61 protein-coding genes and 1 tRNA gene (1 of these 62 cut by a window edge) are annotated in these 54,652 nt (G+C 68.8%); 36 read left to right on the forward strand and 26 right to left on the reverse strand.

The features are described 5' to 3' along the window. Positions 1–81: 81 nt before the first annotated feature. Positions 82–222, reverse strand: coding sequence for a hypothetical protein (locus ACFOSH_RS01435; protein ID WP_378236737.1), 141 nt, complete (start codon positions 220–222; stop codon positions 82–84). A gap of 3 nt (positions 223–225) precedes the next feature. Further along, positions 226–816, reverse strand: a complete 591-nt coding sequence (locus tag ACFOSH_RS01440; protein WP_378236738.1) for a DUF3558 domain-containing protein — start codon at positions 814–816, stop codon at positions 226–228. A 265-nt stretch (positions 817–1,081) separates the two neighbouring features. Here ACFOSH_RS01440 and ACFOSH_RS01445 point away from each other — a divergent pair, with 265 nt between their 5' ends. Together ACFOSH_RS01445 and ACFOSH_RS01450 are read left to right on the forward strand one after the other, a co-directional pair. Beyond that, on the forward strand, positions 1,082–3,427 hold the full coding sequence (locus ACFOSH_RS01445; protein WP_378236739.1) for an oxidoreductase: 2,346 nt from the start codon (positions 1,082–1,084) through the stop codon (positions 3,425–3,427). A gap of 35 nt (positions 3,428–3,462) precedes the next feature. After that, a complete protein-coding gene (locus ACFOSH_RS01450) occupies positions 3,463–3,927 on the forward strand; it encodes an SRPBCC family protein (protein WP_378236740.1) in 465 nt (154 codons plus the stop codon). A 139-nt stretch (positions 3,928–4,066) separates the two neighbouring features. On the opposite strand, the gene ACFOSH_RS01455 is transcribed toward ACFOSH_RS01450, so the two are convergent. Further along, a complete protein-coding gene (locus ACFOSH_RS01455) occupies positions 4,067–4,636 on the reverse strand; it encodes a hypothetical protein (protein WP_378236741.1) in 570 nt (189 codons plus the stop codon). An 80-nt stretch (positions 4,637–4,716) separates the two neighbouring features. On the opposite strand from ACFOSH_RS01455, the gene ACFOSH_RS01460 reads away from it, so the two are divergent. The 4 genes from ACFOSH_RS01460 to ACFOSH_RS01475 all read left to right on the forward strand — a co-directional run bounded on the left by ACFOSH_RS01460 (position 4,717) and on the right by ACFOSH_RS01475 (position 9,631). After that, the gene (locus tag ACFOSH_RS01460) at positions 4,717–5,526 is read left to right on the forward strand and encodes a class I SAM-dependent DNA methyltransferase (protein ID WP_378236742.1); all 810 of its coding nucleotides are present in this window, start codon (positions 4,717–4,719) and stop codon (positions 5,524–5,526) included. A gap of 89 nt (positions 5,527–5,615) precedes the next feature. Continuing rightward, complete coding sequence (locus ACFOSH_RS01465) at positions 5,616–7,424, forward strand: NHL domain-containing thioredoxin family protein (protein WP_378236853.1); 1,809 nt, start codon at positions 5,616–5,618, stop codon at positions 7,422–7,424. Positions 7,425–7,464: 40 nt separating this feature from the next. Continuing rightward, positions 7,465–7,758, forward strand: a complete 294-nt coding sequence (locus ACFOSH_RS01470) for a GroES family chaperonin (RefSeq protein WP_378236854.1) — start codon at positions 7,465–7,467, stop codon at positions 7,756–7,758. 28 nt (positions 7,759–7,786) lie between these two features. After that, on the forward strand, positions 7,787–9,631 hold the full coding sequence (locus ACFOSH_RS01475) for a VanW family protein (protein ID WP_378236743.1): 1,845 nt from the start codon (positions 7,787–7,789) through the stop codon (positions 9,629–9,631). A 3-nt stretch (positions 9,632–9,634) separates the two neighbouring features. Here ACFOSH_RS01475 and ACFOSH_RS01480 read toward each other — a convergent pair whose 3' ends face one another. The 6 genes from ACFOSH_RS01480 to mug form a co-directional block, all read right to left on the reverse strand. Beyond that, positions 9,635–10,351 carry a leucine-rich repeat domain-containing protein gene (locus tag ACFOSH_RS01480; protein WP_378236744.1) on the reverse strand — a complete coding sequence of 239 codons (717 nt, stop codon included), beginning with the start codon at positions 10,349–10,351 and terminating at the stop codon, positions 9,635–9,637. Between the two features lie 22 nt (positions 10,352–10,373). Next, complete coding sequence (locus ACFOSH_RS01485) at positions 10,374–10,667, reverse strand: GlsB/YeaQ/YmgE family stress response membrane protein (protein WP_378236745.1); 294 nt, start codon at positions 10,665–10,667, stop codon at positions 10,374–10,376. 74 nt (positions 10,668–10,741) lie between these two features. Next, positions 10,742–11,017, reverse strand: a complete 276-nt coding sequence (locus tag ACFOSH_RS01490; protein ID WP_378236747.1) for a GlsB/YeaQ/YmgE family stress response membrane protein — start codon at positions 11,015–11,017, stop codon at positions 10,742–10,744. Positions 11,018–11,141: 124 nt separating this feature from the next. After that, positions 11,142–12,986: an acyl-CoA dehydrogenase gene (locus tag ACFOSH_RS01495; protein WP_378236748.1), complete on the reverse strand. Its 1,845-nt coding sequence runs from the start codon at positions 12,984–12,986 to the stop codon at positions 11,142–11,144. A 138-nt stretch (positions 12,987–13,124) separates the two neighbouring features. Then, on the reverse strand, positions 13,125–13,925 hold the full coding sequence (locus tag ACFOSH_RS01500; protein WP_378236749.1) for a response regulator transcription factor: 801 nt from the start codon (positions 13,923–13,925) through the stop codon (positions 13,125–13,127). A 282-nt stretch (positions 13,926–14,207) separates the two neighbouring features. Beyond that, positions 14,208–14,759 (reverse strand): G/U mismatch-specific DNA glycosylase, encoded by a 552-nt coding sequence (gene mug, locus ACFOSH_RS01505; RefSeq protein ID WP_378236750.1) that lies wholly within the window; start codon positions 14,757–14,759, stop codon positions 14,208–14,210. 28 nt (positions 14,760–14,787) lie between these two features. On the opposite strand from mug, the gene ACFOSH_RS01510 reads away from it, so the two are divergent. Together ACFOSH_RS01510 and ACFOSH_RS01515 are read left to right on the forward strand one after the other, a co-directional pair. Next, a complete protein-coding gene (locus ACFOSH_RS01510) occupies positions 14,788–15,156 on the forward strand; it encodes a hypothetical protein (RefSeq protein WP_378236751.1) in 369 nt (122 codons plus the stop codon). A gap of 97 nt (positions 15,157–15,253) precedes the next feature. Next, positions 15,254–15,430, forward strand: a complete 177-nt coding sequence (locus ACFOSH_RS01515; protein ID WP_378236752.1) for a hypothetical protein — start codon at positions 15,254–15,256, stop codon at positions 15,428–15,430. Here ACFOSH_RS01515 and ACFOSH_RS01520 read toward each other — a convergent pair. Next, complete coding sequence (locus ACFOSH_RS01520) at positions 15,371–16,018, reverse strand: VanZ family protein (protein WP_378236753.1); 648 nt, start codon at positions 16,016–16,018, stop codon at positions 15,371–15,373. The genes ACFOSH_RS01515 and ACFOSH_RS01520 overlap by 60 nt on opposite strands. Positions 16,019–16,168: 150 nt before the next feature. Between ACFOSH_RS01520 and ACFOSH_RS01525 the strand changes: the two genes are divergently transcribed. The 4 genes from ACFOSH_RS01525 (at position 16,169) to ACFOSH_RS01540 (ending at position 19,714) form a co-directional block, all read left to right on the forward strand. Then, positions 16,169–16,672 carry a GNAT family N-acetyltransferase gene (locus ACFOSH_RS01525; protein ID WP_378236754.1) on the forward strand — a complete coding sequence of 168 codons (504 nt, stop codon included), beginning with the start codon at positions 16,169–16,171 and terminating at the stop codon, positions 16,670–16,672. Between the two features lie 14 nt (positions 16,673–16,686). Continuing rightward, positions 16,687–17,472, forward strand: coding sequence for an alpha/beta fold hydrolase (locus ACFOSH_RS01530; protein ID WP_378236755.1), 786 nt, complete (start codon positions 16,687–16,689; stop codon positions 17,470–17,472). A gap of 106 nt (positions 17,473–17,578) precedes the next feature. Further along, on the forward strand, positions 17,579–19,264 hold the full coding sequence (locus tag ACFOSH_RS01535) for a bifunctional metallophosphatase/5'-nucleotidase (RefSeq protein WP_378236756.1): 1,686 nt from the start codon (positions 17,579–17,581) through the stop codon (positions 19,262–19,264). A gap of 111 nt (positions 19,265–19,375) precedes the next feature. Continuing rightward, positions 19,376–19,714: an MmcQ/YjbR family DNA-binding protein gene (locus ACFOSH_RS01540; RefSeq protein ID WP_378236757.1), complete on the forward strand. Its 339-nt coding sequence runs from the start codon at positions 19,376–19,378 to the stop codon at positions 19,712–19,714. 66 nt (positions 19,715–19,780) lie between these two features. Here ACFOSH_RS01540 and ACFOSH_RS01545 read toward each other — a convergent pair whose 3' ends face one another. Beyond that, on the reverse strand, positions 19,781–20,308 hold the full coding sequence (locus ACFOSH_RS01545; protein WP_378236758.1) for a GNAT family N-acetyltransferase: 528 nt from the start codon (positions 20,306–20,308) through the stop codon (positions 19,781–19,783). 34 nt (positions 20,309–20,342) lie between these two features. Beyond that, positions 20,343–20,735 (reverse strand): nitroreductase/quinone reductase family protein, encoded by a 393-nt coding sequence (locus ACFOSH_RS01550; protein WP_378236760.1) that lies wholly within the window; start codon positions 20,733–20,735, stop codon positions 20,343–20,345. Positions 20,736–20,771: 36 nt separating this feature from the next. On the opposite strand from ACFOSH_RS01550, the gene ACFOSH_RS01555 reads away from it, so the two are divergent. Beyond that, positions 20,772–21,173, forward strand: coding sequence for a DUF4279 domain-containing protein (locus tag ACFOSH_RS01555; protein ID WP_378236761.1), 402 nt, complete (start codon positions 20,772–20,774; stop codon positions 21,171–21,173). A gap of 86 nt (positions 21,174–21,259) precedes the next feature. Continuing rightward, positions 21,260–21,913, forward strand: a complete 654-nt coding sequence (locus ACFOSH_RS01560; RefSeq protein WP_378236762.1) for a hypothetical protein — start codon at positions 21,260–21,262, stop codon at positions 21,911–21,913. Here ACFOSH_RS01560 and ACFOSH_RS01565 read toward each other — a convergent pair. From ACFOSH_RS01565 to ACFOSH_RS01585, 5 genes are all read right to left on the reverse strand, one after another. Further along, the gene (locus ACFOSH_RS01565; RefSeq protein WP_378236763.1) at positions 21,910–22,227 is read right to left on the reverse strand and encodes a hypothetical protein; all 318 of its coding nucleotides are present in this window, start codon (positions 22,225–22,227) and stop codon (positions 21,910–21,912) included. The genes ACFOSH_RS01560 and ACFOSH_RS01565 overlap by 4 nt on opposite strands. 46 nt (positions 22,228–22,273) lie before the next feature. Further along, positions 22,274–22,762, reverse strand: a complete 489-nt coding sequence (locus ACFOSH_RS01570; RefSeq protein WP_378236764.1) for a GNAT family N-acetyltransferase — start codon at positions 22,760–22,762, stop codon at positions 22,274–22,276. A gap of 27 nt (positions 22,763–22,789) precedes the next feature. Then, the gene (locus tag ACFOSH_RS01575; protein WP_378236765.1) at positions 22,790–23,314 is read right to left on the reverse strand and encodes a hypothetical protein; all 525 of its coding nucleotides are present in this window, start codon (positions 23,312–23,314) and stop codon (positions 22,790–22,792) included. Between the two features lie 242 nt (positions 23,315–23,556). After that, positions 23,557–24,231 carry a YdcF family protein gene (locus ACFOSH_RS01580; protein ID WP_378236767.1) on the reverse strand — a complete coding sequence of 225 codons (675 nt, stop codon included), beginning with the start codon at positions 24,229–24,231 and terminating at the stop codon, positions 23,557–23,559. A 64-nt stretch (positions 24,232–24,295) separates the two neighbouring features. Further along, a tRNA-Gly gene (locus ACFOSH_RS01585) sits at positions 24,296–24,366 on the reverse strand. A 110-nt stretch (positions 24,367–24,476) separates the two neighbouring features. Between ACFOSH_RS01585 and ACFOSH_RS01590 the strand changes: the two genes are divergently transcribed. Together ACFOSH_RS01590 and dcd are read left to right on the forward strand one after the other, a co-directional pair. Next, positions 24,477–25,682 carry an oxygenase MpaB family protein gene (locus ACFOSH_RS01590; RefSeq protein WP_378236768.1) on the forward strand — a complete coding sequence of 402 codons (1,206 nt, stop codon included), beginning with the start codon at positions 24,477–24,479 and terminating at the stop codon, positions 25,680–25,682. 13 nt (positions 25,683–25,695) lie between these two features. Then, positions 25,696–26,277, forward strand: coding sequence for a dCTP deaminase (gene dcd, locus ACFOSH_RS01595; RefSeq protein ID WP_016338162.1), 582 nt, complete (start codon positions 25,696–25,698; stop codon positions 26,275–26,277). Here dcd and ACFOSH_RS01600 read toward each other — a convergent pair. Then, positions 26,274–27,464, reverse strand: coding sequence for an FAD-dependent oxidoreductase (locus ACFOSH_RS01600; protein WP_378236769.1), 1,191 nt, complete (start codon positions 27,462–27,464; stop codon positions 26,274–26,276). The genes dcd and ACFOSH_RS01600 overlap by 4 nt on opposite strands. A gap of 73 nt (positions 27,465–27,537) precedes the next feature. Here ACFOSH_RS01600 and ACFOSH_RS01605 point away from each other — a divergent pair, with 73 nt between their 5' ends. Together ACFOSH_RS01605 and ACFOSH_RS01610 are read left to right on the forward strand one after the other, a co-directional pair. Next, positions 27,538–27,999 (forward strand): MarR family winged helix-turn-helix transcriptional regulator, encoded by a 462-nt coding sequence (locus ACFOSH_RS01605; RefSeq protein WP_378236770.1) that lies wholly within the window; start codon positions 27,538–27,540, stop codon positions 27,997–27,999. A 159-nt stretch (positions 28,000–28,158) separates the two neighbouring features. Then, a complete protein-coding gene (locus tag ACFOSH_RS01610; protein WP_378236856.1) occupies positions 28,159–28,848 on the forward strand; it encodes a CAP domain-containing protein in 690 nt (229 codons plus the stop codon). Here ACFOSH_RS01610 and ACFOSH_RS01615 read toward each other — a convergent pair. From ACFOSH_RS01615 to ACFOSH_RS01625, 3 genes are all read right to left on the reverse strand, one after another. Further along, complete coding sequence (locus ACFOSH_RS01615; RefSeq protein WP_378236771.1) at positions 28,842–29,837, reverse strand: cation diffusion facilitator family transporter; 996 nt, start codon at positions 29,835–29,837, stop codon at positions 28,842–28,844. The two genes, ACFOSH_RS01610 and ACFOSH_RS01615, sit on opposite strands and share 7 nt — an antisense overlap. Before the next feature lie 30 nt (positions 29,838–29,867). Then, a complete protein-coding gene (locus ACFOSH_RS01620) occupies positions 29,868–30,380 on the reverse strand; it encodes a DUF742 domain-containing protein (RefSeq protein ID WP_378236772.1) in 513 nt (170 codons plus the stop codon). Between the two features lie 161 nt (positions 30,381–30,541). Beyond that, positions 30,542–32,836 (reverse strand): (Fe-S)-binding protein, encoded by a 2,295-nt coding sequence (locus ACFOSH_RS01625; RefSeq protein ID WP_378236773.1) that lies wholly within the window; start codon positions 32,834–32,836, stop codon positions 30,542–30,544. Between the two features lie 152 nt (positions 32,837–32,988). Between ACFOSH_RS01625 and ACFOSH_RS01630 the strand changes: the two genes are divergently transcribed. From ACFOSH_RS01630 to ACFOSH_RS01640, 3 genes are read left to right on the forward strand one after another with little or no spacing between them, the layout of a single operon-like run. Further along, a complete protein-coding gene (locus ACFOSH_RS01630; protein ID WP_378236774.1) occupies positions 32,989–33,315 on the forward strand; it encodes a DMT family transporter in 327 nt (108 codons plus the stop codon). Continuing rightward, positions 33,316–33,876, forward strand: a complete 561-nt coding sequence (locus tag ACFOSH_RS01635; RefSeq protein WP_020632424.1) for a TetR/AcrR family transcriptional regulator — start codon at positions 33,316–33,318, stop codon at positions 33,874–33,876. It begins immediately after the preceding gene. Positions 33,877–33,898: 22 nt separating this feature from the next. Further along, positions 33,899–34,333: a GNAT family N-acetyltransferase gene (locus ACFOSH_RS01640; RefSeq protein WP_378236775.1), complete on the forward strand. Its 435-nt coding sequence runs from the start codon at positions 33,899–33,901 to the stop codon at positions 34,331–34,333. A 64-nt stretch (positions 34,334–34,397) separates the two neighbouring features. Here the strand turns inward: ACFOSH_RS01640 and ACFOSH_RS01645 are convergent, their stop codons facing one another. Beyond that, complete coding sequence (locus ACFOSH_RS01645) at positions 34,398–34,937, reverse strand: YbhB/YbcL family Raf kinase inhibitor-like protein (RefSeq protein WP_378236776.1); 540 nt, start codon at positions 34,935–34,937, stop codon at positions 34,398–34,400. Between the two features lie 161 nt (positions 34,938–35,098). On the opposite strand from ACFOSH_RS01645, the gene ACFOSH_RS01650 reads away from it, so the two are divergent. The 8 genes from ACFOSH_RS01650 to ACFOSH_RS01685 all read left to right on the forward strand — a co-directional run bounded on the left by ACFOSH_RS01650 (position 35,099) and on the right by ACFOSH_RS01685 (position 45,624). Beyond that, positions 35,099–35,866 carry a DUF4097 family beta strand repeat-containing protein gene (locus ACFOSH_RS01650; RefSeq protein ID WP_378236777.1) on the forward strand — a complete coding sequence of 256 codons (768 nt, stop codon included), beginning with the start codon at positions 35,099–35,101 and terminating at the stop codon, positions 35,864–35,866. Positions 35,867–36,202: 336 nt separating this feature from the next. Further along, complete coding sequence (locus ACFOSH_RS01655; RefSeq protein WP_378236857.1) at positions 36,203–36,565, forward strand: DUF4097 family beta strand repeat-containing protein; 363 nt, start codon at positions 36,203–36,205, stop codon at positions 36,563–36,565. After that, a complete protein-coding gene (locus ACFOSH_RS01660; protein WP_378236778.1) occupies positions 36,562–37,968 on the forward strand; it encodes an alpha/beta hydrolase in 1,407 nt (468 codons plus the stop codon). The genes ACFOSH_RS01655 and ACFOSH_RS01660 overlap by 4 nt, the downstream gene beginning before the upstream one ends. A 166-nt stretch (positions 37,969–38,134) precedes the next feature. Then, complete coding sequence (gene dnaK / locus ACFOSH_RS01665) at positions 38,135–40,006, forward strand: molecular chaperone DnaK (RefSeq protein WP_378236779.1); 1,872 nt, start codon at positions 38,135–38,137, stop codon at positions 40,004–40,006. Continuing rightward, positions 40,003–40,779, forward strand: coding sequence for a nucleotide exchange factor GrpE (grpE, locus tag ACFOSH_RS01670; protein WP_378236780.1), 777 nt, complete (start codon positions 40,003–40,005; stop codon positions 40,777–40,779). Before dnaK ends, grpE begins: the two co-directional genes overlap by 4 nt. Positions 40,780–40,812: 33 nt before the next feature. Then, complete coding sequence (gene dnaJ / locus ACFOSH_RS01675; RefSeq protein WP_378236781.1) at positions 40,813–41,991, forward strand: molecular chaperone DnaJ; 1,179 nt, start codon at positions 40,813–40,815, stop codon at positions 41,989–41,991. Between the two features lie 5 nt (positions 41,992–41,996). After that, on the forward strand, positions 41,997–42,425 hold the full coding sequence (locus tag ACFOSH_RS01680; protein WP_378236858.1) for a heat shock protein transcriptional repressor HspR: 429 nt from the start codon (positions 41,997–41,999) through the stop codon (positions 42,423–42,425). Positions 42,426–42,633: 208 nt separating this feature from the next. Beyond that, positions 42,634–45,624 (forward strand): AfsR/SARP family transcriptional regulator, encoded by a 2,991-nt coding sequence (locus ACFOSH_RS01685; RefSeq protein ID WP_378236782.1) that lies wholly within the window; start codon positions 42,634–42,636, stop codon positions 45,622–45,624. Between the two features lie 4 nt (positions 45,625–45,628). Here the strand turns inward: ACFOSH_RS01685 and ACFOSH_RS01690 are convergent, their stop codons facing one another. After that, positions 45,629–45,820 (reverse strand): hypothetical protein, encoded by a 192-nt coding sequence (locus ACFOSH_RS01690; RefSeq protein WP_378236784.1) that lies wholly within the window; start codon positions 45,818–45,820, stop codon positions 45,629–45,631. 174 nt (positions 45,821–45,994) lie between these two features. Between ACFOSH_RS01690 and ACFOSH_RS01695 the strand changes: the two genes are divergently transcribed. The 7 genes from ACFOSH_RS01695 to ACFOSH_RS01725 are packed head-to-tail and all read left to right on the forward strand — an operon-like array spanning position 45,995 to position 52,228. Beyond that, on the forward strand, positions 45,995–46,138 hold the full coding sequence (locus ACFOSH_RS01695; protein WP_378236785.1) for a hypothetical protein: 144 nt from the start codon (positions 45,995–45,997) through the stop codon (positions 46,136–46,138). A 59-nt stretch (positions 46,139–46,197) separates the two neighbouring features. Beyond that, complete coding sequence (locus ACFOSH_RS01700) at positions 46,198–46,950, forward strand: hypothetical protein (RefSeq protein WP_378236786.1); 753 nt, start codon at positions 46,198–46,200, stop codon at positions 46,948–46,950. Next, positions 46,947–47,642, forward strand: a complete 696-nt coding sequence (locus ACFOSH_RS01705; protein ID WP_378236787.1) for a hypothetical protein — start codon at positions 46,947–46,949, stop codon at positions 47,640–47,642. Before ACFOSH_RS01700 ends, ACFOSH_RS01705 begins: the two co-directional genes overlap by 4 nt. Beyond that, on the forward strand, positions 47,639–48,853 hold the full coding sequence (locus ACFOSH_RS01710) for an MFS transporter (RefSeq protein WP_378236789.1): 1,215 nt from the start codon (positions 47,639–47,641) through the stop codon (positions 48,851–48,853). Before ACFOSH_RS01705 ends, ACFOSH_RS01710 begins: the two co-directional genes overlap by 4 nt. Continuing rightward, complete coding sequence (locus tag ACFOSH_RS01715) at positions 48,850–49,929, forward strand: insulinase family protein (RefSeq protein WP_378236790.1); 1,080 nt, start codon at positions 48,850–48,852, stop codon at positions 49,927–49,929. The genes ACFOSH_RS01710 and ACFOSH_RS01715 overlap by 4 nt, the downstream gene beginning before the upstream one ends. Continuing rightward, positions 49,926–51,041: a hypothetical protein gene (locus ACFOSH_RS01720; RefSeq protein WP_378236792.1), complete on the forward strand. Its 1,116-nt coding sequence runs from the start codon at positions 49,926–49,928 to the stop codon at positions 51,039–51,041. Before ACFOSH_RS01715 ends, ACFOSH_RS01720 begins: the two co-directional genes overlap by 4 nt. Beyond that, positions 51,038–52,228: a cytochrome P450 family protein gene (locus tag ACFOSH_RS01725; protein ID WP_378236793.1), complete on the forward strand. Its 1,191-nt coding sequence runs from the start codon at positions 51,038–51,040 to the stop codon at positions 52,226–52,228. The genes ACFOSH_RS01720 and ACFOSH_RS01725 overlap by 4 nt, the downstream gene beginning before the upstream one ends. Positions 52,229–52,305: 77 nt before the next feature. On the opposite strand, the gene ACFOSH_RS01730 is transcribed toward ACFOSH_RS01725, so the two are convergent. From ACFOSH_RS01730 to ACFOSH_RS01740, 3 genes are all read right to left on the reverse strand, one after another. After that, complete coding sequence (locus ACFOSH_RS01730) at positions 52,306–52,905, reverse strand: DUF305 domain-containing protein (RefSeq protein ID WP_378236795.1); 600 nt, start codon at positions 52,903–52,905, stop codon at positions 52,306–52,308. Between the two features lie 10 nt (positions 52,906–52,915). After that, on the reverse strand, positions 52,916–53,668 hold the full coding sequence (locus ACFOSH_RS01735; RefSeq protein WP_378236796.1) for a lytic polysaccharide monooxygenase: 753 nt from the start codon (positions 53,666–53,668) through the stop codon (positions 52,916–52,918). 160 nt (positions 53,669–53,828) lie between these two features. After that, a protein-coding gene (locus tag ACFOSH_RS01740) for a globin domain-containing protein (RefSeq protein WP_378236859.1) crosses the window boundary here: on the reverse strand, positions 53,829–54,652 show its 3' portion. 277 nt of this gene lie beyond the right edge of the window; only the last 824 of its 1,101 coding nucleotides appear in the window; its start codon lies off the right edge, out of view; its stop codon occupies positions 53,829–53,831.

A 54,652-nucleotide genomic window follows, 5' to 3' on the forward strand; every position in this document is an offset into this window, starting at 1 on the left:
GATCACTGGTCACTCTGGCGACGACGCCACCAAACCCGCGCCCGCCACAGCCACTACCAGCGACAACGCAACAAACATCCCTCACTGCCGCTGTAGTACTAGGGCGGCATGGTCCTGCCGCTGGTACGCGCAGTGAACGGGGCGAGGACTGCTGTTCCAGGGGCGGCGGCCCTGGTTTCCGCCGGTGAGCTTGGTGAGGATCTCCCAACCGCTGTCGGGCATCGCCTAAGCTCCTTTGAGGTTCTTGATCGCCGCGGCGGCGACCTTGGTCGCCATTCCGCAGGGGTCCGTGAGCATGGGGTTTCCGGAAGACAGGTGAGGGATGACGGTGTAGACGAGATCGTCTCGGAGCCCGACAGCGAGCGTGCAGGTTCCTCGGCCTTCGCTGCCGTTGGCATAGATGACGGCCGGGTGCCCTTCTATGGGGTCGACTGGTTTGAAGGTAGTGAGTCCCCCAGTCGACTTCTGCGCATAGAGAGCGCTCAACCCCTTCTTGTTGCCGACCACCAAGCCTGCGCTGAGGGTGCTCGGAGCTTCGGCGAACAGCCAGCTGCAGTTCAGACCTTCCGACAGGTCGACAGTTCGCGAACGCTCCACCTTGCCGCCGAGCGCCTCGACCTCGCTCGTGGGGATGGCGCCGCACGGGTCCGACTCGGCCTTCGCGGTATCGGTGATCGGGTCAGTCACCGCAGGCGCCCCATCCGACGGAAGCCGCGCCGAAGACGGTGGGCTCGCCGTCGCGGTGCCGGCCGTCTGCACGCCGCAACCACCGGCCAAGAGCGAGACCGCCGCTGCCAAGAGCAAGAAACGCTTCATGTCGTGCCTCCCCGCACGGGCCGCGAAGGGCGCGACCTACCCGTAGTTCACCTCTGACTCCGGTGCGTGACCGTAGCAGCGAACGGACACCCAAGCGGCAAGATCACCGAAGCGGACGCGAACGGCCTGGTCCGGAACCTGCGGCGGCCGTTCTGCCGTCGCAACCCGGTGGCAGATTCCGGTCGACTGCCCTGGGCCACTTGCGGATCCCTTGTGTGATCGGCTTCGCTGGTGGCCGGGGAACGACGGGGGAGGAAGCGAGACGATGCCGGGTTTTCGGCGTAACAACGGGCCGCGCGATCCGGGGGAAGGCGAACCGAACGGCGATTCGGCCCTGCCCCCGCTCGACCCGTTCGATCCGAACCCCGACAAGCGGTACGAGCTCCCGGCGTCCGAGCTGATGAAGCCGGGTACGACCGGTCTGCTCCGGTGGCGCCGCCAGGCGACCAACGCGCCGATCGTGCAGGTCGAAGACGCCTACATCACCGGGACGCTCGATCTGCGTGCGGCCGACATCAAGTATCTGTTCCAGTTCGAGCGGTGCCGGTTCGAGCATCCGCCGGACGTCCGTGAGGCGCATCTGCTCGGGCTCGTGTTCCGCAAATGCTGGCTGCCCGGGCTCAAGGCGCGCAACCTGCGCACCCGCAACGACGTCCGCCTCATCCGCAGTGTCGTGCACGTCGACGCCGAGCACGAGATCGAGGAGACCACGGTCCAGCGCGGCGACGATCGTGAGCGGGGGATGCCGAACGCGGCGGTCAACCTCACCGACGCGGTCATCGAGGGCTCGGTCGTGCTGACCCGCACGGTGATCACCCATCCGCGCGGCAAGGCGATCCAGGCCGACCGTGTCAACATCGTCGGCGCTTTGCTGGCGTATCGGTTGGTGGCCAACGGGGAAGTCCGCATCCCGGGTATGCGGGCCGGCGGTAACGTCAACTTTTCCGGCGCGACGCTGAACAACCGGGATGGCTTCGCGCTCAACGGGAACGGGATCCACATCGGCGGCAGCCTGTTGTGCGAGGTGGACAACTACGGACCCGCTTCGCAGCGGAAACGGTTCTCCGCCAGTGGGATCATGTTCCTGCCGAGCGCCACTGTGGACAGTGACGTCATTTTCCGCGAGGCCAAGCTCTCGGTGAACCAGGCCGGGCCGATCGTGGTCGACGCGTGGAAGTCGAACGATCCGTACATCGATCCGCGGCCCGCGCTGGTCGCGGATCGCTCGACGGTAAACGGGAACCTCGAGCTGAGCGACGGCATGCAGGCGACCGGGACGCTGCGGATGGTCAACGCCCGGATCGGTGGTTCGCTGCGGCTGGCGGGCGCCGAGGTCCAGGTCGCCCGCGGGCAGAGCATTCCCTACTACGACCGCGCGATCCACCTCGACGGGACCACGATCGGCGGCGACCTCGAGGCGACGAGCCTGCGCGTGCCGTCCGGGCAGTTGCGCATGGCCGACATCACCGTCGGCGGCAACGTGCTGGCGTGGAACTCGATGTTCCTGCACGCGCGCCGCGACGTCTTTTCCGCGCGGCGAGCGAAGATCGCGGGCAACTTCCAGCTCACCGACGCGACCGTCCAAGGAACCTTGCGGCTGCAGGGCGCGGAGGTCGGCGGCAGCGTGAACCTCTTCGGCACGAGCCTGACCGAGCCCGGCGCGCGCACGCGCACCAGTTATTCGCTGGACGTCCGCACCGCGCGGATCGGCCGGGACCTGATCCTCACCGAGAACAAGGAACGCCCGTTCGTCGCGCAGGGCGGGGTCAACCTCGACGGCGCCCAGGTCGCGCGGCGCGTCGACTTCCGCGGCGCACGGCTCGGTTCCCTGCCACAGCACGGGATCGCGCTCGACGGCAGTGATGTCTCGGCCGACGAGTTCCTGCTCACGCCCGCTGTCCCGCCGGACGGCCGGATCGTCCTGCGGCGCGCGCATTGCGGGACGCTGGGCGACAACGAGGCGTTCTGGGCGTCGACGACGGGGATCGAGCTGGAGGATTTCCGGTACGACGCGCTGCAGGAGGACATCGCGCTCGACGACGACCGGGCGATCGACCATCGGATCGTGTTGCTGCGCAAGGCGATGGACGGTTACCGCCCGGGGCCCTACGACCAGCTGGCGGCGACGCTGCGCGCGTCCGGAAACGAAGAGCACGCCTCCACGGTGATGCTGAAGAAGCAGCAGTTCCGGTATGTGGCGCTCGCGAAGGGCTTCAAGTTCTTCGGGCCCGGTGTGCGCGTGTGGAGCTGGCTGCAGCGGTCGATGGTCGGGTACGGCTTCCGTCCGGTGCGCGCGCTCGGCTGGCTCCTGACGTTGCTCGTGCTGGGAAGCCTGTGGTTCGGGCTCGGGGTCGACGACTGCATCACCAAGCCCAATCTCACGGTGAGCGGGCCGCGGTGCCTGGTCAACCAGGACGACACCGGGCTGCAGTGGAACCCGGTGCTGTACACGATCGACCTCCTGGTCCCGATCGTCGACTTCGGCAACAAGTCGCGCTGGTACATGCACGGCATGGACAACTGGGTCGCGGCCGGGTTCACCGCGTCGGGCTGGGTGCTGGCGACGACGGTCGCCGCCGGTATCAGTCGCATGCTCCGTAGGGACAACTAAGGGTATTTCACATACTCTCAGTACGGAGGTATGTCATGACTGAGCCCAGCGCCACCGGAAAGATCGCGATCGCAGCCCCGCCCGAGAAGGTGTACGCCCTGGTCAGCGACCCGGGCGCGCTCGCGGGCATGTCCGAGGAGTACGAGGGACACCGCTGGGTCGGTACGGCGGAAGGCGCCGCCGTCGGCGCCAAGTTCCGCGGTCGAAACCGAAACGGGATCCGCCGCTGGAGCACCCTCTCGACGATCACCGACGCCGACGAGGGCAGGCGGTTCGCGTTCGAGGTGACCACGGTCGCCGGGCTGCCCGTCGCGCGCTGGCAGTACGACATCGAGGTGTCGGACGACGGCTGCGTGGCCGTGGAGAGCACGTGGGACCGGCGCCCGGGCTGGCTGCGCGGGCCGACGTCGCTGTTCACCGGGGTCTGGAAGCGGGACGACGCCAACCGGGCGAACATCGCCGCGACACTCGCCCGGCTGAAGGCCGCCGCCGAATCCTGACCCCTACCACCGCTGCTCCGAATCGCGAAAGGAGCAGGGGACCTTTGCTATCGCCGGAGGCGTATTTGGTGACGTTCGAGGTTCGAGGTGACCACATGTAGTGGGTCCGAAGCGCGAACTCAAGGGATGAACGGACCGTTCATTCCACGAAGCGCGACCAGAACTCGACGTGCCGCGGCCCGTCGGCCGGTGGCGGGCCCAGCGGCTCGTCGCAGAAGTCGTGCCGCAGGTATCCCCGCAGGTCGTAGCCGTAGTAGACGATGTCGGTCTGATACACCGACAGCACCGGATAGCCCGTGCTCCCGGCGATCCCGGGCAGATACCGGTGCCCGCAGACAGGGACGAGCTGCGGCACCCGCGCCAGGTGCGAGCGCGCCCGCGAAAGCGCGTCGGTGAGGTCGACGGGCCGTAAGCCCCAGTCCGGCAGCCAGAAGCTGTTGTGTTCGACGTCGTAAAGCACCCCGTCGACCGGCCAATCCAGGCGTTTCCGCAGCTGTTCGGGGTTGCCGCAGCGCCAGTCCGGCCAGCGGTCGCCGATCGGCACCCCGGCGGACAGGAACGTCCGGTGGTCGGCGGCGAACCGGAAGCCGAAACGTGCTTCGACGTCGTCGAGCTCGGCCTCGCTCAACCCGGGACGCACGGGTTCGGCCAAGCTCGCCTGGAGGTCGTGTGCCTCCTCGATGGTGAAGGCGTGCTCAACAGTGGACATGTGTTCGAGCCTAAATCGCCCAACGCGCGGACGCCTTCTCTTTTAACGCCACCCGAGCACGGCGGCGAAAACGGGATGAAATGCGCACGGTCCCGGCGGTAGCGTCGCCGATCGTGAGCGCGACAGACGACCCGGCGGACGGCTGGTTCCCCGAAAGCGTGGCCACGGACTACGACGACCCGGGCGGTGCGAACGCGCCCGAAGCGGTGGCGTCCGTGGTGGACGTCCTCGCAGACCTGGCCGACGGCCCGGTGCTCGAATTCGCCGTCGGGACCGGGCGGATCGCCGCGCCGCTGGCCGCGCGCGGGGTGCCGGTGAGCGGCATCGAGCTGAGCCGGGCGATGGCGGAGCGGGTCGCGGACAAGCCGGGCGGCGGCGAGGTCGACGTCACGATCGGCGACATGACCAGGACGCGGGTGGCCGGCGAGTTTTCGCTGGTCTACCTGGTGTTCAACACCATCGGCAACGTGACCACCCAGGACGGCCAGGTCGACGTCTTCCGCAACGCGGCCGCGCATCTGCGGCCGGGCGGGCTGTTCGTCGTCGAGGTCGGCCTCCCCGACCTGCGCCGCCTGCCACCCGGACAGGACATCGTCCCGTTCGCGATGACCCCCGGCTATGTCGGGTTCGACCAGTACGACGTGGTCACGCAGGAGTTCACGTCGAACCACGTCACCGTTTCACCGGACGGGACCGGGCGGTTCCGCCGCATTCCCTTCCGCTACGCCTGGCCCGCCGAGATGGACCTCATGGCACGCATCGCCGGAATGCGCCTGAAGCACCGCTGGGCGGATTGGGGCCGCTCGGAACTCACCGCCGAGAGCACGGGGCACGTGTCGGTCTGGGAGAAGGCACCTCATCACCCACATGAGGCTCCTCCCCTGGGGTGAGCTCGGCCTCTCAACGCCTGGACCTCGGAACAGAGCGGCCACCCGTGTAGTTCACTCATGGCGTGACTTCTCCACGAACGCAGTCCCGCGTGCGGGCGCCCGAGCTCGCCGGTGACGTGTGGCTCAACACCGGCGGCGAGCGGCTCACGCTCGCCGGGCTGCGCGGCCGCGTCGTCCTGCTGGACTTCTGGACCAGCGGCTGCGTCAACTGCCTGCACGTGCTGGACGAGCTTCGCCCGCTGGAGGCCGAGTTCGCCGACGTCCTGGTCACCATCGGCGTGCATTCGCCCAAGTTCCTGCACGAGGGCGAAGCCGCCGCGATCGAGGCGGCCGTGCGCCGCTACGAGGTGCACCATCCGGTCCTCAACGACCCGCGGATGACGACCTGGTCGCAGTACGCGGTCAAGGCGTGGCCGACGCTGGTCGTCGTCGACCCCGAGGGTTACGTCGTCCACGTCGCCGCCGGTGAAGGGCACGCCGAGGCGCTGCGCCGGGTGATCGCCGACCTCGTCGCGACCCACGAGGCCAAGGGCACGCTCCGCCGCGGCGGCAGCCCGTACGTCCCGGCCGAGGAGCAGCGCGCCGAACTGCGGTTCCCGAGCAAGGCCGTCACCACCGCCGAAGGCCGGATCCTGGTCGCCGACACCGGCAACCACTCCATCGTCGAGTTCGCGTCCGACGGCGAGACGATCATCCGCCGCTTCGGCAGCGGCGCCCGCGGCGCGCAGGACGGGCCGTTCGACCTGGCGACCTTCACCGAGCCGTCCGGGATCACCCTGCTGCCGTACGAGGTCGCGGAGCGCGCGGGCTACCACGCCGTCGTCGCCGACACGGCCGGTCACCGCCTGCGCGGCATCGACCTGATCACCGGCGAGGTCTCCACGGTCGCCGGCACCGGCCGCCAGTGGCGCGACGGCGTCGACACCGGCAAGGCGCTCGACATCGACCTCACCAGCCCCTGGGACGTCGCCTGGTGGGGCCCCGCGGGCGGGGTCGTGATCGCCATGGCGGGCAACCACACGCTGAGCGTGTTCGAGCCGGTCTCGGGCACCATCCGCCGCTTCGCCGGCACGACGGTCGAGGGCCTGCGAGACGGCGACGTCCACGAAGCGTTCTTTGCGCAAACGTCCGGTCTCACGCCCGACGGACAACGGCTGTGGCTCGCGGACGCGGAGACGTCGGCGCTGCGCTGGATCCAGCCCGAGGGCGAGACGTTCACCGTGCACACGGCGGTCGGCGTCGACCTGTTCTCCTTCGGCCATGTCGACGGACCGGCCGACGAGGCGCTCCTGCAGCATCCGCTCGGCCTCGCCGTGCTGCCCGGCGACACCATCGCGATCGCCGACACCTACAACGGCGCCATCCGCCGCTACGACCCGCTCACCCGCCGGGTGACCACGCTCGCGACCGGTCTCGCGGAGCCGTCCGGACTGCTGGTGCACGACGGCGAACTGCTGGTCGTCGAGTCGGCGGGCAGCCGGATCGGGCCGGTGCCGCTCGGCGAGCAGGCCGTGGCCGGGGACGCGCACGCGGTCCGCCGCCCGCCGACCGTGCTGGCGCCGGGCGAGCTGGAGTTCTCCGTCGTCTTCACCCCGCCGCCCGGGGAGAAGCTCGACGACCGTTACGGCCCGTCGACGCGGCTGGAAATCAGCGCCTCGCCGCCGGAGCTGCTCGCCGAGGGCGCGGGGGTGGGCACGGACCTGTTCCGCAAGCTCCGTTTCGCCGAGGGAGCCACCGGAGGCGTCCTGCAGGTCGTCGCGCAGGCCGCGAGCTGTGACGACGGAGGCGAGCATCCCGCGTGCCGCATCACCCGGCAGGACTGGGGTGTGCCGGTGCGGTTCGAAAACGGTGGAGAAAGCGTGCTGAGCCTGGTCATGGCTGGGGACCCGGGAAAGTAGAGTCTCACCTGTGTCAGACGGGCCGAAACTCGAAATTCAGATGCTGCAGGACAGGGTGCTCGTGAAGCTGTCCCCCGAGGACGGCGAGCGCCGGAGTTCCGGCGGCATCGTCATCCCCGCCACCGCGCAGGTGGCGCGCAGGCTGGCGTGGGGTGATGTACTGGGTGTGGGCAACAGTGTGCGGAACGTCAAGACCGGCGACCGCGTGCTGTTCAACCCGGACGACCAGCACGAGGTCGAGATCCAGGGTGAAGCGCACCTGGTCATGCGGGAGCGGGACATCCACGCCGTGGCGACCGAACGGTCCGAACACGGCACGGGGTTGTACCTGTAACTCCAGCCTGTGGGAGGGGTGGTGAGAGTTGGTACGCGATGACCACGACGAGCCGGGTACCGACCTGTTCACCGACGAACTCCTCCCGGCCGAAACCGACGAGGGCCTGGTAGACGAGCTCTTCGAGGGCGACAGGGTGGTGCATCCGCCGCCGACGCCCGCGTCGAAGTTCCGCCGTGGGCTCGGCAAGGCCGTCATGGCCGCCGGGGTGCTCATGGGCCTGTTCGTGCTCGCGTACGCGATCGATCTGATCGCCAGCGCCGGGGACGTCCCGCGCGGCGTCACGGTCGCGGGGATCGACGTCGGCGGCCTCACGCACAAGGACGCCGAGTCGAAGCTTCGCCGTGAGCTGGAGCCGAAGCTGATCGAGCCGGTGCGGGTCCGGGCGGGAGACGTCCGCACGGTCCTGTACCCGACGTCGTCCGGTCTCGGCCTGGACTGGCCGCAGACGCTGGGCCGCGCCGGTCACCAGCCGCTGAGCCCGTACACGCGGCTGATGTCGTTCTTCACCAGCCGCGAGGTCGGCGTCGTCACCTGGACGGACGCGCCGAAGCTCGAAAAGGCCGTTTCCGACCTCGCCGCCGCGCAGCTGAACCGTCCGCCGATCGAAGGGAACATCACCTTCCGGCCCGTCGCGGGCGGCGACGGCGCGGTCGCCGCGGCCGCGGTCGAACCGCGCACCGGCCAGACGCTCGCCGACCTCAAGGCGGCGGTCACCGTGGTCACCGACGGCTGGCTGGGCGCCGGCGGCGTCGAGCTGAAGGTGAACGTCGCGCCGGTGAAGGCGAACACGCAGGGGGTGCACGCGGCACTCGACAAGATCGTCGTCCCGGCGGTCGCGAAGCCGCTCCTCATCCGCGGCGAAGGCAAGGACGCGACGCTGAAACCGGACGCGATCGCGGGCTCCTTCCAGTTCGCCGCGCGCGACGACGGCAACCTCGAAGTCCGCATCGACCAGGGCAAACTGCGGGCCGCGGCGCAGCCGCAGCTCAAGGAGACCGAGACCGACGGGGCGGACGCGCAGATCGTCTTCGTCGGCGACAGGCCGGCGGTCCAGCCGTCGAAGGACGCGAGGAAGGTCAACTGGGACCTCACGTTCACCGCGCTGACCTCGGCGCTCGCCAAGAGCGAGGACAGGGAGCTGAAAGCGGTCTACGACGCCAGCAGCCCGGCCGTCAGCACCGACGCGGCGAACGTCCTCGGCATCAACGAGGTCGTCGGCGAGTTCACCACCTCCGGCCTGAGCGGACCGGCGATGACGAACGTGCAGGCGCTGGCCACCCGCGTCTCCGGCACCATCGTGAAGCCGAACGAGACGTTCAGCCTCGGCGCGCGGTCCGGGCCGAGGACGGTGGACGCGGGTTACCTCCCCGCGCCGTCGAACGAGGACGGCACCGGACCGGTCGTGGTCGGCGGCGGCGTCTCGCAGCTCGCGACGACGCTCTACAACGCCGCGTACCTCGCGGGACTGGCCGACGGCGGGCATCTGGAGCACGACCACTACCTCGACCGCTATCCGGTCGCCCGCGACGTGAAGGCGATCAGCGACGACGGTTCACCGGTCGAGATGCAGATCGTCAACGACGCCCCGACCGGCATCGCGATCCAGGTCGTCCCCGCCAACGGCTCCGTGACCGTGCGGATCTGGGGTACGAAACGCTTTTCGGTCCAGAGCGTCGGCGGGGAAAGGCATTCCTACGTCCCCCAGCCGGTGCAGGTCGGTTCGGGCCCGGGTTGTGTGCCGAATCCCGGTGCCGCCGGTTTCAGCACGTCGGACACCCGCGTGCTCGTCGACGTCATCACCGGTACCGAGGTCCGCCGGGAGACCCGGAACGCGACCTACTCGCCGCGCTCCGCGGTCATCTGCGCCTGAGCTTCACCGCAGCACCATGCAGCCGCGCGCCTCGAAGTCCGCGAGCCACGACGGCTCCCGGAAGCCCTTGTTCCACCGCAGATCCAGTTTGTCCAATTTGGACAGCTGAGCGATCGATCCCGGCAGCGAGGTGAGCAGGTTCTCGCGCAGGTCCAGCTGACGCAGCTCGCTCAGCTCCCCGAGCGAGGACGGCAAGGACGTCAGCCGGTTCTTCCGCAGATGCAGCTCGCGCAACGAGGAAAGCGTCCCCAGCGACTCCGGCACGGAGGTCAACCCGTTGCCGTACAAGCGAAATTCGCGCAGCGAGGCCAGCCCGGACAGGTCTTCCGGCAACGTGGAGATGCGGTTGTCCGTGCACCCCAGGTATTTCAGGCGTCCGAGCGAGCAGAGCGCGGCGGGGAACTCGGTCAGCCGGTTGTCGCTCACGTAGAGGTATTCCGTCAGCCCGGAAAGCTCGCCGAGCTCGTCCGGCAGGGTCGTGAGTTCGTTGTGCCCCAGATCCAGCGTGTGCAGTTGCCGCAGGGCGCCGATCGACGGCGAGACGGACGTCAGCCGGTTGGTGGCCAGATTCAGCACCCGGAGCCCGGAGAGAGACCAGAGCTCGCCGGGAACCGACGTCAGCTGGTTGTCGTACAGGTCCAGGTATTCGAGCGATGGCGGAAGGTCGACGCCGGACAGGGAAGTCAGCCCCTGGCCACTGAGTTCGAGTCGAGTGGTCACAGGGGCCGACCGTAGCCCTTGGTCAGGTCGCGGCGTGGTGCCCGCCCTTGACCTTCGCGTAGATCGCGGACGCGGCTATGACGCCGACGATGGCCGCGCCGACCTGGAAGGCGTGCCGGATCCAGTCGATGCCCGGGGTGTCGCGGACCCCGAACACCCCGGCCAGCCAGTTGCCGATGAATGCGGCGACGATGCCGACCACGATCGTCAGCCACATCGGGATCTTCTGATCACCGGACGCCAGCATGCGGCCGATCACGCCGAGGATCAGCCCGACGACGATCGTGGTGATGATGCCCCAAAGGCCACCCAACATGGTTCCTCCTTCGCTGGAGAATCAGTTGCGCTCAACGGTGACACCAATCCGGCCGCATCGCGCCTCGATACCCCTTACCGGGTGACACCCCGGCGTCCGTAGAGGTTCGCGGCCAGGGTGACCCCGATGCCGGCGATGACGATCTGGGTGATCAGTTCGAGCCAGTCGAAGCCCTTGGTGTCCGCGTAGCCGAGCCCGCGGGCGATCGCGGTGCCGACGAAGGCGGCGACGATACCGACGACGATCGTCAGCCAGATCGGGATGGACTGCTTGCCGGGGGCGAAGAATCTACCGAGCACCCCGAGGATCAGACCGACCACGATCGCCATGATGATGCCGGTGACTGTCATTGAGAGACTCCTTTGCCGAGGTGTCCGCCGAGGGGCGGACTCAGCTCGGAGATACCCCGGATAACCCCCTCGAAACGCGAAAAGCCCCCTCCGCATGGGAGAGGGCTCTTCGTCACGAAACCGTTTAGAACGCGGCTTCGGGGATTTCCATGAGGTTGTTGTCGGCGGCCTCGACGATCGCGCGGCGCGAGGTCAGCTCCGGCAGCACACTCTTCGCGAAGAACGACGCCACGGCGATCTTGCCCTCGTAGAACGGGGTGTCCTTCGCCGACGCGCCCGCGTCGAGCTTGCCGATGGCGACCTCGGCGTGCCGGATGAGCCGCCACCCGATGAGCAGGTCGCCGACCGACATCAGCAGGCGGACCGTGTGCTGGCCGACCTTGTTGATGTTCTGCGGGTCTTCCTGCGACGAGGTCAGGTAGCCGATCAGCGAGCCGAGCATGCCCTGGGTGTCTTCGAGCGCCTGCTTGAGCAGACCGCGCTCGTTCTTGAGCCGCCCGTTGCCGATCTCCGACTCGATGGTCTTCGTGATCTCCCCGGCCACGTAGGCCAGCGAAGCACCCTTGTCGCGGACGATCTTTCGGAAGAAGAAGTCCAGCGACTGGATGGCCGTGGTGCCTTCGTACAGCGAGTCGATCTTCGCGTCACGGATGTACTGCTCGACCGGGTAGTCCTGCAGGAAGCCCGACCCGCCGAGGGTCTGCAGCGACTGCACGAGCTGCTCGGTCGCGCGCTCGGAGCCGACCCCCTTGACGATCGGCAGCAGCAGGTCGTTGACGCCGTGCGCGATCTTCTGCGAGGCCTCGTCGCCCTCGCCGGTCCACACCTGGTCCTGGAACGTCGCGGTGTAGAGGTACACCGAACGCAGGCCCTCGGCGTACGCCTTCTGCAGCATCAGCGAGCGGCGGACGTCCGGGTGGTGGGTGATCGTGACGCGCGGGGCGGCCTTGTTCAGCATGTTCGGCAGGTCGGCGCCCTGGACGCGCTCCTTGGCGTACTCGAGCGCGTTGAGGTAGCCGGTCGACAGCGTCGCGATGGCCTTCGTGCCGACCATCATGCGGGCGTACTCGATGACCTGGAACATCTGCGCGATGCCGTCGTGCACCTCGCCGAGCAGCCAGCCCTTGGCGGGGGTGCCGTGCTGGCCGAAGGTCAGCTCGCAGGTGGTGGAGGCCTTGATGCCCATCTTGTGCTCGACACCGGTGACGAAGGCGCCGTTGCGCTCGCCCAGCTCGCCGGTCTTGCCGTCGAAGTGGAACTTCGGCACGAGGAACAGCGACAGGCCCTTGGTGCCGGCCTTGGTCTCGATGCCGTCACCCTCGGGACGGGCCAGCACGAGGTGCATGATGTTTTCGCTCATGTCGTGCTCGCCGGACGTGATGAACCGCTTCACGCCGTCGATGTGCCAGGAGCCGTCCTCCTGCGGGACGGCCTTGGTGCGGCCGGCGCCGACGTCGGAACCGGCGTCGGGCTCGGTGAGCACCATCGTCGCGCCCCAGGCGCGGTCGATCATGAGCTGCGCCCAGTGCTTCTGCTCTTCGGTGCCGTTCTTGTCGACGATCCCGGCGAAGCTCGGGCCCGCCATGTACATGAACAGGGGCGCGTTGGCGCCGAGGATCAGCTCGGCCGCGGCCCACTGCACGGTCGGGGGCAGGCCGAAGCCGCCCAGCTCGTTCGGCAGGCCGAGCCGCCACCATTCGCCGTCCATCAGCGCCTGGTAGCTCTTCTTGAACGACTCGGGGATCTTCACCGAGAAGGTCTTCGGGTCGTATACCGGCGGGTTGCGGTCCGCGTCGGCGTACGAGTCGGCGAGGGGACCGGAAGCGAGCTTGTTCAGCTCTGTCAGCACGCCGCGGGCGGTCTCCTCGTCGGATTCCGCGAGGACGCCCTTGCCGAGGCGGTCCTGCACGCCGAGGACCTCGAAGAGGTTGAACTCCAGGTCTCGGACGTTGCTCTTGTAGTGGCCCATTTCGTCACTCCAATGTGTTCGGCTCCCCGGCCGGGCACACGTCCCCTACTCGCCGGTAACTTCAGGATATTACCTGTGGGTAACCGGCGGCAAGTGAATGGCCACTGTTGTGATGTGTAAATCAGCAATACGGGGGTCTCAGCGAGGTGACGGCGCGATCGAAGTGGCGGCCGGGGCGTCCGCCGGGCTGTGCGCGTCGTCCGGATGTGTGACCAGGATGCCGGACCGGAACGCGATCGTCACGGCGTGCGTCCGGTCGCGTGCCGAAAGCTTCCGCAAGATGCTCTTGACGTGCGTCCGCACGGTTTCCACGGACAGGAACAGGATCTTCGCGATCCCGGAGTTCTCCAGCCCCTCGGCGACCAGCTGGAGGACCTGGTACTCGCGGCGGGACAGCGGCATCAGGCCGCGCGCTGTCGCCGGCTTGGGGGCGTCGCCCGGTTTCGGGAGCACGGGCTGGCGTTTCGGTCGCGCCGTCAGCGCCGCGAGCGTCGGGTCGATGTAGCGGCGGTCGCTGTGCGCGCGCCGGATCGCCTCGGTCAGATGGCGCCCGTCGGTCGCCCGCGGCACGATCGCGTGCACTCCGGCCGCGATCGCCGCCGCGAGGTACTGCTGCGTGCGGTTGGTGTCCCTGACCATCGTGATGATGACCAGCGCCGGATCCCCGGCGCTGAGCAGCCGCGACAGGTGACAGTTCGGGTCGAGCGCCGAATCCAGCACGATGACGTCCGGTTTGAGCTGTTCGCACAGCTGGAGCGCGGCGTGATGGCTCGCCGCGTGCCCGAGCCACTGCAACCCCGGCGTGCGGTGGACCAGTGAGCTCAGGCCCTCGCAGAAGATCGGGATCGGATCGACGGCGGCCACGCCGAGGCCTCGTCCGCCTGGTGACAGCCCGCCTGGCCTGCCGGTCTGCGTTCGGTTCGGCTCGATGCCTCGCATTACGGACCCCTCCGTTTTCCTGCCCGTCATCTCCGGACGAGAGGACTTGAAAGTCCATTCGGTGACCACGGCCCCCCGGCGTGGTCACCCTCGTCAACCGGTCCCCCCTGCGGGACCGGACAGAGATGACACCTCGTAACTATTACGAGTCAGTAGGTCGGCGGGTGTGACGCGGTATCCCCCTCATAGATGTATCGCCTCGTCGCAGCAAACTCTGCGTATTGGCTGTTAGGGGATCTCTTGCTCGAATGAGCGCGCCAGCGGAGCATCTTGGTGCGGTCGCTACTCAGAGTGGACTTCGGCGCGGAGGCGGCCGAATTCGTCCCCGAGCGCCGCGGGCGTCCAATGCGCGTTCAACCCGCTCGGATTCGGCAGAACCCAGACGCGCGCGCCGGCGATGTCGCCGTCCTGCGGGCCGATCTTCGCCTTCGGCAGGCCGAACGCGGTCCGGAACGCCGTGATCCCGACGACGGCCAGCCACCGTGGCCGATATTCGGCGACCCTCGCCGTGAGGAGCCGCCCGCCTTCGCGGAACTCGTCCGGCGTCAGCTCGTCGGCCCGCGCCGTCGTCCGCGCGACGACGTTGGTGATGCCGAGGCCGAGGCCCAGCAGCTCGTCCTGCTCGGTCGGATCGAACAGGCGCGGGGTGAACCCGCCGCGATACAGCGCGGGCCAGAACCGGTTCCCCGGCCTGGCGAAGTGCAGGCCGAGGGCGCCGGAGTAGAGACCGGGGTTGATCCCGCAGAACAGCACGTCCAGGTCCGGCGCGAGGACGTCGTCGAGGGTCTTGCCGTAGGCGGCGGCCAGCTCGTCCTTGGTCGGTTTCGTCGTCACCCGGTCAGTTTCCGGCACGCTGGCGGGTATGGATCAGGGGGCGTTCACGGCCGACGGCTCCTCGATCCTGGAGCTCGGCAGCGGTGCCGGCCGGGTCACGCACGCGCTGCTGTTCGGTAGTCACCTGGTCAACACCGCCGCCGCCGCCGACCGCCAGGCCTTCTTGGGCGCCGCTCGCGCGCATGTCGCGCCCGGCGGGCGGGTGCTCGTCGAATGGCATCCGCCGGAGTGGTTCGAGTCGGTCCGGGACGACCAAGGGGGCCGGCGGTGGACCCAGGCTTTCACCTGCCGACGGCTCGGACTCCCGGCGCTGAACGGCGCGCTCGCCGGGGCCGGTCTGGTTTTCGAACGCTGGTGCACCGGAGACCGGACGTGGTTCGCGGCCGTCCCCGCGTGATCCAAGACACCCACTTTCGTCGCAAGGGGTGGCCAAGTCACCAGGACCTGCGTACTGTTTGTGATCTCGCACACAAGGTTGTCTTCGAGGAGGCGTTTTGCAGCTCTCGCTCATCCTCGGCTTGGTCGCGTTGATCTTCGTCGTGGCCACCGTGCTGGTGGTCGCGGAAGACCGGCGGGCCGCGCGGCGCGCGGCCCAGCGTCGGCGGGCGAGGCTAGCGGACCTGGGCGAGGTCGATCCGCTCGCGGCGCAGCGGCTGCATCTCGACCATTGAGGGAACCGGCTTCCGCACGAGGCTGAGCAGCAGGGCCCCGGCGATCCAGCCGAGCATCGCGCCGCCGGTGTTGTTGAGCAGGTCGTCGACGTCGAAGATCCGGTAGGCGTAAGGCGCGGTGCCGAAGTTCGCGGTCAGCTGCGTGCTCTCGATCAGCAGCGAAGCGGCGAGGCCGATCAGCGTCGTGCCGATGAGGCCGCGCTTCCACAGCGTCCTGGCGAAGAAGCCGAGCGGCACGAACAGCAGCACGTTCATGGTGGCCTGCTGGAAGGTCTGGGTGGTGAACCAGTCTGCCATCGGCAGCCCGTGCTTGAGCAGTTCGGTGTGGATGTCGGTGATCCATTGGAACGGGTGCAGCTGCACGGTCTGGCTCAGCCGTTTGACGCCGGGGCCGGGCAGCGGCAAGAAGGTCACCGCCAGGGTCATCGTGGCGTAGAGCAGCACGGCGGCCATGGTCAGGACGGGACGAAGGCGCACCTGGCCGTGCCGCGCGTGCAGGATGATCAGCTGCGGGATCAGCACCGTCGCCCAGAGCGCGAAGAAGCCGACCAAGCCGTACTGCAGGGCGGTGACCTGTGCGTTCGTCATGACAGGAACGTTATGGATCCCGGGGGTCCCGCCACTTCGGTCGAAGGGCCGCGGCGACCGGCGCCGGATCGGCCAAGTGGCTGATCCCGATCTTGGCCGATCGGCGATATTCGTTCCCCGATCCGCCGGTGGACGTGGGATTCTGCCCGGATGCTGCTCGTTCGACGGCTGACCCCCGAAGACCTCGACGTCTTCCGCGAGATCCGCCTGCGCGCCCTGACGGACACCCCCGAGAACTACGGCTCGATCGCCGCGGCCGAACGGGCGCAGTCCGACGAAGAGTGGCTCGCGAGGCTGGCCGCGGACGCCTGGTTCGCCGCCTTCGACGACGGCCGTCCGGTGGGGCTCGTCGCCGGGCGGGCCCGCGAAGACGGCTGGATCCTCTATTCGATGTGGGTCGCGCCCGAAGCCCGTGGTCAGGGGCTGGGCACGAAGCTGATGGGCGAGGTGCGGTCGGCCGCCGAGGACGACGGCGCGCGCGAAGTGTGGCTGCACGTCGCGGAGGACAACGACCGGGCGCGGCGGCTGTACCTGAAGCTCGGGTTCATCGCGACGGGCGAACTGGAGCCGATGCCGAACGACGTCACCCGGCGGCGCGAGCGCTTCTGTTACGTGTTACCGCATTTACCTGTTACCGAAGGTAGCAGTAAATAGCTTAACCTCGCGGGATGGACAACGTCGTCTTCGACCGCGCGGGCAAGGGTGAGCCGCTGGTGCTGATCCACGGGGTCGGCCACCGCCGTCAGGCCTGGTCACCCGTGCTCCCGCTGCTCACTTCGCACCGCGACGTCATCACCGTCGACCTGCCCGGCTTCGGCGAGTCGGCGCCGCACTCCGGCGGTTACGGCGTCGAAGCCGCTGTCGAGCTGTTCGGGAGGTTCTTCAGCGAACACGGCCTCGGCAAGCCGCACGTCGCGGGCAACTCGCTCGGCGGGCTGCTCTCGCTCGCGCTCGGCGAAGCGGGCCTCGTCCGCAGCGTGACGGCGTTGTCCCCGGCCGGGCTGTGGACGCCGCGCCAGCAGCGGTACGCGCTGAGCATGCTGCGCACCCATCGCCTCCTCGCCGAGCGGATGCCCGAGCGCACCGCGCGCCGTCTCGCCGCGACACCGGCGGGCCGGTCGATGCTGACCGGGATGATCGTCGGCCGTCCGGACCGGCTGACCTCGCAGGTCGTCATGGAGGACATCCGGGCGCTCGCGGGCTGCCCCGGCTTCCGGCCGACGCTGGAGCAGGCCCGCGGCGGTTTCCGGTTCGACGGCGTCGTCAAGGACGTGCCGGTGACCATCGCGTGGGCGGAACGCGACCGCATCCTCGCCCGCCCGAAGGCCGCCGAGCTGCGCCGGATCGCGCCGAAGGCCGAGCTGCTGGTGCTGCGCGGCTGCGGGCACGTGCCGATGAACGACGAGCCCGAGGTCGTGGCGCGGGTCCTTCTGAACGGTTCGCGCGACATGTGACGTTTGCCTATCGTCCTGCTTTTTCCTCTGGTGAAGGTCAAATCCGCCAGGCAGACTCCTCCGCCGTGCGCCCGATGGGGACGTTCGGGCGCGAATCGGAGGAAGAATGAAGCTCTCTACCCGGCTGGCCGTCGTCGCTGGTGTCGCGCTGACCGCGCTGGCCACCGTCGCCGCGCCCGCGTCCGCCGCGCCGTCCACCACCGACGTCCGGATCATCACGTTCAACGACCTGCACGGCAACCTCGAACCGCCGTCCGGTTCGAGCGGCCGTGTCACGCTGCCCGGCGGCGGGACGGTCAACGCGGGTGGTGCCGCGTACCTCGCGACGCATCTGAAGAAGCTTCGGAGCGAAGCGCGTAACTCGGTCGTGCTTTCGGCCGGTGACAGCATCGGCGCGTCGCCGGTGATCTCGGCGCTGTTCCACGACGAGCCGACCGTCGAGCTGCTGAACCAGCTGGGTGTCGATGCCTCCGTGGTGGGCAACCACGAATTCGACGAGGGCCTCAAGGAGCTCCGCCGGATCCAGAACGGCGGCTGCCATCCGACCGACGGCTGCCAGTTCCGGAAGTCCTTCAAGGGCGCGAACTTCCCGTTCCTCGGGTCCAACGTGTACTACGAGAACGGCTTCCCGGCGTTGCTGCCGTTCAGCATCGAGTTCTCCGGCGGCGTCCCGATCGGCGTCATCGGCGCGACGCTGAAGGACCTGCCGCAGGTCGTCACGCCGGAGGCGATCAAGGGCCTGAAGTTCGGCGAAGAGGTCCAGGCGATCGACCGCACCGCCAAGCTGCTCGACCTCTTCGGCGTCAAGGCGCAGGTCGTGCTGCTGCACCAGGGCGACAACTCCGAGACCGCCGGTCCGGACGAGTGCAAGGTCAAGCCGGGCGCCGCGACGGCCATCGCGCGGCAGGTGACGTCCAAAGTGGACGCGATCTTCACCGGGCACAGCCACCAGCAGTACAACTGCGTGATCAACGACCCCGAAGGCAAGCCGCGCCCGGTGATCCAGGGCGCGTCGTTCGGCCGTCTGCTTTCGGTCGTCGACCTGAAGATCGACCGCCGGACCCGCGACGTCGTGCGTGGCGAGACCAAGGCACACAACGAGATCGTCACGCGCGACGTCGACCCGGACGGCGACGTGCAGACGCTGATCGACGAAGCCAAGGCCAAGGCCGCGCCGATCGCGAACAAGGCCGTCGGCACCATCACCGCGGACCTGAACGCCAAGGGCGCGCCCTCCGGCGAGTCCCCGCTGGGCGACGTCATCGCCGACGCCCAGCTCGAGGCCACGCAGTCGAACGGCGCGCAGATCGCCATGACGAACCCGGGCGGCATCCGCACGGACTTCACCTACGCGTCCTCGCCCGCCGGCGAAGGCGACGGTGTCGTGACCTACGGCGAGGCGTTCGCCGTGCAGCCGTTCGCGAACATCATGCAGACGATCACGCTCACCGGGGCGAACCTGAAGAACGTGCTCGAACAGCAGTGGCAGGCCAACGGGATCGTGCGCACGCTGCAGATCTCGAAGTCGCTGAAGTACTCGTACTCGGCTTCGGCGGCCCAGGGTTCGCGCATCTCGGACCTGACGCTCAACGGCGCGCCGATCGACCCGGCGGCGTCGTACCGCGTCTCGGTGAACAACTTCCTCGCCGCCGGCGGGGACGGCTTCACCGAGTTCACGAAGGGGACCAACCTGTCGGGTGGTCCGGTGGACCTGGACGCGCTGATCGCGTACTTCGGGGCGCATCCCGGCGTCGCTCCGCCGGCCGCGGACCGGATCATCGCCCTGCCGTAGCTCCCGCGCGCGCAATGAAAGGTCCTTTCCTTGCAAATTTCGCAAGGAAAGGACCTTTCATCGCGTCTTCCGAGGGTGGTTTTGTCAGTGACCCAGGGCACAATGACCGCCATGACGACCTGGGAAGAAGTCGTGGACCTGGCGGGCAGGCTCCCGGAGGTCGAGGAGTCCACTTCGTACCGCACACCGTCGCTCAAGGTCGCGGGCAAGAACTTCGCCCGGCTGCGCACCGAGGCCGAGGGCGGGCTGATGCTGCTGTGCGAGCACGCGGAGAAGGAGGCCCTGCTGGCCTCCGGCGATCCCGCGTACTTCACCACCCCGCATTACGACGGCTACGGCGCGATCCTCGTCGACCTGGAGAAGGTCGAGAAGGCGCAGTTGCGTGAGCTCATCGAGGAGGCCTGGCGGATGAAGGCACCCGCCAGGCTCACGAAAGGACTGGAGGCCTAGCCCGTGTCCTGCGAGTCATGTTCGGTCTTCGCGCGAAGCCCATCGAACAGACTCACAGGACACGGGCTAGAGAAGTTCCCCTTCGAGCAAGCTCATCAGGTACTCGTCGTGCCACTCGCCGTCCTGACCGCGGAACGACTGCCGATGCCTGCCGTCCACCTGGAACCCGAGCTTCTTGTAGACGTGGATCGCGGCCTCGTTGCCGACCACGACCCACAGCGCGATCAGGTGCAGCCGCATCATGTCGAAGCCGTAGCGGCAGAGCGTGCGCATGGCGTCGGTGCCGTAGCCGCCGCCCCAGTGGTCCTTCTCGCCGAGATAGATGTCGAGCTCGGCGCGGCCCTGTTCCGGGGTGGCGTCGCGCAGGGTGCAGGTGCCGATCAGCGTGCCGACAGCGAGGCTCTCGATCGCGAAACTCGCCCGGCCGTAGCTGTTGGGCTTCCGCGCGGCGAAGCGTTCGCGGATCCGGGCGAGCGATTCCGCATGGTCCGCGGTCAGCCAGCGCGTGACCTCCGGGTCGTTGTGCCAGCGCCAGAGCGTGTCCGCGTCCTCGGGTTCCAGCGGCCGTAAGCGGATCAGTTCACCGGTCAGCATCGTCCATCCCAAGATCGGTATCGGACTTTCCAGACTATTGGGCGACACCCCGGAGCAGCCACCGCTTAACGGGCACTTCCAGCAGCACCCTGGCCCCGAACGGCGCGATCTCCTCGCCTGCCGCCCAGCCGTCGTACTTCGCCGCCAGCGCGGCGAGAACGTCTTCGCGCAAAGCCCCGCGATGGACGTGCGCCAGGCCTTCGGCGACAGCGGGCGCGTCGCCGTCTTCCAGCGCGAGGCTGACGCGCGGATCGGCGTCGACGTTGCGCACCTTCACGTTCCGCTCGCCGCTGCCGACCCAGAAGACGTCGTCGAGATACACGAACCACACCGGCGTCACATGCGGCGATCCGTCCCGGCGGAGCGTGCACAGCCAGACATTGCGCTCCCGCGCGAGACGTTCGATAAGCGATTGATCACGTTTCACCTGGTCAGCCTGCCCGAAAGCTAGGGTGCCGGGCGTATGAAGGTCCACCAGTACTGCTACTTCGCCTTGAAGAGCGAAACCGTGTCCGCCGGGGAGATCACCGCGCGGCTCGGGATGGCGCCCGACGAGGCCCAGGTACTGGGATCGAGGTCCGCCGAACACCGGCTGCCGAGGATGCACGCCTGGAAGGTGACGCATCGCGGTCCGGGAGCGGTCGACGACCAGATCGAGGACTTGATCGGCAGGCTCGCCCCGGTCCGCCCGGGGATCCGGAAGCTGGTGGACGAAGGCGCGAGCGCGGTATTGCAGGTGGTGCGCTACTTCCACCACCGTGACGGCGGCGAGGAATTCGGCTGGCACTTGTCACCGGCGGTGATCGCGTTCCTCACCGAAGCCGCCGCCGCGCTGGACGTCGACGAGTACGACCTCAGCGAATAGCCTTCCGCCGGTCCGGTGCGCGGCGATGACGCCGGAGATGGTGGGATGGTGCCCCACAGCCGGACAACCCCCGTTGGGAGCCCAGCATGTCGAGCGAGAACTGGCCGATGCGTCAGGATCCGGAGTCGCCGGTCATCATCTCCCGGTCGCTGGTGGAGGACCCGTCGAACCTCGCGTTCGCCGTGCTGGACGACGACGGTGACTGGTTCATCAGCGACGGCAACGAGTTCTCCGAGGACATGGACCTCAACCGCGACGCGTTCGGCGCGCTGCCCCTGCGGGACGCGGTGGAGCTCATCCCCGAACTCACCGTGCTCGCCGGCCTCCCCACCGGCATGGCCGCCGACTGGGACCCGGAGCGGCGCGCGTGGCTGCTGAGCTCGGTCGCCGACTCGGACGACGACGAAGAAGACCTCCTGGTGCGCGCCGCCCGCCTCGCCGCGTGGACGCATCCGGGCTCGCCGCTGGAAGAAGTCCAGGTGAGCACCGAACTCGCCGAGATCTCCACCGACCCCGCCGCCCCGGCCCGCGCCGTGCGCCAGGTCGTCCGCGAGGCGGACGGCAGCTGGCTGCTCGTCGGCTTCCAGGTGCCGGAGGACGAGGACTTCGAGGTCGAAGCCCTCGAAATGGAGCACGCCGTCACGCTGTACCCGGACGTCGCGCTGGTGCTGAGCGCCGCACCCGGCCAGGTGTACGACCGGCCGAGCGCCGGCGACCCGTGGGAACTCGTCGAAGGCTAGAGACAGCGCAGCCAGACCGCGTGTCGCCAGGCCATCCCGTCGGCTCGGACGTCGACGACTCCGAGCTGGACGTGGGTGGCGGCCATCGTGTCCGTGCCGACGCAGGTGGGCCCCGACGCGCCCTCACGCCACACGTTGTCGGTGCTGGTCCAACGGGCGCCTGCCAGAATGAAGCCGTCGCCCTCTGACTTGCCGTCCGGTGTCTCGGTGAGCCAGATCGTGTTTCCGGCGGAGTTCGGCCACGCCCAGCCTTCGACGATGGTCGGCCGGACGTCGCGGTTCAGCAGCCAGGTCGCCGTGATGGCGACCGCCACTCCGGCGACGACGGCTGTGATTCCGCGTCTCTTGGCTCTCCCTGCTTCAGTCAAAGTCGCAGTACATGACGTGCAACCCGATGCGCCCCAGCGTCGGGTGCTCGAACGCGCCCGGCACCGTCCCGACGATCTCGAACCCGAGCCTTTCGTAGACTCGGATCCCGGCGACGTTCGACTCGACGACCGCGTTGAACTGCATGCCCGCGAAACCCTGTTCCCTGGCCCAATCCAAGACGTGCGCGCACAGCGCACTGCCGACGCCCTTGCCGCGAACTTCCTTGTCCACCATGAAACTGGCGGTCGCCACATGCGATCCGGGTCCGCCGCGGTTCGGACCCGTCTTGGCCGTGCCGAGCACCCGGCCGTCCTCGACCGCGACCACCGTCCGACTCGGCGGCTCGTCGACCCAAAGGCCTCGCGCGGTTTCTTCGGTGAGGTCGGGGTCGTAGGTGTACGTGTCCGCCGCGCGCACGACTTCGCGCACGATCGGCCAGACCTGCGCCCAGTCGTCTTCGCGGTACTCCCGGATCTCCATGTCCTGCACCGTAACAACGGCGGGAAATCAATAACCGGTCCGACGGTTCTGGTACCACCGCCAAGCGAAGCCGGAACACAGCGACAGCCCGACGGCTGTCAAAGCCGCGCCGATCCAGATCTTCGTCGAGCCGGATTCCGGTTCGACCCGCGTCCCCGGCGGCAATCCGGCCGCGATCCCGTCGATCTTGGCTTGGACCGAACGGTGATCGAAGACGCTCAGATCGCCGTCCTCCGCCAACTTGGTCAGCCAACGGCGAACGTCGTCGTTCTGCTCACGGGAGAAACCGGGGAATTCGAGCGAAGACGTCCGGAACCCGCCAGGGCCCATGCATTGCAGCGGCTTGCCGGTGGACGTGTCGAGGTATTGCCCCTTCGCGCCGCATTCGTCGCCCGCCTTGGCGAAAATGACGGTGTACGCCCCCGGGCCGCTGCCCGTGTTCAGCCCGATGATGAGGAAGATCCCGCCCACCAGCAACAGCGGGATGAGCAGCGACCCCGCCAGGACGGTCAGCAAGACGGCCGCGGTGCTGTCACTCGACTTTGCCCGCATACCCGGACGGTAGCCGCGGCGTTCGGGGACGGGTCCCCGAACCTGTCGGCTCGGACTACTTCTGGTGATCATGCTGGATTGGCCCTGACCTGCGGGCACTTGAGGGTAGGGCAAACGTGTCGTGTCGTTGAGGTGTGCGCCCAATGTGGCATTGGGGACCGGAACCCAGCGGGAAGTGACGTGATGGGAACCTTGATCTCGGTCGGCGTTTCAAGGAAACGGCCCGCCATGGGGACCACGCTCTATGTCAACCAATTGGCCTGGCGCAGGAGACGCTCTCTGAATCCAGCCCGGACTAAGCGGTCGTAGGCTTCTACGACGTTGCTCGGAACTTCCTGCTGGGTAGCGAAACCGCGTTCGGCATAGACGGTGATCCGTTGTGTGTCACCGACAAGCATGTTGATGACCCGGTCCACATCGCCGATGCTCTCGATGTAGTCATCCAGCGGCAATGGCCGCGAAGCGCACCTAACCTCGACCTCGGGCCAGAGCTTCTTGCAAGTCGCATAGGCGCGCCGCTGCTGATATGGCCGCGAGACGAGAACGACCGACCCGGCCTCAATGCCGCGAGACTCCAGCAGTCGCCGAGTGAACGTGACGTTCTCCCCGGTGTTCCGCGCTTCGGGCTCGATCAGGATCGCGTCATCCGGCACGCCCAGTTCAAGCGCGTGCTCGCGGTAGTGCACCGCCTCACCGCGCGGGAAGCGCTCGACGGTGGTCGGCGCGTTGGCGCCGGTGAAGACGATGAGCGGGAACGTCCCGGCGTGGAACAGTTCCGCGGTGAATGTCGCGACGCCGAGGTCATGGCTGCCGAGTCCGATCCCGACGTCGGCGGGCCGGAGTTCGTGCCGCAGGTCGTGGTAGTCCCAGAGCGTTTGGACGTCGACGCGGAGATCGTCCGGGAGGGTCGCGGCCACGGGAGACTCCAAAACGAAAGCCCCAGGTCAGTGGACATCCACTGACCTGGGGCTTTCGCGTGAGAGCGGATGACGGGAATCGAACCCGCGTATTCAGCTTGGGAAGCTGATGTTCTACCATTGAACTACATCCGCAGTGCTCGGCCAGCATACATGGTCCGGATCTCCCCTTGCCAAGACCCCGCCCACCTTGACGTCGCCGTCGAAAGTGACAACACTTGTTGTCTACCTCGGAGGTGATCCGGATGGGCGAGAAGCTGCCTGACCCCGAACTGTTCCGTCAAGGCGGGTTCCGGGTCGCGTCGAGGCTGTTCATCGAGGGCGACATCAGGGGCGACGAGCGTCAGGTGGCCCGGCTGCGGAAGTTCGCGCAGCGGGAGGATCCGGCGGCCGACGTGCTGGTGCCGTTGCTGCGGAAAGGCGCCCAAGGAAAGCTCGAACAGGCGCTGCGGCAAGGCATCGACAGCGTCGAGGATCCGCCGGAGGAGTTCGAAGCCTTCTTCCGCAACGTAGAGGCGACGCCGTACTGGGTCGATCCGGACCGCCTCGACCGCGGGGCGCGGGCGATCACGCGTGCCGGGTTGCTCGGGCTCTTTCCGCTCGGCGACGTCTCGCTGATGGGCGGCTATCTCGCGTCGCGTGCCACGAAGTCGCTCGTCGGCACCGGCGAGATCGAGTACAAGGCGTCACGTCGCCTTGTCGAGACGGCGACCTGGTGGATCCACGTCACTACGCCGGGCGCGCTGGTGCTCGGCGGGCGTGGGTACGAGTCCGCGTTGCGGGTGCGGGTGGTGCACGCCCACGTGCGCGCGGCCATGAATCGCCGCAAGGACTGGGATTACGCCGCTTGGGACAAGCCGGTCAACCAGGTCCAGACCGCGGGCACGCTCCTGCTCTTCTCCCTCGTCTACGTCTTCGGCACGCAGCTGCTCGGGCTCCGCTACAGCGCCCGCGAGCGCGCCGACATCCTGCACCTTTGGCGTTACGTCGGCTGGCTGATGGGCGTCGACGAGGAACTCCTCCCCGCCGACGAGGAGGACGCCTGGCGTCTGCTGTGGCTGCTCGCGACCACCGAGTTCATCCCCGACGACGACTCCAAGCGGCTCGCCGCGGCGCTCATGAAGTCCCACGCCGGCATCGGCGAGGGCCGGGGCGCGCTCGGCAAGGTCCTCGCGCACGTGTCGGTCGCGGGGCACGGCGCGATCAGCAGGCTTCTCCTGGGCAAGACCAACGCCGACTTCCTGGAGCTGCCCGACGATCCGATCGCGCAGGCGGCCGTGGTCGCGGTGGCGGGCGTCAACTTCGCCGCCGAGACGGTCCGCAGGGTGGTGCCGGGGGCGACGGCGCTCCAGGAGCTGATCGGGGCCGCCGGACGGCGTCACTACCTCCGCCAGGTCAACAAGGTGTTCCGGCCCGACACCACCTACGGCAGGCACATGAAGGCCGCTTGACTACGCTGAGCACGTGCTCCTCAGCGACCGTGACCTCCGTAAAGAGCTCGACGCCGGCCGTCTCGGCGTCGACCCGTTCGACCCGACGATGGTCCAGCCGTCGAGCATCGACGTGCGACTCGACCGCTTCTTCCGCGTGTTCGACAACAGCAAGTACACGCATATTGACCCGCAGCTCCAGCAGGACGAGCTGACGTCACTGGTCGAGAAGGAGGGCGAAGACCCCTTCGTCCTCCACCCCGGCGAGTTCGTGCTGGGTTCGACGTACGAGACCGTCACGCTGGCCGACGACCTCGCCGGCCGCCTGGAGGGCAAGTCCTCCCTCGGCCGCCTCGGCCTGCTCACGCACTCCACCGCGGGCTTCATCGACCCGGGCTTCTCCGGCCACATCACCCTCGAACTGTCGAACGTGGCCAACCTGCCGATCACGCTCTGGCCGGGCATGAAGATCGGCCAGCTCTGCATCTTCCGCCTGTCCAGCGCGGCGGAGTTCCCGTACGGCTCGAACGAGGCCGGATCGCGCTACCAGGGGCAGCGGGGACCGACCCCGAGCCGCGCGTACAAGAACTTCCACCGCGTCGATACCTGGCGTTAAGACACCGGGGCTTCCCAGTCGATCCGGTGCCGCCACATGAAGGCGTTCGGATCGTCGGCCGGCGGGTTCTTGAAAGCCCGCGAGAGGAAGAAGTCCCGGATCACCCGGCCGACGGGGCCGACGGCCTTCGCGTCGCCGTTGCGCTTGCCGCGCTCGACGACGGCTTCGACGCGCTCGCGTCGCAGTCCTTCGTAGACGGCGAGCGCCTTCGGGATCGAGGGCACGTCACGCAGGCATCGCGCCAGCGTGACGGCGTCTTCGACCGCCATCGCGGCGCCTTGCCCGGCCGCCGGTGAGGTGGCGTGGGCGGCGTCGCCGATGATGACCATCCGGTCGGTCCGCCAGGTCGGCACGTTCGGGAAGTCGTACGTCGCCCACGGCCGGTAGATCTCCCGCGTCGCGCGCACGATCTCGACGGCCGGGGTGCGGTCCACCGCCAGCTGCCGGATCAGGTCCTCGCGCCAGGCGTCACCGGTCATCGTGGCGAGCTCGGCCTGCGACGGATCATGCTTCCGGGGGACGTTCGCGAACCACCAGACGCCACCGTCCGGGTGGACGACGTGCGCGAAGAACAGCCGCTTGCCGAAGGTCATGTGCATGACGCCGGGTTCGCCGTCCAGGCGCAGGCCCTCGGCCAGCCCACCGGTGTTCAACAGCGGCACGTAGCGCGGCGACGGCGCCTGCGGGTCGATGAGCTCCCGCACCCGCGACCGGAGCCCGTCCGCGCCGATCAGCAGGTCCCCTTCGGACGACGAACCGTCCTCGAACGTCGCGCGCACACCGCTGCCCGTGTCGCGCGCGTCGGCCAGACGCTTGCCGTAGCGGACTTCGATGCCGCGTCTGACGGCTTCGTCGCGAAGGGCGACGTAGAGGTCGGAGCGCAGCACGGTCTGGCTCACGGTGCCGTCTTCCAGCTGCCCGCCGAGCGCGAAATCCGCCAGCTCGCGACCGTTCCCCAGCTGCATCTTGATCCGCGGCGTGTCGAATCCCAGGTCCTTGACCAGGCCTTTCAGGCCCAGTGGCGCCAAGGCGTCCAGTCCGTTCACCGCGAGGGTCAGGAACGCGCCGACCCCCTCTGCGGTCCGGTCGTACGCCTCGTGGATCACCGGCTCGTGGCCGGTCTCGTGCAGGGCGATCGCCGTGATCGTGCCCGCGATACCCCCGCCGGCGATCAGTGTCTTCGCCATGTAGTTCACCCCATCGAATCTCTTAGAAACTAATTCGTTCTATCGAACTAAAGACTCCGCTAGGCTGGCCGACGTGTCAAGCGAGCGAGCGGAACTGGTCGAGCGGATCCTCAGCGGCTCGCGGGCTCTGTCGACGGAGACGGTCATGTTCCACTCGGCGATCGCCGAGCAGGGCGGCCTCTCGGCGGTCGAAAGCAAGGTGGCCGACTATCTCGCCCGCTTCGGTCCGCAGACGCCGAAGGCGCTCTCGCAGCTTTCGGGGCTCGCGCCGGCGTCGATCACCGCGCTCATCGACAGGCTCGTGGGCAAGGGGGTCGTCTCGCGGAAACCGCATCCCGAGGATCGGCGGAAGGTGCTCATCGAGATCGACGGGGCGATGATGGCCTCCGCCGCGCCGATGTGGGATCACCTGGTGAAGCGGGTCCGCGAGGTCTGCGTGGGATATACGGACGGTGAGCTGGAGACCGTCCTCCGGTTCTTGGCCGACGCGACCGCGATCACCCATGAGTCCACGGAAGTGATCACCCGCTTCTAGAGATCACGCGCTTCTAGATGACAGAGCGCGGCCGTTGACCGGTATTACTACTTTCGGGGGTATTGCCGTAACCAGTTCGTGATAGTTTTCGGCCCCGTGTCCCCCAATAGAACAAGAAGCCGGTTACTGCTTGTCACGCTCAGCGTGCTGCTGGGTGGGGTGATCGCGAGCGCGAGCTACCTGATGGTGACCGATCGGTTCCAGGGCACCGCGTTGAGCAACCTGTCGCTGAGCGTCCCCGACACCAAGGGCAGACCCGGCGACGCCCTCGCGAAGCCTCCCGCCTACTTCGGCCAGACGTCCGCTCCCGCTCAGGACGGCGCCGCGCCCGGCTCGTCCGCTCCGACGTCGTCCTCGGCGGCTCCCACGTCTTCCTCCGCCCCGCCCAGCTCGTCCTCCGCCCCGGCCGAGCCGCCCAAGCCTTCCGAGGCCCCCAAGCCCACCCCGAGCAAGGCTCCGGAACCGCCCCGTTCGCAGGACAGCTCGCTCGCCGGTCAGGTCATCGATCTCGTCAACTCCGAGCGCGCCGACGCCGGCTGCTCGCCGGTGAGCAACGAGTCCCACCTCGCCGCCGCCGCGCAGGGCCACAGCGACGACATGTCGGCCCGGAACTACTTCTCCCACACCACGCCGGAAGGCGTCACGTTCGACCAGCGCATCCGGTCCGCCGGCTACGACAAGCCCGGCGCCGAGAACATCGCCAAGGGCCAGTCGAACGCCGCCAAGGTGATGGACGCCTGGATGAACTCCGAGGGTCACCGCGCGAACATCCTCAACTGCAAGCTGAAGAAGATCGGTGTCGGCGTCAACACCAAGGGCATGTACTGGACGCAGAACTTCGGCTACTGACCCTTTTCCCACCGTTCGGCGATTTCGCCGTAGCGGGCCAGTACCGCCGCTCGCAGCTCGGGATCCGTACGCGGGACCGGTTCGATGAACACCTCGGTGACGTCGCCGAACTCCCGGGTCAGTTCGGCCGCGATCCGGACGCAGGCACGTTCGACGTCCGCCGCGCCCAGCGCGTCGTCGAAGTCGACACGGGTGCAGACGAGCACCTGATCGGTGCCCATCAGCATGGTCTGCAGGTCGACGACGGCCTCGATCTCGGGCGCGCCCAGCAAGTGGTCCCGCACCCCGCGGACCAGCCTCGGATCCGCCTGCCTGCCGATCAGCAGGCCGCGGTTGGTGCGCCCGAGCACGTAGGCCACCAGCGCCAGCAGCACGCCGATCGCGATCGACGCCGCACCGTCCCAGATATGCGAGCCGGTGAGCTGGTGCAGCCCGATCCCGGCGAACGCGAGCAGCAGGCCGATCAGCGCGGCCGAGTCCTCGAACAGGACGGTCTTCGGCGCCGGGTCGTCGATCATCCGCAGGTAGACCGAGATCTTCTGGCCCGCGTCGGCGGCGTCGCGCCGCACTTGCCGCACGGCCTGCAACCACGAGACGGACTCGAGGACGAAGGCGATCGCGAGCACGATGTGGCCGACGATCGGGTCGGTCTGCTCGGTCTCTTCGCCGAACACCGTCGAGAAGCCTTCGTAGAGCGCGAACATCGCGCCGGAGGCGAAGATCGACACCGCCGCGAGCAGCGACCAGAAGTACCGCTCCTTGCCGTAGCCGAAGGGGTGGACGCGGTCGGCGGGACGGTCCGAGCGTTTCAGCGCTGTCAGCAGGAGTACTTCGGTGATCGTGTCGGCCACCGAGTGCACGGCTTCGGACAGCATCGCGCCGGAGCCGGTGATGATCCCGGCGATCAGTTTGAGTACGGCGATGGCGAGGTTGACCCCACCCGCCAGCACCACCGTCAGGGTGCTTTCGCCACCGGTTTCTTCACTCACCTAGCGCAGCGTAGTGCGAGTGGGCCGATCTCACAGGCGACGCAAACCCTGCAGCACGCGTTCCATCAAGGCGAGTGCCGGATGACCGTCGAATTCAGCCTGCGTTTCATGAACGGTAACCAGTCCGAGTTCGGCCATATCACCCAAAAGGACCTTTGCGACGCCGAGTGGAACGCTTAGTGACGACGCTACTTCGGCCACGGAAGTCGGGCGGCGGCACAGTGATCGGACCGAATGGAATTCGACGCTGAACCCAGGCGCGCTCCACGGTGCGTCGTTCCGGACGGAGATCATCGCTTCGATGGCGAAGTTCCGCTTGGCCTGCGTGCGTCCGCCCGTGCGGACGTACGGGCGGACGCGCGTGCGCTTCCGTTCCTGTCGCGGCGGCCGCCGGGCGGCCGGGATGCTGGGGATGGTCGCTTCCTGGGCCATTCTGGCGAGTGCCGCGGCCGAAGGGAGGCGGGCAGGCGGGCGCAGTGTCGACGATCCCGGAATCGCGAGGCGGTGTTCCTTGCCCGGACGGAGTTCGTGACGGTTGCCCATTGATTTTCCTCGCCCCTTTTTTCGGATCCGCTGCAGCCTATCGCCACGGTGTACCGCCGAACGGGTAATGGGAACGGAATGGTCATGGCCCGGGATAAAACAAGAGGGAACATTCTCTCGCATTATGTGCGAGAGAATGTTCCCTCCGACCTCGAAAAGTTCTACTTGTCTTCCTCCGGGAGCGGTGTCTCGGTGGCCTTTTCGACGGCGGGCTTCTCGGCCTTCTCGTCGAGTTCAGCATCTGAGACGGCGTCCAGGGACGGCGCTCCCGCCGGGACCAGCTGAGGCTCCGGCTTGCGTTTGACGGCGGTCAGCAGCAGCTGCGCGACGTCGACGATCTCGACCTTTTCGCTCGCCTGGCCGTCGCTCTGGCGCGCGGTGAGACCGTCATTGAGCATCACCTTGCAGAACGGGCAGCCGGTCGCGATCTTCGACGGCGCGGTGCCGAGCGCCTCGTCCACGCGCTCGACGTTGATCCGCTTGCCGATCTTCTCTTCCATCCACATCCGCGCGCCGCCGGCGCCACAGCACATCGAGCGGTCGCCGTGCCGCGGCATCTCCCGCAACTGCGCGCCCGAAGCGGTGACGAGCTCGCGCGGAGCGTCGTAGACCTTGTTGTGGCGGCCCAGGTAGCACGGGTCGTGGTAGGTGACGTCCTCGGCGACCGCGGCCACCGGGGTCAGGTGCTTCTCCCGCACGAGACGGTTGAGCAGCTGCGTGTGGTGCACGACGTCGAACTGACCGCCCAGCTCCGGGTACTCGTTCGCGAGGGTGTTGAAGCAGTGGGCACAGGTGACGACCACCTTGCGCGCCTTGCGTTCGCGGCCCTCGAAGACCGAGTTCAGGATCTCGACGTTCTGCTGTGCCAGCATCTGGAACAGGAACTCGTTGCCCGCGCGGCGGGCCGGGTCGCCGGTGCAGGACTCCTCCGAGCCGAGCACGGTGTACTTCACGCCCGCGATGTGCAGCAGTTCCGCGACGGCGCGCGTGGTCTTCTTCGCGCGGTCCTCGAACGCGCCGGCGCAGCCGACCCAGAAGAGGTACTCGGTGTCGCCGAGGTCGCCGTCGAACACCTGCACCTCGAAGTCCAGGTCCTCGGTCCAGGCGAGCCGGTCCTTGGCGTTCTGGCCCCACGGGTTGCCCTTGTTCTCCAGGTTCTTGAACATCCCGTTGAGCTCGCTGGGGAACGAGGACTCGATCATCACCTGGTAGCGGCGCATGTCGACGATGTGGTCGACGTGCTCGATGTCCACCGGGCACTGCTCGACGCAGGCGCCGCAGGAGGTGCAGGACCACAGCACCTCGGGGTCGATGATCCCGCCGTCGTCGCCGATGAGCGCCTTCTGGGACTCGGCGATCGCGAGGACGTCGATCCCCGCGTACATGTCGTCACCGGTGAGACCGACCTCGTCGCCCGCCATGTCGCGCTTGCCGCCCGCGAGCAGGTACGGCGCCTTCGCGTAGGCGTGGTCGCGAAGCTGCGTGATGAGCAGCTTCGGCGAAAGCGGCTTGCCGGTGTTCCACGCGGGGCACTGCGACTGGCAGCGGCCGCATTCGGTGCAGGTGGAGAAGTCCAGCCAGCCCTTCCAGCTGAAGTCTTCGACCTTGCCGACGCCGAAGGTGTCCTCGTCCGGGTCTGCCTCTTCGAGGTCGAGCACCTTGCCGTTGCTCATCATCGGCTTGAGCGCGCCCAGCGCGACGCCACCGTCGGCCTCGCGCTTGAAGTAGATGTTGAAGAAGGCGCTGAACCGGTGCCAGGCGATGCCCATGGTCATCGTGCGCGCGACCACGATCAGCCAGATGGTGGCGCTCATCAGCTTGACGAACGCGAACACCGTGACCAGGTTCGGGCTGGACGGCAGCAGCAGGCCGAGCGGGTGCGAGACGAACGCGGCCCAGACCGGGGTGTCGTGGACGCCCAGCGCGGACTTCGCGGCGCGGACGCCGATGATGCCGATGCCCTCGATGAGCACGACGGCCTCGATGAAGTACGCCCACTTGAAGTTGGAGCCCTGGAAGCGGGACTGCCGGTCCGCGCGGCGCGGGTGGTTCTTCTGGCGGATCCAGATCAGCACCAGGATGCCGACGATGGTGCCGACCCCGAGCAGCTCCATGAGCAGCTGGAACAGCGACCAGTCGTCGAGGATCGGCCAGCCCCACGTCGGGACGAAGACCTCGCCGTACGCCTCGAACAGGGCCAGCGACCCGAGCAGGAAGCCCCACATGACCAGCCAGTGCGCCGGGCCGACGCTCTTGACCTTGTTCATGCGGGTGTGCGCGGCGAATTCCTTGATCAGGGTCTTCATCCGCGGCACGAAAGGACCGTTGCGGGTCGAGTCCGGCTGACCGAGGCGGATCACCCGCACGAAGCGGGCGATGGTCGCGAAGAACATTCCCCAGGCGACGACGCCGAGCAGGACCGCGATCCCGCCGAGCGTCAGCTGTACAGCGCCCATCGTCGGGTGCCTTTCGTCCGAGTGAAGCTGTGGTGGTTCGGGCAGACTAATGCTTCTTACTGATGGGTAACCCACTGGCCGCGCCCAAGTCCCACCGATGTGGTGTACGCCTCTCTTTGTTTTAAGACGATCGTCCAGGTAGTTTTTGTGACATGGGTGCGTACCTTCTGCTCGCTTTCGCCATCGCCGCCGAGGTGACGGCCACGGTCTCGCTGAAGCTCTCCGAGGGCTTCTCCAAGGTCGGACCGTCGATCGTCGTCGTGGTCGGATACGCCTTCGCGTTCGTCGCGCTCGCGTACGTTCTGAAGGCGGGCGTGCCGGTGAGCGTCGCCTACGCGATCTGGGCCGCGGCAGGAGTCGCGCTGGTGGCGGCCGTCGGCATCGTCTTCTTCAAGGAGCCGGTCAACCTCGCCGTCATCGCCGGGCTGGCGCTGGTGGTCGGCGGGGTCGTGTTGATCGAGGTCGGGAGCGCGCACTAAGTGAAGATCCAGGTCGACGGCCGAAAGGCCAGGGGCGAGAAGCGGCGCGAGGAGATCATCGCGGCCGCGCTGCGGGTGATCGAACGGGACGGCGTCGCCGGCGTCACCCATCGGACGGTCGCCACCGAGGCGGGCGTGCCGACGGCGTCGACGACCTATCACTTCTCCAGCCTCGACGACCTGCTGATCGCGACCCTCATCTCGTGCGCTAGGGACATGGCGACCGAGGTCTACTGGATGATCGACCGCGCCCGCTCACGCGGCAGCCGCGGCGCGGAAGAGGTCGCCGGGCTGCTCGCGGAGGCGCTGGGCCCGCGGCGCGGGCGGACGATGGCGGAGTACGAGCTGTACCTGCTGGCCGCGCGCAAACCCGAGCTGCGGCCCGCCGCGCGGCGCTGGCTGGACGTGCTGACCTCGATGGTCCGGCACGACGACGAGGTCGCGTTCCGGGTGTTCCTCGCCGGGATCGACGGGCTCCTGATCCAGGGCCTCATCGACGACGAGCCGCCGTCCGCCGACGAGCTGCGGCCGGTGGTGGACTACCTGCTGAAACCCCGTTGACCTGCTGGGTAACGTGCGGATCATGAGGACTGTCGGCGCATACGAAGTGGATGACGACCCGGCACGGGTGGACCTCGACGTGGTGTGGAAGTGCCTGTCCACCGGCGTCTACTGGGGCAAGTGGCGAGACCGCGAGCTGGTCGAGAAGGTCTTTAAGAACGCGTGGCGCGTCGTCGGCGCGTACGAGACTTCGACAGGGCAGATGGTCGGCTTCGCACGGGCGTTCTCCGACACCATCGGCAGTGCGTACCTCGCGGACGTCTTCGTCGTCGACGAGGCGCGCGGCGCGGGGCTCGGCAAGGAACTGGTCCGGGAGATGATCGACAACGGGCCGGGCGCGGCGTTCCGGTGGATGCTGCACACCGCCGACGCGCACGGGCTGTACCGGCAGTTCGGCTTCGGCGACCCTCCGGAGGGGCAGTACATGGAGCGGTCGCGGCCGAACGGGCAGGCCTAAAGTCCGTGAAGGCCTCCTTCCCTACCTTGAGAGTAGGGAAGGAGGCCTTCACGGAAAGCCGGTCTCAGCCCTTGTTCTCGTGCAGCGCCGTAAGGGTCGCCCGCCCGAGCGCGTGGCTGAAGAGGTTGAACCCCAGCAAAGCCGGCGTAGCGTCCTCCCCGACGTCCAGCTTTTCGACGTCGACAGCGTGCACCGCGAAGATGTACCGGTGCGGCCCGTGCCCGGGCGGCGGGGCGGCGCCGAGGAACTGCTTCACGCCGCCGTCCCCCTTCAGGGTGACAGCGCCCGCCGGCAGACCGGAGCCAGCTTCGTCGCCCGCGTTCGCGGCCAGCGCGGTCACCGACGCGGGGATGTCGAACACCGCCCAGTGCCAGAACCCGCTCGCCGTCGGGGCGTCGGGGTCGTAGCAGGTCACGGCGAAACTCTTGGTCCCGTCGGGGAAGCCGTCCCAGGACAGCTGCGGGGAGCGATCTTCGCCGCCCGCGCCGAAGATCCCGGAAAGCTGGGGTGTCGGCAGGAAGCCGCCTTCTTCGATGTCGATGCTGCTCAAGGTGAAGGCAGGCAGATCGGGCAGGAAGTCGTACGGATCGGGTGCCTGCGGCATGCGTCCTCCTGGTCGTGGAACAGATGACGAAGCCAGGTTATGACCCCGAGGACCCCGGTGCGTTCTCAGGGACGAATCCGGGGGTTACCCCTATGTCCAACCCGTCGCGCTGCCTTTAGCGTCGAGCTACACGAAAACCTGCTCTGGAGGGACTCAAGACCATGGCGCGCCCACTCCTCGCCCTCGGCGGCATCGCTTTGATCGGCGTCGGTGTGCTCACCGGTCTCGGCTGGTGGTGGCCGTCCGACGCGGAGGCGACCGCCGAGCTCACCCAGCAGATCAAGAACGTCCGCGTCGACAACGACGAGGGCGCACTCAAGATCCGCACGGGCGGTGGCCCGGTGAAGGTCCAGCAGAAGTTCGAATACCGCTGGAACAAGCCGGGCGACGCCTACCGCGTGGACGGCGACACCCTGGTCCTCGAAGGCTGCGGCAACAACTGCGAGGTCGCCTACGAAGTGACCGTCCCGGCGGGGATCCCGGTCTCGGGCAGGCTCGACTCGGGGTCGGTGGACATCGCCGGGGCGTCCACTGTGGATATCACCGTCGACTCCGGCCGGGTCGAGGTGCGCGACGTGCCGGGCACCGTGAAGGTGAAGTCCGACGCCGGTCGCGTCGAACTGGCGAACATCGGACAGGCCGTCACCGTTCACGCCTCTTCCGGTGCCGTCAAAGGGGAACGGCTCGGCGGCAACGTCGAAGCCCGCACCGACAGTGGCCGGATCGACCTCGAACTGGTCACGGGCGCCGACGTCACCGCGCGGACCGACAGCGGTTCGATCGAGGTCCAGGTGCCTTCCGGCGACTACAACGTCACCGGCACCACCGACAGCGGCCACCGCGACATCGACGTCAACCAGTCGGGTTCGGCCCAGCACAAGCTCGATCTCAACACCGACAGCGGAAGCGTCACGGTCAAAGCGGCCTGACGGACTTTATCGGGGGAACACTTTCTCATGGGGAACAAGGAAAAGCGCGTCCTCGGCGCGCTCGCTCTCGGCGCGCTGGTGGCCTTCGGGGTCGTCGGCTGCACGGGTGAAAGCCGCGAGAAGCTGAGCGACGGGACGCCGGTCACCGAGCAGATCACCGCGATCAAGGTGGACGTCCCGGTCGGCGGGGTCACGCTCCGGGTCGAGGACGGCGCGCCGGTCTCGCTGCGCCGCGAAGTGACTTACACCGGAAAGAATCCCGGCAAGACGCACAGTGTCGAGAACGGCACGCTGATCCTCGGCGGTTGCAGCCAGTGCGGCGTGGACTACGAGGTCGTGGTCCCGCGCGAGCTGGCGATCTCCGGGGCCATCGGCACCGGCAAGATCACGCTCACCCGCGCGGCCGCGGTGGACCTCCGGGGTGACACCGGGGATCTCGAGGTCCTGAGCACGACCGGCCCGGTGAAACTGAGCACCGGTACCGGTGACATCAGGATCGGGCTGGCCAAACCGGGGGCGGTCACCGCGAACGCCGAGACCGGGAAGGTCACCGTCACCGTTCCCGACGGCGCGTACCGCATCAACGCCCGCTCGGAAGTCGGTGGCGTCGAGACCGCCGGTGTGCGGCAGGACCAGGCTTCGGCGAACGTCCTGGACCTCAAGTCCGGCACCGGCTCGATCACGGTGAAGCCCGTATGAAGGTTCTCGCGGTGGTCACCGCGCTGACCTTGCTCCCGCTCTCCGCGTTGCCCGCGTCCGCCGCGCCCCGGCTCGACTGGAAGCCCTGCGCGACCGAGTACGCGCCGACGCTGGAATGCGCGAGCCTTCCGGTGAGCGGCACCGTTTCGATCGCGCTGGCGAAACTGCCCGCGACCGATCCGGCGCGCCGCGTCGGTTCGCTGCTGACGAATCCGGGCGGTCCCGGTGGTGCCGGGGTCACCGTGCTCGAGTACGGCGGCCGCGGGTTCGCGCTGGACAAGCCCGAGATGGCCGAAGTGCGGCAGCGGTTCGACGTCATCGGGTTCGACCCGCGCGGCGTCGGCGACAGCACACCCGCGATCACCTGCGGGCCCGATCTGCACGATCCGTCGATCAGCCGGTTCCCGCGCAGCCGCGCGGACTACGACAAGCTTATCGCGCACAACCGCGCTTCGGGCACCGAGTGTCTCGAAAGGACCGGACCTGAGTTGTCCTCTGTGGACACTTGGCACGCCGCGGACGACATCGAAGCGATCCGGGTCGCGCTGGGTGAGCCGAAGGTGAACTGGCTCGGCGTCTCCTACGGTTCCGAACTCGGTGCCGTGTACGCGGAGAAGTACCCGAAGCGCGTCCGGGCGATGGTGCTCGACGGCGCAGTCGACCATTCGCGGCCGACGCGGCTGGCCGTCCTCGACGAGGCCATCGCGACCGAAAGCGCCCTCAAGGACTTCGCGAAGTGGTGTACGACGACGGCGGACTGCGCGCTTCGTGGCAAAGACGTCCTCGCCACCTACGACGCGCTGATGGCGACGCCCGGCGGCGTCCCGTCGAAACAGCTCGGCCGGAACGTGACCGCCGAGGAAATGGCGTCCGGTCTCTACGGCTCCCTCATCCTTCCCGCCTTCTGGCCGGAGATCGCGAAGGGGATCGCCGACGCGGCCGCGGGGAACGCGGACGGGCTGCTGCCCTATTCGCAACTGGACCCGTCCTACGGCGCGTACCGCTCGATCGGCTGCCACGACTTCGGCTCGCCGTTCACCTCCTACGCCGACATGCGGGCGATGCAGGGGCTGGTGAAGACCCTCGCGCCGCACAGCTGGCGGTATTCGGAGTTCTGGGACATGGCGAGCGGCTGCGCGGGCTGGCCCGTGCCCTCGGCGTACCTGCCGCGGCCGCAGAAGGTGAAGGGCGCGGCGCCGATCCTCGTGGTCGGCGGCGAACACGATCCGGCGACGCCACTCGTCTGGGCGAAGGGGCTCGCGCGGAACATCGAGAACTCGGCGTTGCTGGTCGACGCCGGATACGGGCACACGGGGCTGCTCAACTCGGCCTGCGTGCGCACCGAAGAAGTGAAGTACCTGGTGAGCGGGCTCACACCCGCCCCGGGCACGGTCTGCCGGTAGTCCGGGAACAAGACACCCGGGTCGCTCGTTGAGCCGGGTACAAGGTTGAGTGCAGTCGGCTCAAGTCCGGCTTGACGGAGACCGCATCATCCCGATAGAACTTGCGTGGCACCCACTCAAGGTGGGGGCGAACACGCAGGTCAAGAACTAGCAGGAGGATCACACCATGGCGCGAGCGGTCGGCATCGACCTCGGCACGACCAACTCGGTCGTCGCTGTCCTTGAGGGCGGCGAGCCGACGGTCATCGCCAACTCGGAAGGTTCACGCACCACTCCCTCGATCGTCGCCTTCGCCAAGAACGGCGAAGTGCTGACCGGTCAGCCGGCGAAGAACCAGGCGGTGACGAACGTCGACCGGACCATCCGGTCGGTGAAGCGGCACGTCGGGACCGACTGGAAGACCGAGATCGACGGCAAGGCCTACACCTCGCAGGAGATCAGCGCCCGTGTGCTGATGAAGCTCAAGCGCGACGCCGAGGCGTACCTGGGCGAGACCATCACCGACGCGGTCATCACCGTCCCCGCCTACTTCGAGGACGCGCAGCGGCAGGCCACCAAGGAGGCCGGGCAGATCGCCGGCCTGAACGTGCTCCGCATCGTCAACGAGCCCACCGCGGCCGCGCTGGCGTACGGCCTGGACAAGGGCGAGAAGGAACAGACCATCCTGGTCTTCGACCTCGGTGGCGGCACGTTCGACGTCTCGCTGCTGGAGATCGGCGAGGGCGTCGTCGAGGTCCGCGCGACCTCCGGTGACAACCACCTCGGCGGTGACGACTGGGACGAGCGCATCGTCACCTGGCTGGTCGACAAGTTCAAGGCCTCCAGCGGCATCGACCTCACCAAGGACAAGATGGCGCTCCAGCGCATCCGTGAGGCGGCCGAGAAGGCGAAGATCGAGCTGTCCAGCTCGAACTCCGCGGGCATCAACCTGCCGTACATCACCGTGGACTCGGACAAGAACCCGCTGTTCCTCGACGAGCAGCTCTCCCGCGCCGAGTTCCAGAAGATCACCTCGGACCTGCTGGAGCGCACCCGCAAGCCGTTCAACAACGTCATCCGTGACGCGGGTGTCGCCGTCGGCGACATCGACCACGTCGTGCTCGTGGGTGGTTCCACCCGCATGCCCGCCGTGTCGGACCTGGTCAAGGAGCTGACCGGTGGCCGCGAGCCGAACAAGGGCGTGAACCCGGACGAGGTCGTCGCCGTCGGCGCCGCGCTGCAGGCCGGTGTGCTCAAGGGCGAGGTCAAGGACGTCCTGCTGCTCGACGTGACCCCGCTTTCGCTGGGCATCGAGACCAAGGGCGGCGTGTTCACCAAGCTCATCGAGCGCAACACCACGATCCCGACCAAGCGTTCGGAGATCTTCTCCACCGCGGACGACAACCAGCCGTCGGTGCAGATCCAGGTGTTCCAGGGTGAGCGCGAGATCGCGGCGCACAACAAGAAGCTCGGCATGTTCGAGCTGACCGGTCTCCCGCCCGCCCCGCGTGGCGTGCCGCAGATCGAGGTCACCTTCGACATCGACGCCAACGGCATCGTGCACGTCCTCGCGAAGGACCTCGGCACGAACAAGGAGCAGTCGATGACGATCACCGGTGGCTCCGCGCTGCCGAAGGACGACATCGAGCGCATGGTCAAGGACGCCGAGGCGCACGCCGAGGAGGACAAGCAGCGCCGCGAGGAGGCGGAGACCCGCAACCAGGCGGAGACGCTCGTCTACCAGACCGAGAAGTTCGTCAAGGACAACGAGGACAAGCTGCCCGAGGAACTCAAGGGCAAGGTGAAGTCCGCGATCGACGAGGCCAACGAGGCGCTCAAGGGCACCGACTCGGCGAAGATCCGCGAGTCCATCGAGAAGCTGAACACCGCTTCGCAGGAGCTGGGCACCGCGCTCTACGCCAACGCCACCCCGGGCGCCGAAGGTGCCGCCGGTGAAGGCGCGGCCGGTGCGGCAGGCGCGGGCACCGGTTCGCAGGCCAAGGCGGACGACGTCGTCGACGCCGAGATCGTCGAAGAGGACGAGAAGGACAAGAAGTGACGGGCCGCTACGACGAGACCGAGGGCCGGGGCCCGGAGGAACCGGTGGTCGTGCGGGACCGCAGGCGGATCGATCCGCTGACCGGTGAGGTCCGCCCGCCCGCCCCGGCGCCCGAAGCCCAGGATGGCCCGAAGCACGCCGCTCCCGCCGAAGACACGGTGGAGCCCGTCGAGCCGGTGCCCGCGACCCACGCGGGCCCCGGCCTCGGGGACTCCATCATGGACGATTCGGTGTCGGTGGCCACCGACCTGGAGAAGGAGCTGGCGGAACGCACCGCCGACCTCCAGCGTCTCCAGGCGGAGTACGCCAACTACCGCAAGCGCGTGGACCGCGACCGCGAACAGGTCGTCACCGGCGCCAAGGCGTCGGTCGTCAACGACCTGCTCCCGCTGCTCGACGACCTCGAGCGCGCGGGGCAGCACGGCGACCTGACGGGTGCGTTCAAGGCGGTCGGCGAGAAGCTGGTCGGGAGCCTGCAGCGATCGGGGCTCGAGCCGTTCGGCACCGAGGGCGAGGCCTTCGACCCGAGCGTGCACGAGGCCGTCCAGCACAGCACCTCGCCGGACGTCGCCGGGCCGACGGTCACCACGGTCATGCGACGCGGTTACCGCTTCGGCGAGCGCGTGCTGCGCGCGGCGCTGGTCGGGGTCACCGACCACGAGCCGGGCGCCGCCCCGGCTCCGGCGCCGGCGGCGCAGGACGCCCCGGTGGACCCGCCCGTGGGCGGCGAGCTGCCGCTCGAGGGCGAGCTCTTCGATGAGAACAACCGCTGATCGGCGATACGGCGTGAAAGGAGGAGACGTTCGGTGAGTGCACGGGAATGGATCGGTAAGGACTTCTACCGTGAGCTGGGCGTCTCCTCCGACGCCACCGCGGACGAGATCAAGAAGGCCTATCGCAAGCTGGCCAAGGAGAACCACCCCGACGCCAACGCGGGCAACGCGGAGGCCGAGAAGAAGTTCAAGGCGGTTTCCGAGGCGTACGGCGTCCTTTCCGACACGTCCAAGCGCAAGGAGTACGACGAGGCCCGCCGCCTCTTCGGCTCCGGCGGTCCCGGCGGCTTCGGCTTCCCGGGTGGTGGCGGCGGAAGCGGCGGTTTCGACGTCGGCGACATCTTCGGTCAGTCGGGTGGCCAGCAGCAGGCCGGTTTCGGCGGGCTCGGCGACATCCTCGGCGGTCTCTTCGGCCGCCGCGGCGGCGCGGCGGGTGCCACGGCGAACCGCCCGCAGCGCGGCGCGGACGTGGAGACCGACGTCCGGATCGACTTCACCGAGGCGGTCAAGGGCGCGACCCTGCCGCTGAGGCTGTCGAGCCCGGCGACCTGTTCCACCTGCGGCGGGAACGGCGCGAAGCCGGGGACCTCCCCGAGGACGTGTTCGACCTGCCAGGGCAGCGGGCTGGTCAGCCGGAGCCAGGGCGCGTTCGCGTTCTCCGAGCCGTGCCGCGACTGCCGCGGCCGCGGCACGATCATCGACGACCCCTGCCCGGAATGCGCGGGCGAGGGCGTCAGCACCCGCACCCGCACCCTGACCGTGCGGATCCCGCCGGGCGTCGCCGACGACCAGCGGATCCGGCTGGCGGGCCAGGGCGAACCGGGCAAGGGCGGCGCGCAGCCGGGCGATCTGTACGTCCGCGTGCACGTCGCGCCGCACGCGGTGTTCGGGCGCCAGGACCTCGACCTGACGATCGCCGTGCCGGTGTCCTTCGCGGAACTGGCCCTCGGCGGCACGATCACCGTGCCGACGCTCGAGGGCAAGGTCTCGCTGAAGGTGCCGCAGGGTACGGCGAGTGGTCGCGTGCTTCGCGTGCGCGGCAAGGGAATCGCGAAGCGGGACGGCTCGCAGGGCGACCTGCTGGTCACCCTGCAGGCGGCCATACCGTCCAAACTGGACGACAAGGCCCGTGAAGCGCTGGAGGCCTACGCGGAGGCCATGTCCGAGCACGACCCGCGACCGGAGATCACCGAACTTCTCGAAGGCAGGTGAGCACGATGTTCGGCGGGCTGCCGCACGGTGCGGACGAGGACACCCCGGTGTTCGTCATTTCGGTGGCGGCGCAGCTTTCCGGCCTGCACGCGCAGACCCTGCGGTCCTACGACCGCCATGGTCTCGTGTCGCCGGGCCGGACCTCCGGTGGTGGCCGTCGCTACTCCATGCGGGACATCGCGCTGCTCCGCGAGGTGCAGCGACTGTCCCAAGAGGACGGTGTCAACCTCGCGGGCATCAAGCGGATCATCGAGCTGGAAAACCAGGTCGACGCGCTCCGCGCCCGGATCGCCGAACTGACCGAAGAGCTCACGGCGGCGTACGTCACCGCCGAACAGACGGCCGCGGCCGTGCACGCCTCCTACCGCAAGGATCTCGTTCCCCTGCGGCAGCAGACCGCGCTCGTGGTTTGGAAGCCCAAACCCCGTCGCTGAAAACACGCGTTTAGTCCTCTGAATGCCCTGACCGTGGTCTGGCGCCGGAAGGCGTCCCCGGCATTCAGAGGACTAGACGCGTTTTGGTCGTTCCACGGCCGTTCGTGCACCGAAGCGGAGCCGAAGAGGCAATCCCGCGCTCCCCGGGCTCCACCGGCGTTAGCATCGAGTGGCGCCGACGGTCGTTGCGCCGGAGGGAGCGACGCGCATGGCGGCAGCGTGGCCTGGGGTGCGATTCGTGGTGCTGGGCCCGATGCGGCTGTACCGCCCGGACGGGGTGGCGATCCCCGTGGGAACGCCGAAACAGCAGGCGATGCTGGCCGCGCTGGCGCTCACGCCCGGCACGGCGGTGTCCCTCGGCAGGCTGACCGACACCCTGTGGGACCAGGACCTGCCCGCCCGCGCGGCTTCGACCGTCCGCACCTACGCCTGGAGACTGCGGCGGCTGCTCGCCACCGCCGGCGCCGGCGAAGACGTGCTGGTGTCGGCGGGCGACGGCTACCGGCTCGCCGTGCCGCCCTCGACGGTGGACGCCTCCCGCGCGGGGGAACTCGGTGCACTGGCTCAAGAAGCGCTGTCTTCGGGGGACGCGCACCAGGCCAGACAGGTGTTGTCGGAAGCACTCGCCCTGTGGACCGGCGAACCGCTCGCGGGAGTGCCCGGCCTGTTCGCCGAACAGAGCCGCCGGTGGCTGGACGAGTTGCACACCGCGCTCACCGAGCAGTACCTGGAGGCGGAGCTGAGGCTCGGTCACTACTACGAGGCGCAGCCGCGGCTGACCGGGATGATCGCCGAACATCCGATGCGGGAACGCCTCTACGTCCTGCTGATGCGCGCGCTCTACGGGATGGGCCGCCAGGTCGACGCACTGAGGGTCTTCCAAGACGCCCGCCGTGGCCTGGTGGAGACCCACGGTGTCGAGCCGGGCGCGGAACTGGTCGAGCTGCACGAGCGCATCCTCCGGGGAGAAGACGTCGTCGCGCCCGCCCCGCCGCAGGTGACCCTCTCTCCGCCCGCCGGACAGGAGGAGCCGCCGGGCCGATGGCGGCCGATCCCGGCGCAGCTCCCGCCCGATCTGCCGGACTTCACCGGCAGGCAGGACCAGCTCTCGGCCCTGCGGACGGTGCTGGAGACCGCCGACGGGCGGGCACCGGCGATGCTGGCGATCACCGGGATGAGCGGCGTCGGCAAGACCACCCTCGCGGTGCGTCTGGCACACGAGATCCGCGAGCGCTATCCGGACGGGCAGCTGCACGTCGATCTCGGCGACCTCGACCAGGTCGGGGAGCCGGTGACCGGCCCCGACCTGCTGGAACTGCTGCTCGCCGGGCTGGGTGTGCCGTCGAACCGGTCGCCGGGGAGCCTCGCCGAGCGGCGCGGGCTGTGGCGTTCGCTTCTCGACGGCCGCCGGTTGCTCATCGTGCTCGACAACGTCGCCGACGCCGCGCAGATCCGCGACGCGCTGCCCGGTACGCCCGGCTGCGCGGTCCTGATCACCAGCCGCGCCAGACTCGACGGCCTGCCCCTGCTCACCCAGGTCAACCTCGACGTCTTCAGCCCGGATGAGGCGCTCGAACTGGTGCGTCGGGGGGTCGGCGCGCGACGGCTGGAAGCGGAACCGGACGATGCCCTCGACCTCGTCACCGCCTGTGGCCTGCTTCCCCTGGCGGTGCGGATCGTGGCCTCGCGTCTCGCGGCGCGGCCGCACTGGACCCTGCGGTCCATGGTCGAACGCCTGCGGGACGAGCGCCGCCGGATCGCCGAGCTGCGGGCCGGGCCCCTCGCCATCGAGGCGGTCTTCGAAGTCGCGTACCGGCAGCTCGCCGAGCCGCTCGCCCAGGATTTCGTGCTGCTCACCGCTGTCGCCGGGGGCGAGTTCACGCTGCCGGAAGCGGCGGCGGTCCTCGGCGTGCCCCCGGCCGAGGCCGAAACGCGGCTGGAGGTGCTGGTCGACGCGTCCATTTTGGACGGTACGGTGCCCGGCCGGTTCCGCGTCCACGAGCTCCTGGTCTCGTTCGGCCGCGGCCGTGATCGCGACGCGGACGGCGAATTGGCCGCGCTCGATCGGCTGCTGTCGCTGTTGACGGCCACGGCGCGCACCGCGTTCGCGCACGCCGTGCCCGGCGATCCCACCGGGGACGTGCTCGGTCCGCGCTCGCCCAGCACAGCCGGGACGCCGATCGCCGACCTGCGGGCGGCGAGGGACTGGGCGTCGGCGGCCGGGGACACCGTGGTGGCGGTCTGCGCGCGAGTCGTCGAAATCGGCTCGGTTCCGCTCCTGGGCACCGCGATCGACCTGCTCATCGCGATGAGCCCGTTCGCCGTGGAAGCCGGGGCGCGAAGGCTGGACGCCGCCGCGGGCACCCTCGCGAGAGCGGCCGCCCGTGTTCCCGAACCGGCGGGGCCGGGACGGCGGGCGCGCCACCGCCTCCTCGGCCGGGCCGAATTCCTGTGCAGCACCGTCGCGTTGCGCACGGGGACGCACACCGACGTCGAGGCCCACGCCCGGCGCGCGGTGACCGCCGCGACCGAGGCCGACGACCCGGCGATCCTCCGGCAGGCGCTCAACAACCTCGGCCTGGCCGCCCAGCTCCGGCACGACTACCGGCTCGCGGTCCGGTGTTTCGAGCGGTCCGCCGAACTCGCGCGGCGGCTCGGGCACGGCTCCGGCGCGGTGACCAGCAGCCTGAACTCGGCGCACGCCCTGCTGCGCGGTGGCGACCCGGCGAACGTCCTCGCCGTCTGCGAGTCGGCGCTCGCCGTGGCGCGGGAGATCGGTGACGCGCCGGGGATCGGCTACGCGCTCTACGTGCTCGGGCTCGCGAACCACGCGCTCGAACGCTACGAAGCCGCGTCCGCGCACTTCACCACGTGCGTCGAGAGCTGCCTGGCGGCCGGCATCCGGGACCGGGCGGCGCACGCGCTCTTCCGGCTCGCCGAGACCTTGCTGGCACTGGGGCGGGCCGAAGAGGCGGCTGCCGAGGCCCGGTCGGCGTTGCGGCTCTGCGAGGAGCTCGGCACCCGGCGGGACCAGGCCAACGCGCTGCTCGTGCTCGGAAAAGCCCTTGCCGCGCTGGGAAACCCGTGCGAAGCCGAAGTCCGATTGCACCAGGCCCATACGCATTTCGTCGCGCTCAACCTGCCCGAAGCCGACGACACGGCACGGGCGATCGAAGAGCTTTCGAACAACGCGCGCTGACGTCTCAGCTGGCCCCCTGCGGCGGTGGCGGCGCCGAAATGGTGTTGTTCCAGTTCACTTCGCCTTCGGACGCGTTCGCCTGGCCGATGGCCTGACCCTGCGCCAGGTACCCGGCCGCGGCCAGGAACGCCGCGGCGGCCAGCAGGAGCACCGTTCCGCGCCGGGAGCGCGTCCGGTCGTTGTCTTCCACGATCACGCCCCCGAGTTTCGCGAGTCCCGATCTACGTCGGATCTACGGCCGATGGACGGCGGCTGCGAGCGGACGCAGAACCGGTGTAGATCCGGCGTCGTGATCATCGGTGGTGCCAAGGCGCCGTCCCGCCGGACTCCGGCCGGGACGACGTCGCCGGACCAGGTAAGGAGCAAGTGCATGAACGCGAATCTGGTGACCGCCGAGCAGCTGCTGAAGGTCGAGGCCATCGTGACCGGTCTCCGGGAGCTGGACGCCACCGCCGACGGGCACGAGGCGCTGGCCATGGCGCAGGCGGGCTTCACCCACCCGGACGACATGTAAGCAGCGGAACGAGGCCGGGCCGGGGAGCGATCCCCGGCCCGGGCCACGAGGAGGCCGGATTGCTCACCGCCGATTCCGTCGCTCTGCTGCTGCGCCGGTTCGCCGAGGTCGGCGCGCGGGCCTCGGACTCCTACGGTCCGCGTTCGCAGGCGAGGGTCTTCGTCCTCTACGAAGAGCTGATCGCGCTGCGGACGGTGCTGACCGCGGACCCGGGTGAGGAGCGCGTCGCCCGGCGGGTCCGCGAGCTGCGGGAGCTGATCGGCCAGGCCTATCTCGCCTCCGCCGGGGGCGCGCCACCACCGCGACGCACGGTGCTGGAACTGGATCCGCCGTTGCTGGAGTTCGACCGCGCACTGTTCGAGGAGCGCTATCGCCCGGTCGCCGGCGCCGTCCTCGCGGACACGATCGAACTGCGGGATCCGGTGGAACCGTTGCGCCGGTTGACTTCCGGCGTGTCCTACATGTTCGTCGTCGACGACGAAGACCGGCTGCTGGTCTGGACGAGGCCGTTCGAACTCGCTGATCTGATCTTCGGCCGCAACCGCGCCACCGTCGACGGCGTCCCCGTGGCGCATCCGATGCTGGTGCCCGACCGGCTGCTCGCCCGCGCGGCGGGCGAGATCGTGCTCATCGGCGGCGACCGGGTCTCGATGGTCGTCGCCAACACGAAGTCCGGGCACTTCCAGCCGCCCCTGCAGTCGGTGGCGGTGGTGCGGGAGACCTTCCGCCGGGTCTTCGGGCTGACCGACGCGGACGCGGACGTCTTCCATCTCTTCCCGCCCGCTTCGCTGGACGAAAGGACGGCCCGATGACCCGGATCGTGGGTGTCGAGCACGAAAGCAAATGGGCGCTGGACCGCGCTTCGGCCGCCGTGAATCCGATGCGGTGGCTCGATTCCCCGCCGGTCCGCGCGAACCTCACCGGGCTCACCGAGACGGTCACCGCGACCCAGGGCATCGTCTACCTCGACGACGCCGAGCGCAGCCTCACCACCGCCGGCCACTCGCTGCGCGTCGCCGCCAACCAAGGGCGGCTGGCCGGGATCGGCTGGATCGGGGTCAAACAGACGGTGGTCTGGGAAGGCCGCCGGGACGCGCTGGAGATCTCCGAGCGGATCGAACCCGGCGAGCTGTCCGCCGTCCTGACCGCCGGGGAAGTCCTGCCGTTGCGCCATCTCCGGTCCCTCGGCCTGGTGCGGGGACCGCTGGAGACGGTGGGGGTCACCAGCCAGCGGCGGATCAAACGGTTCGGCGAACTCGACGGCGGCCATCCGTGCGTGTTCAGCGTCGACCTCGTCGAGTTCCGCGGGCCGGACGGCGACATCACGCCGATCGGCGAGTACGCCTGCCTGGAGGTCGAGGTCAACGAATCCTCGCTCACCTGCCTGGAGGCACTGGACGACTTCTGCGCGGCCGTCGACGCGTGGATCGGCTCACCGCGGGAATCGCGGACCAAGGCGCAGCTCGCGGTCGCGGCGGCGGACGCGGCGCGACCCGGGCGATGACCGCCGTCGCCACCGAGGGCAAGGAGCGGCTCGGACGACCGTTCTGGTGGCTGTGGGCCGGGCAGTCGCTGTCCGGGCTCGGCGGCACGGCACAGTCGCTCGCCCTGCCGCTGTGGGTGCTGCAGGTGACCGGTTCCGCGAGCCTGACCGGAGGCGCGTTCGTCGTCCAACTGCTGCCCAGGGTGCTGTTCTCCCCGTGGGCGGGCGTGCTCGCCGACCGGTTCGACCGGCGCGGGCTGTCCATCGTGCTCAATCTCGTCGCCGGGGCGATCACCCTCGTGCTGCTGCTCGCGGTGAGCCTGCGGAACATCCCGCTCTACTACGTACTGGCCGTGCTGCTGGGCACGGTCAGCACGCTGAGCTCGGCGGTGCTGCCGAGCCTGACTCCCGCACTGGTGCCCGCCTCCCGCCTGGCCGCCGCCGACGCCGCGCAGGAGGTGACGAACGGCGCGATCCTCGCGCTCGGTCCGCTGCTGGGGGCGGCCGTCGCGGTCGGCCTCGGCTTTTCCGGCGCGGTGGCGGTCAACGCGGCGAGCTTCGTGCTCGCGGCGCTGCTCACCCTGCCGGTGCCACGGCAGAAGGCCGCCGTGCGCGAACGCCGCCACCCCTTCGCCATGCTGCGCGACGGCCTGCGTTCCTTGACCGGAGACCGGTTGCTGCGCACGGCGGTGCTGGCGGAAGCGGCACTTTTCGCCTCTCTCGGTGCGGTACCGCAGTTCGCGGTGATCCTCGTGGGCGAAGGCGGCAGGACCGGGGAAGCGGGTCTGTTCGTCTCCGCGATGGGGGTCGGCTGGCTGACGATGTCGGCGTCGGTGGCGAAACGGCGGAACCTGCTCAACCCGGCCCTGATGGTGACCGCGGGCGCCGCCCTGGCCGCGCCGGTGATCGGGCTCGTGGTGCTCTGCGCGCACGCCGGACCGGTCTGGGTGTTCCTCGCCGGGTTGGTCGCCGGGGCGCACAACCTGCTGTTCGCCATGCCCAACACCCTCTTGTGCCAGCGGCACGCGGATCCGGCCTCGCTCGGCCGGGTGCTGGCCTTCCGCCGGTCCTTCGTCGTTTCGGCGCAATGCCTTTCACTCGCGCTGGTCACTTTCCTGACCCCGGTCTGGGGTGTCGGGCCGGTGCTCACCGCGGCCGGGATCGCCGCGACGGTCACGGCCCTGCCGGTCGCCGTGCTCTCGCTGCGCCGGGCCTCGGCGGTGACGGCGTGAGCGGCGCGATCGTCGACCTGCCGTACGGATACCGCGACGATCCCGACGGGCTCGCGGGTCTCGCCGCCCTCGCGGCGCGGTGGCTCGCCTCCCCGGCGGGCGGGGCGCCGCCGAAGGAACTGGGCTGGCACACCCGGCACCGTCTCGAAGCACGCGTCTCCTCGTTCTCCTATTGGACGGCGCTGAACGATCTGGACCGGGTGACCGGCGACTTCCGCGGCCCGGACAGTGAACAGCTGCGAGGGTTGCGGGAGGCGCAGTCACGGTTGCTGCGCCGACGCTCGGGTGATCTCTACCTTCGGATGCTCGGCGCGATCGACACGGCCGCTTCCGGAGTAGTCCACTGTGGACCACTGGGGAACGACGAGTCGATGGCGCGCGTCTCGGTGGACGACGTCACCGGATACCTGGATCGTTGCCGCGAAACGGGAGTCACCGTGTACCGGCCCGGAGACGAGCGGGTCCGTCCGCCCGTGCGGCGGTTCGAAGGCACGGAACCGTGGGTGGGCGGCCTGGTCGCGACACCGATGCCGGGCGAGACCTTGGCCAGGGTGGCGGTCCGCCTTCCGCTGCGGGCTGACGCGTTACCCGACGGCGCGCTCCCGCTCCTGGTGGAACTCCTGGGCACGGGAGCGCGAGGCAGGCTGATCAACCTGCTGCGGGGAGTGCGCGGGCTGGCCTACGGCGTCGCCGCGTTGAGCTGGGACGACGGGGAAACCGGGCCGAGCGTGGGTGGTTACGCCCTCGTGGATCCCCGGCACGTCGCCGAAGCCGCGACCCTCCTGCTCGACACGCTGCGCGAGGCGGTGACCGCGTCACCGTCCGGCGAACTGGCCGACGCGGCGGTGCGCTGCCGCACCCTGCTGCTCGTCCAGGCGGACGAACCCTTCGGCGCGGTCGGCGATCGGCGAAGGCTGGCGCGCGGGGAAATCCCGTTGAGCCGGCTCGCCGAAGCGGTCGCGGAGCGCGCACTGGAAGGCCTCGCACTGCGTGTCCCCGACGCCGCCCCGCCCGCCATCGCCGTCGTCGGCGCGCTGCGCGACGACCAGCTGTCCCGGCTGGAGACCTTGAAATGACCGAATACGAAGAGGTCCTGGTCGCCGGGCTGCGGGTCCGGTTCGTCCCGGCGCGCGGCGCCCACACCGTCGGTGCCTGCCTGCGGGTGTCCGCCGGTTCCGCCGCGGATCCCTTACGCCCGTGGGGAACGGCCCATCTCACCGAGCACCTCCGGATCGCCGCCGCACTGGACGACGGCTCGCGGTTGCACCTCACCGGGCGCACGGAGAACACGGAGACCCGGTTCACCCTGGCGGCGTTGCCGGAACAGGGGGACGAGGTCGCCCGGACGCTGGCCCGGCTGCTCGGTGAGGGACGTCCGATCGACGACGCTGTCCTTCAGGCCGAGCGGCGGGCTGTCCTGCTGGAGATGCGCGCGGCCGCCGTCAATCCGTTGCTGCTGCTCGGTCCCGCCGTCGCGGAAGCCGCCGTGCCCGAGGGCCGGATGGCCGACACCACCCGCGCCGACCAGGCGAGCGTCGACAGCATCACACTCGCCGATGTCGAAGGCTTCATTGAGGAGCACTACCGGCCTGAAAACGCCGTCCTCGCCTTCGCCGCACCCTCGGCGCTCCGGGAGCGTGTGCTCGACACGGTTTCCGCCGCGTTGAAGCCGCCGAAAGCACCGGCGGTGTCCGGCGACGGCGAAGCAGACCGCCCGCCGATCGTCCTTCCGTCCGAAGTGGACGGACTGACGGTGCTCACCTTGACAGCCGCGCTCGGCGACCACGTTGGCCGCTCGGCCGTCCGCGCCTTGGCCTCCCCCGAGGGTCCTATCGCGACACGGACGGCCCGCGCGGTGGGCGCCACCACCGTCGCCGACGGGAAACACGAGGTCACCGTGATGTGCTGGCGCGATGAGCAGCCGGACGCTGGGCTGCGAAAGGCTTTCGCGGCCATCCGCCGGGCCGACCCCGACGTCGTCGAGTCCTGGCATTACGCCGCCGTGCGGGAACACCAGGAGCTGGCGTTCGCCCGGGTCTCGCCACTCGGCCTGGCCCAGGCGGCCCTGCTGCCATCACCGCCGTCCCCCGGCGCGCACACGATGTCCGGCGAACTGCGCCGGGCCATCGGAACGGCCCGGTTGTGGCGGGTGCGCGCCGGAATACCGCACGCCGAGGAGATACCGTGATCAGCAGTCCTGAAATCGTCGACCTGACCGACGTGGCCGAAGACCTTTACCGGGATCCGTATGCCGTCCTCGCCGGACTCCGCGCGCGAGGACCGGCGCATTTCGTGCGGCTGCCCAACGGAAGCGAGGTCTGGCTGATCGTCGGCTACGACGAGGCGCTCGCCGCGTTGGGTGATCCCACGCTGATCAAGAACTGGCTGCGGGCCACCGGCCGGATCGGTCCCGGCGCGATCGGCGCGAACATGATCTCCAGCGACCCGCCGGATCACACCCGGCTGCGCAGGCTGGTCTCCCGGGAGTTCACCGCCCGGCGGGTCGCGGCGCTGGCCCCGCGTGTCGAAGCGATCGCCGTCGAACTGCTGGACCGGATGGAGTCCGGCGACGGCCCGCAAGACCTGATCGCCGGGTTCGCCTTCCCGCTGCCCGTCTCGGTGATCTCCGAACTGCTCGGCGTGCCGTTCCTGGACAGGGCGGAGTTTTCCGGCCTGTGCGGCCGGATCATGGCTTCGGCGGGCGACGCGACGTCGACAGAGAAGGACATCGAGGAGATCAACCATTACTTCGACGGACTGATCGAGCGGAAACGGGCCGACCCCGGCGACGATCTGCTCAGCGCGCTGATCCGGGTCACCGACGAGGACGCCGACAGGCTGAGCCACGCCGAACTGCGGGCCACGACCTTCCTTCTCCTGGTCGCCGGGCACGTCACCAGCACGAATCTGATCGCCAACGGCGTCCTCGCCCTGCTCGACCACCCGGACCAGCTCGCCGCGCTGCGCGCCGGCTGGGGGCTGCTGCCCCGCGCGGTGGAGGAGATCCTGCGCTACGACGGACCGCAGCCGTTCTCCACGCGCCGGTTCACGACCACGCCTTATCGAGTGGGCGACTCGGTTCTCCCGCCCGGCGAGACGGTCATGATCGCGCTCGCCGCGGCAGGCCACGACCCGGCGCGGTTTCTCCGACCCGCAGACTTCGACATCCGCCGCACCACGCCGGGGCATCTCGCGTTCGGCCACGGCATCCACTACTGCCTCGGCGCGCCCTTGGCCCGCGTCCAGGTGAGCACCGCGCTTCGTGTCCTGCTGACCCGGTTTCCGGCGCTTCGTCTGGCCGGTGGCGCGGATCGCTCCTGGCGCCGCACGCTCATCTCGCGCGGTGTCGCCGAGCTACCCGTGCTGCTCCACTGAAACGCAATTAGTCCTCTAAATGCCCTGACCGTGGTCAGGCGCCGGAAGGCGTTTCGGCATTTAGAGGACTAATTGCGTTACTGACCGGGCACGAGAGTCCGGATCTGCTGGACCTCGCCGGTGCGCGAGTCCATGACCCGCTGCGCCAAGGCCTTCGCCTCCGGGTTCTTACCGTCCTTCAGCTCCGTCCTCGCCAGCGCGACCCCGTTGTGCTGGTGCGCGACGAAGATGTCGGCGAAGTCGAGGGTGAACTCCGAACCGTCCTTTTTGGATAGCGCGTCGAGCAGGCCCTTGTCGGTGAGCCCGTCGCCACCGTGATGGTGATGCGCGTTCGGATCCATGGAGCCCGTCTCGGGTTTGCCCCACTTCTTCAGCCAGTTCCGCATGTCGGTGCTCTCGGTCCGCTGGGTCGCCTCGATGGCGGCCGCGAGATCCTTGAGCTCCTGCTTCTGCGCCTGCTTGGCCTTCACCAGTTTGACGATCTCCACACCTTGATCGTTGTGGGCGAGCATCATCTGCAGGAACATCACGTCGGCGTCGTTGTACTCCGCGGCCACCGGGGCGCCCGATTGGGGAACCGGGGTGAGCGGGGCGCCGGCGGTGTTGGGTGAGCCATCACCGGCCCCGCAGCCCGCGAGGGCCACGAGACCGGCGACGAGAACGAGGGCGAGCTTCACGGACGAGTCCTTACTGCCGGGTCCACAGCGCGGGGGTGTTCGGCGGTTCCCAGCCCTGGATCGCCGTATGCGCCAGCTGGCAGCGGTACGTCGCGCCGCCGTAGGTCACCGTGCTGCCGACCGCGTAGGCCGTCCCGGCCGACCAGGTGCCGCCCGTGGGCGGGTTGGTGGTGCTGCTCGGCGGGTTCGACGTCGAAGGCGGGTTGCTGGTGGTCGGCGGGTTGCTCGTGGTGGGCGGGTTGCCGCCGCCGATCTGCAGGTCGATGCAGCTGTAGAAGGCCATCGGCGTGTCCGCGATGTTCCAGATGGCGAGGACCTTCTGCCGTCCGCTGAAGCCGTTCAGGCTGACCGTGTGGGACGTCGGGTCCTTCGGCGCGGAGTTGTTCCCGCTGATGTCGGCGATCTTGGTGCCGCCGATGTAGTACTCGTAGTTCGTGGTCCGGTGGTAGGCGGTGAACTTCCAGTTGAAGGTCACGCTGTTGCCGACCGAGGCGGCGGGCCAGGACTTCGACTCGTCGTTGAGCTCGGCGAATCCCGGAAGACCGCCGTTGCAGCTGCGGAGCCCCTTGGGGCCTTCGACGCTCTGCGGTTCGTAAACGATGGCACCGCAGCCGGAAACCTTGCCTTGGGCGCAGTTCGCCTGGCGGCTGGGCGGGGACAGCACGTAGCCGTGGGCGCTGGCCACCTGAGGGATGGCCACGATGGCGATCGGGGCGAGGATCGCACCGGCGGCGGCTGCCACGAGCTTGCGTTTGACGGTCATGCCGGCTCCTGGGGATGGAACGACGGTGTTCCCGTTGAGGGGGAGCAATGTGGTCTAGACCATAAATCCGCCGGTGACCGCGGTCAATGATTCGAAGACCTACTACTGCGTCGAGCCCAGGTAGAACAGCCGAACGGCCTAATACGAACGAAGCATCGGGTCAGTCCAGGGTGAAGGGGTCGTACTTGATCCGGACCAGGTCGGTCCCGGCGGCGAGCAGTTTCGCGATCGTCGCGCGGATCATCGACGGCGACCCGGCGACGTACACGTCACGCTCCTTCCAGGCGCCACGTTGCGTGACCGCCGTGGCCAGGGTGCCGCGGTCACCTCCGGCGATGGTGCCTTCCTCGGTCACCGGGGTCACCGTCAGCCAAGGGCAGGTGACCGTCAGCCCGCGGAGCTCGTCGAGGGCGTAGAGGTCTTCCGGTCGACGGCCGCCGAAGAACAGGTGAACCGGCGGGTTGTGCTGCCAGCGCGACATGTCGTCGAGCAGGGCGAGCAGCGGCGCGACCCCGGTACCGCCGCCGATCATCAGCAGCGGACGGCTTTCGGTGTGGTGCACCGAAAGCGCGCCGAGCGAGGGGCCGAGGCGCCAGGCGTCGCCGAACCGGGTGTGGCGGACGATGGCGCGCGAGACCCAGCCGCCGTGCACCGCGTGCACGTGGAACTCCATCAACCCGTCGTCGTGTGGCGCGGTGGCCGGCGAGAAGTAGCGCCACATCCGGGGCCGCTGCGGGACTTCGACGCTGACGTAACCGCCTGCCCGGTACGGGAGCGGCTGGTCGGTGCGCACCTTGACGATGGCGACGTCGCGGGACACGAGCCGATGTTCGACGACGGTCGCCTTCCACCACGCCGGCCCCGCCTCCTTGCTCGCGGCATCGCGCATGTTCTTCGAAATGACGCCGTACGCGGTGACCCAGGCGTCTTCCACCTCGGGTGTCCAGTCGTCTTTCAAGAACCTTTTCAACGTGGCGATCAGCG

The organism is Amycolatopsis speibonae (genome assembly GCF_042647925.1).
Taxonomy (GTDB): Bacteria; Actinomycetota; Actinomycetes; order Mycobacteriales; family Pseudonocardiaceae; genus Amycolatopsis; species Amycolatopsis speibonae.

Excerpts from the sequence above, each read along its gene's own strand:
- ACFOSH_RS01435 (WP_378236737.1), bottom strand. The coding sequence starts at position 222 with ATGCCCGACAGCGGTTGGGAGATCCTCACCAAGCTCACCGGCGGAAAC.
- ACFOSH_RS01440 (WP_378236738.1), bottom strand. The coding sequence starts at position 816 with ATGAAGCGTTTCTTGCTCTTGGCAGCGGCGGTCTCGCTCTTGGCCGGT.
- ACFOSH_RS01445 (WP_378236739.1), top strand. The coding sequence starts at position 1,082 with ATGCCGGGTTTTCGGCGTAACAACGGGCCGCGCGATCCGGGGGAAGGC.
- ACFOSH_RS01450 (WP_378236740.1), top strand. The coding sequence starts at position 3,463 with ATGACTGAGCCCAGCGCCACCGGAAAGATCGCGATCGCAGCCCCGCCC.
- ACFOSH_RS01455 (WP_378236741.1), bottom strand. The coding sequence starts at position 4,636 with ATGTCCACTGTTGAGCACGCCTTCACCATCGAGGAGGCACACGACCTC.
- ACFOSH_RS01460 (WP_378236742.1), top strand. The coding sequence starts at position 4,717 with ATGCGCACGGTCCCGGCGGTAGCGTCGCCGATCGTGAGCGCGACAGAC.
- ACFOSH_RS01470 (WP_378236854.1), top strand. The coding sequence starts at position 7,465 with ATGCTGCAGGACAGGGTGCTCGTGAAGCTGTCCCCCGAGGACGGCGAG.
- ACFOSH_RS01485 (WP_378236745.1), bottom strand. The coding sequence starts at position 10,667 with ATGTTGGGTGGCCTTTGGGGCATCATCACCACGATCGTCGTCGGGCTG.
- ACFOSH_RS01490 (WP_378236747.1), bottom strand. The coding sequence starts at position 11,017 with ATGACAGTCACCGGCATCATCATGGCGATCGTGGTCGGTCTGATCCTC.
- ACFOSH_RS01495 (WP_378236748.1), bottom strand. The coding sequence starts at position 12,986 with ATGGGCCACTACAAGAGCAACGTCCGAGACCTGGAGTTCAACCTCTTC.
- ACFOSH_RS01500 (WP_378236749.1), bottom strand. The coding sequence starts at position 13,925 with ATGCGAGGCATCGAGCCGAACCGAACGCAGACCGGCAGGCCAGGCGGG.
- ACFOSH_RS01510 (WP_378236751.1), top strand. The coding sequence starts at position 14,788 with ATGGATCAGGGGGCGTTCACGGCCGACGGCTCCTCGATCCTGGAGCTC.
- ACFOSH_RS01520 (WP_378236753.1), bottom strand. The coding sequence starts at position 16,018 with ATGACGAACGCACAGGTCACCGCCCTGCAGTACGGCTTGGTCGGCTTC.
- ACFOSH_RS01525 (WP_378236754.1), top strand. The coding sequence starts at position 16,169 with ATGCTGCTCGTTCGACGGCTGACCCCCGAAGACCTCGACGTCTTCCGC.
- ACFOSH_RS01530 (WP_378236755.1), top strand. The coding sequence starts at position 16,687 with ATGGACAACGTCGTCTTCGACCGCGCGGGCAAGGGTGAGCCGCTGGTG.
- ACFOSH_RS01535 (WP_378236756.1), top strand. The coding sequence starts at position 17,579 with ATGAAGCTCTCTACCCGGCTGGCCGTCGTCGCTGGTGTCGCGCTGACC.
- ACFOSH_RS01540 (WP_378236757.1), top strand. The coding sequence starts at position 19,376 with ATGACGACCTGGGAAGAAGTCGTGGACCTGGCGGGCAGGCTCCCGGAG.
- ACFOSH_RS01545 (WP_378236758.1), bottom strand. The coding sequence starts at position 20,308 with ATGCTGACCGGTGAACTGATCCGCTTACGGCCGCTGGAACCCGAGGAC.
- ACFOSH_RS01555 (WP_378236761.1), top strand. The coding sequence starts at position 20,772 with ATGAAGGTCCACCAGTACTGCTACTTCGCCTTGAAGAGCGAAACCGTG.
- ACFOSH_RS01560 (WP_378236762.1), top strand. The coding sequence starts at position 21,260 with ATGTCGAGCGAGAACTGGCCGATGCGTCAGGATCCGGAGTCGCCGGTC.
- ACFOSH_RS01570 (WP_378236764.1), bottom strand. The coding sequence starts at position 22,762 with ATGGAGATCCGGGAGTACCGCGAAGACGACTGGGCGCAGGTCTGGCCG.
- ACFOSH_RS01575 (WP_378236765.1), bottom strand. The coding sequence starts at position 23,314 with ATGCGGGCAAAGTCGAGTGACAGCACCGCGGCCGTCTTGCTGACCGTC.
- ACFOSH_RS01590 (WP_378236768.1), top strand. The coding sequence starts at position 24,477 with ATGGGCGAGAAGCTGCCTGACCCCGAACTGTTCCGTCAAGGCGGGTTC.
- ACFOSH_RS01600 (WP_378236769.1), bottom strand. The coding sequence starts at position 27,464 with ATGGCGAAGACACTGATCGCCGGCGGGGGTATCGCGGGCACGATCACG.
- ACFOSH_RS01620 (WP_378236772.1), bottom strand. The coding sequence starts at position 30,380 with ATGGGCAACCGTCACGAACTCCGTCCGGGCAAGGAACACCGCCTCGCG.
- ACFOSH_RS01625 (WP_378236773.1), bottom strand. The coding sequence starts at position 32,836 with ATGGGCGCTGTACAGCTGACGCTCGGCGGGATCGCGGTCCTGCTCGGC.
- ACFOSH_RS01630 (WP_378236774.1), top strand. The coding sequence starts at position 32,989 with ATGGGTGCGTACCTTCTGCTCGCTTTCGCCATCGCCGCCGAGGTGACG.
- ACFOSH_RS01640 (WP_378236775.1), top strand. The coding sequence starts at position 33,899 with ATGAGGACTGTCGGCGCATACGAAGTGGATGACGACCCGGCACGGGTG.
- ACFOSH_RS01645 (WP_378236776.1), bottom strand. The coding sequence starts at position 34,937 with ATGCCGCAGGCACCCGATCCGTACGACTTCCTGCCCGATCTGCCTGCC.
- ACFOSH_RS01650 (WP_378236777.1), top strand. The coding sequence starts at position 35,099 with ATGGCGCGCCCACTCCTCGCCCTCGGCGGCATCGCTTTGATCGGCGTC.
- ACFOSH_RS01660 (WP_378236778.1), top strand. The coding sequence starts at position 36,562 with ATGAAGGTTCTCGCGGTGGTCACCGCGCTGACCTTGCTCCCGCTCTCC.
- dnaK (WP_378236779.1), top strand. The coding sequence starts at position 38,135 with ATGGCGCGAGCGGTCGGCATCGACCTCGGCACGACCAACTCGGTCGTC.
- ACFOSH_RS01680 (WP_378236858.1), top strand. The coding sequence starts at position 41,997 with ATGTTCGGCGGGCTGCCGCACGGTGCGGACGAGGACACCCCGGTGTTC.
- ACFOSH_RS01685 (WP_378236782.1), top strand. The coding sequence starts at position 42,634 with ATGGCGGCAGCGTGGCCTGGGGTGCGATTCGTGGTGCTGGGCCCGATG.
- ACFOSH_RS01695 (WP_378236785.1), top strand. The coding sequence starts at position 45,995 with ATGAACGCGAATCTGGTGACCGCCGAGCAGCTGCTGAAGGTCGAGGCC.
- ACFOSH_RS01705 (WP_378236787.1), top strand. The coding sequence starts at position 46,947 with ATGACCCGGATCGTGGGTGTCGAGCACGAAAGCAAATGGGCGCTGGAC.
- ACFOSH_RS01710 (WP_378236789.1), top strand. The coding sequence starts at position 47,639 with ATGACCGCCGTCGCCACCGAGGGCAAGGAGCGGCTCGGACGACCGTTC.
- ACFOSH_RS01720 (WP_378236792.1), top strand. The coding sequence starts at position 49,926 with ATGACCGAATACGAAGAGGTCCTGGTCGCCGGGCTGCGGGTCCGGTTC.
- ACFOSH_RS01735 (WP_378236796.1), bottom strand. The coding sequence starts at position 53,668 with ATGACCGTCAAACGCAAGCTCGTGGCAGCCGCCGCCGGTGCGATCCTC.